The sequence below is a fragment of the Acetobacter sp. P5B1 genome (assembly GCF_018811985.1).
GTDB classification, from domain to species: domain Bacteria; phylum Pseudomonadota; class Alphaproteobacteria; order Acetobacterales; family Acetobacteraceae; genus Acetobacter; species Acetobacter cerevisiae.
Genome location: NZ_JACRVS010000019.1, coordinates 1 through 47,763 on the forward strand (window position 1 = coordinate 1; position 47,763 = coordinate 47,763).

Below are 47,763 nucleotides of genomic sequence, written 5' to 3' on the forward strand. Positions count from 1 at the left end.
AATTCAGTCAGATCCCCTTAACCTAACAACCAAAAAGGCCGTCAGATCAAAAAGATACGCCGTCAGCATATCCCTCTCTTCGTATTCTCTTGTCAAAGACCTAACCGAACCGAGCCAAGCAATCTAGCAGATCCAGAGGAAGCTGCCAACCGTGATCTCGTCCGGTGAAGCGGTTTCTAAGCGATCGACCCCTACCCGTCAACACCATCCAACATAAAAACTTCAAAAAAGTGCGTCTTAATTTTTAGATAACGCCAAAACCCCGGTTTACCGCCAGTTTCCAACGGGATAGCCGCAGAATTATCTTCTCGGCCCTCGCTTCATCCATCGAAAACACACTCTTACGCCTGAGAAAGTCAGCAGCACAGGAGACCCGACGGGCCTCCCCTCCCCCTTTCAACGCTGGTGATAGGCTGGGGGTTGCTGATATGTCGGTCCTTTCCTGTCTCTAAGAGTGGACTTCATTATGCCGTCAGTCAGCCATCCGCCGATTGTCCATATTGCGACCGCCCTTATCTTTAATGACAAGGGCCAGACGCTTCTGGTCCGAAAGAAAGGCTCCCGCTTCTTCATGCAGGCTGGCGGCAAGATTGATGCGCAGGAAACAGCAGTTCAGGCGCTTGCCAGAGAACTGCATGAAGAACTGGGGATTACGGTCTCTCTGAACGAGAGCGATTTTCTGGGAACATTCACTGCGGAAGCCGCGAATGAACCCGGCCACCATATTCAGGCTGAAGTGTTCCGGATGACCTTATCTGCTCCAGTCACCGCACAGGCAGAAATTGCGGAAGTCCTCTGGATTGACCCGGCAAAGGCTCCAGATGAGCAGTTAGCTCCCCTCACCCGTGACACGCTGATGCCTTTGGCGGAAAAGATCCTGCTTTCCGCCCAGCCGACCAGCGAAGAGGCTTAAGCCGCCTCCTATATATAACGTGCCAGGAAGGGAGCTGTTTTGCTTTGAGGCTGCGCCGCGACATCCTTCGGAGTGCCCGCAGCGACAATATGGCCCCCGTCCTCACCAGCGCCCGGCCCCAGATCAATCACCCAGTCACTTGCTGCGGCCACGCGCATATCGTGTTCGGCCAGCACGACGCTGTTGTTCTGGTCCACCAGTGTCTGCAACTGGCGCATCAGACGATCGACATCTGAGGGGTGCAGACCGGTCGTGGGTTCATCCAGCACATACAACACATGGCCTGAGCGACGTTTCTGCAGTTCTGTAGCCAGCTTGATACGCTGCGCTTCCCCGCCAGAAAGCTCTGTTGCGGGCTGACCAAGCCGCAGATAACCCAGACCGCCCTGCTGCAACGTATCAAACCCATGCGCAATATTGGGTTCCGGCGCAAAGAAATCATGCGCCTCGTCAACACTCATTCCCAGCACGTCAGCAATGGTCTTGCCGCGCAAGGTGACCTCCAGCACTTCGGGCTTATAGCGCGTGCCATGGCATTCCGGGCACGGCGCATACACGCTCGGCAGGAAGAGCAGCTCCACCATTACGGAGCCCACGCCCTCACATTTAGGGCACCGGCCTTTGGCGACGTTGAACGAGAACCAGCCGGCGTCAAACCGTCTCTTCCGTGCTTCCGGCGTCGCAGCAAAAGCCTGACGGATCAGGTCGAACAGCCCGGTATAAGTCGCCAGATTGGAACGGGGTGTGCGGCCAATAGGCTTCTGGTCGATCACAACCAGCCGTTTGATCTTGCTCAGGCCGGAAACCACCTTGCCGACAGGCTGACCGGGCTCGCTATCGAGATGAGACGCATCATCCCCTTCTTCCGTCGCCGTTTCCGTCTCAATCGACTGGCCCAGAGCTTTCCCAACCACAGAGACCAGCGCCTGCCCCACAAGGCTGGATTTACCAGAGCCAGACACACCTGTAACAGAAACCAGCACGCCCAGCGGCAGAGAAAGGCTGACGTCGCTCAGGTTATTCCAGCAAATACCGGACAGTTCCAGCCAGCTCGCAGGCTTGCGCGGCGGCGTGTCCCGATGCGCTGGCGGGTTAAACAGATAGGGCCGCGTGCGGGACTCTTTAACTGCCTTCAAACCCTCAGGTGGCCCGCTATACAGAACGCGGCCACCATGCTCACCGGCGTCCGGCCCGACATCCACCAGCCATTGAGCCCGACGGATTACATCCGGGTTATGCTCGACCACCAGCAGGGAATTGCCCGCTTCAAGCAGGCCATCAAGGGCGCGCAGGAGAGCCTGCGTATCCGCCGGGTGCAGGCCTGAGCTGGGCTCATCCAGCACATACACCACTCCGAACAGGTTAGAGCGGATCTGCGTGCCCAGTCGCAACCGCTGATACTCACCCGGGGAGAGCGTCTGAACCGGCCGACTGAGTTGCAGATAGCCCAGACCGAGGTCGAGCAGCACGTCGATGCGCTCAATCAGTGCCTCGACAATGCCTTGGGCCGCGAGGGTTGTGGCATCTTTCTGTGTCAGCCCAGCCAGAGCCGAGCGTAATGCGTTCTGAATATGTTTGAGAGGAAGTTCGGACAGATCTGCGATATTGCGCCCGTCAAACGTCACCTTCAGCGCATCCGGGTTGAGCCGTTGCCCATGGCACACAGGACACGGCGCGCTGACCATGAAGGACGCCGCCCGCGCCCGCATCTTGGCACTCTGAGACTTTGTAAAAGTTTGCAGCACATACTGACGCGCACCGGTGAAGGTACCGTTATAGCCCGGTGGATCACCCCGCTTGATGGCAGCCAGCACTTCCTCATGCGTCAGGCCGGGATAAACCGGCTCCGTCGGGGTTTCCTCAGTATAGAGGATCCAGTCCCGCGTTTTCTTCGGCAGGTCACGCCAGGGCGTATCAACATCCACGCCACGCGTAATCAGGATATCCCGCAGGTTCTGCCCCTGCCATGCCGTGGGCCATGCCGCCACGGCCCGCTGGCGAATGGTCAGACTATCATCCGGCACAAGCGTCTGCTCGGTCACATCATAAATGCGGCCCATACCATGACATCGGGGGCATGCGCCCATGGGCGTATTGGGCGAGAAAGATTCTGCCTCCAGCCGGGACAGCCTCGGCGGATAGGTCCCTGCGCGAGAATAGAGCATGCGCAGAAGGTTGGAGAGCGTGGTGACACTCCCGACAGACGAGCGCCCGCTGCTTCCGCCACGTTGCTGCTGCAAAGCGACTGCGGGAGGCAGACCATCAATAGCATCCACCGCCGGAACCGGCATCTGGTTAAACAGACGCCGCGCATAGGGCGAGACAGATTCCAGATAGCGCCGCTGCGCTTCCGCATAAATCGTGCCGAAAGCGAGCGAGGACTTGCCGGACCCGGACACCCCGGTGAACACCACCAGCTGGTCTCGCGGTAAGGCGACATCGACATTTTTCAGGTTATGTTCGCGCGCCCCACGGACGCGGATCATGGTGCGTGGGTCGATGGGAGTGGTTTTTGTCTGCTCGTCCATACATCGCACTATACAGCTTCTGGCAGACAGGGAACCGCTGCACGCTCCCGCAATCTGTCAGACTTGCCATGCGTGACAAGCTCCCCCTTCCCCACCCAGACACGTATGATAAAGCGAGGCAGGCAAGACCGGAGACATGGCCATGAGAAAAACGATCCGACATCAGGCCATTTTTGGCATCACGGGCCGGAGTGGATCAGGGAAAACACACCTTCTGGCCCGTCTGCTGCCCGCCCTCCGGGCTCGGGGATTGAAGGTTTCCACCATCAAACACACGCACCACGCCATTGATATCGACAAACCCGGCAAGGATTCCTTCGTGCATCGGGAAGCTGGGGCGTCGGAAGTGATGCTGGCCACGCCGGACCGCTGGGTTTTGCAGCATACGCAACCTGACGCGCCTTTTACGCTGCCGGACCTGCTGGCCCGCATGACGCCGGTTGATCTGATCCTGATTGAGGGTTTTCACGCAACAGTGCCTGCCTGCCTTGAGATCTATCGCCCCAGTGTGGGCAAGGACCCTCTCTTTATGACGCAAAGCAATATTATCGCAGTGGCGACTGATACACCTGAGGCCGTCCCCACACCGCTTGCAGCGCTCGACCTAAACGATACGGAAGCGCTGGCCGCGTTTATTCTGGAACGGGCTGTTCAGATCCCGTTAAGCTGAAGCGGCAGAACCCAGCGGGTTTGTCCGGGCTCTACCGGTGCCTCCGGATCAACCCGCAACAAGGCCGAAGCGCGGGAGAACACGATAATATCGGACGCTCCCACAGTGGGCAGGGCGGACAAACGCCAGCCTTGAGGCTCGGGATGGCAGGCAACCGGGATAAAATGCGTTGTGCCCGCAACGGGTGTAAACGCAAAATCTGCCACAGCCGGAACTATAGGCGCAGACGCCGAGGCTCCCATCACAGCCCGCAGGTAAGGCAGAAGAAACACCAGCGCACAGATGGCAGACGCGCCCGGATTGCCCGGCAGACAAAAGGCTTTACGGGTGCCCTGCGTCATAACGGTCAGCGGTTTGCCGGGGCGGATTGTTACCCCCCGGAACACCGTCTGCGCGCCAAGGCTGCTGAGCGCATCCAGCACATTATCCGTCTGCCCGACCGAAATCCCCCCGGTGGTGACCAGCACATCGGCGTCAGCCCAAACCTGCGCCAGCGTCTCGCTGAGCTTCTGCTCGTTATCTGAGGGAACGGAATGCAGCGTCACCTCGGCTCCGGTCTCACGTAGCAAGGCGGCCAGCATGGGAGAGTTAGAATCTGCACGGGCGTCGGATGCATCCGCAGCCAGTTCGGCCCCGTTTGAGACCACGGCAACGCGCACAGGACGGACGACAGTGACATCTGCGATCCCCTGACACGCCAGAAGAGCGATATGCCGCCAGTCCAGACGGGTGCCACGTGTCAGCAGAATTTCGCCTTTGGAGAATTCCTCCCCTGCCCGCCTAATATTGGCGCCTTTATCAGCAAGCACCTTGGCGGGCATTACGCAGCCCGTCTCGGTCAGGCGCATGCGTTCCTTAGCCATCACGCAATCCGCACCTTGCGGAATACGCGCGCCAGTCAGAATGCCGAGAGCCTGACCCGTCGGCAGGGGCAAGGGTATATCGCCCGCAGCGGTTTGCCCGGCAACAGGCAGACCTGCCTGAGCGGCCTGCATGGCGGCATGATCAAACGCATAGCCATCCATGGCGGAAATATCGGCTTCAGGCCGGGCTGTAACGGCGCGCACATCTTCCGCAGCAATATGCCCGGCAGCCTCAGCCAGCGGAACACGTATACTTTGCAGAGAGGCGTTCTTCGCGCACTCGGCAATCAGCCGTAATGCGGTGTCACACGCCACCATGCTCGTAAAACTGTTCCGCATTGTCGGAAAAATCCTGTCCTGAAACACCCGGCTCCTGAACGCCGCCCTGCGGCGGCCGTCCTCTAGGCCGGAAGAGCGAACGGGTTCAGCGCCGCCCGGATAAACCCCTGATCTTCTAGTGCTGCATCCAGCACGACAGTGGCCAGATCATCCGCGAGCACTTCCAATACAGGATCACGATCCAGCCGGAAGAGTTTCACGTAACTCTTACAATCCCCGCAGGTTTCCGCCTGTATGGGAGCATTTGTGTTCTCAAAGGACCAGTAATCGATATGGTCCGTCGCGTCACACACGCTGCATGTGGCCCGCACTTTGTGCCAGCGCGTTTCACACAAGCTGCACTGAAGATACCGCAGCCCTTCCCGGTCACCCGTCAGAACCAGCGCGCCAGAGGGCGGCGCACCGCAACAGGGGCATGCTCCGCCTTCTGACCGACGCTGTTTCAACGCCTTGTCCTCGTCTGCCAGCAAGGCAATGGCCTGCGCCCAGAAAGCAGAGAGCGCGGCCCACAAAAAGACAGCCGCCCCGGCATCAACCTGATCATACTGCCCGGACAGCAGCGAATAGGCCTGCGTGGCCAGAACGTCCGGCTTTTCTGCAGCCAGAACTTTCAGCGCATCCTGCGTTTCCGCCGGAAGCTGAGCGCCGGCATCATCCACGAGAGTTGAGAAGGCTTTCTGCCAGTACAGGCTTTTCTCCAGCATGTCCTGCGTGGGGATATCCGGAGAGGTGTTTTTGCCGCGCAGCAGAACCCGAATGGGCACGGCCTCCGCGAGGCTCAGCGGGGTTTTCGCCAGCAGACGCCCCTGCGCGGCCACAAGGCCAGACAGAAAGCTGAAATACCCGGCGTTTATTTCCTCAGCCTCGGCAGAAGACGGCTCATTCTGAGCCGCCTCTTTCACCAGCTGGAAGGCCAGCTCTTCCAGCCGGGCCGAGCGGCGCGCATAGAGCGCCTCAAGCCTGGGGAAAATAACGGGCTCGATAGCGGGAACGCCGGGAATCCGCTTATCGAGTGAAGGAATGTCTGAGTGGTCTTTAATCATGAATGATGCTTTGCCGGAGTATCCTTGGAGGGTGCAACCTCTTCATCATACCACCGGTCATGATGCTGTTTGGCCCATGCGCGGGAGACGTAACCCGTCAGCATGCCCGTCACAGACCCACGCACCCAGATGCCCATATAGATATGGCCAATCACCAGCAGGATCAGACCAAGGCCAGCCAGAGAATGCGCCAGCAGCGCCAGACGAATGGCCGGAATAGGGAAATACCCGGCAAAGTAAGGCCGCCATGCCACAACACCCGTGGCAAACAGAGCGCTGATCAGCATCATGATGCACCAGAACAGGATTTTCTGCCCGGCGTTATATTTGCCAATTTTCAGCGGTTTCGTGTGCTTGTTCATCAGAACATCCACAATGTTCCGAAACCACGTCACATCCGTTCTGACCGGCATGTTGTGGTGCACAAAGCGGAAGAACATGCAGATCAGCAGCACGAACACCACCGTGCCGAGGAACGGGTGCAGCATTCGCGCCAGTTGCGGCGTGCCCAGCACACCGTTCATCCAGCTCAGGCTGGGGAAAAACCATGACAGGCCAGACATGGCGACCAGAAAGAAGCACGCCACCATGGTCCAGTGGCACATGCGGTCCACAAATTTGGTCCGCAGGATAAGTTTTTTGGTGTCCATGGTTATTCCCTCCCTGCGGGATGCTCATCCTGAGCCGTATCAGACGCTGCCACAGTCTCTTTTTCTTCAGCCAGCTTTGCAGGCTCAGCCTCGGGGTCCGGGATATCGACCGTATTCGGACCAACGCCGACATAGTGCGCAAAGGCCCCGGCCAGTGTGGCGATAAAGCCCAGAGCGCCAACCGGCTTCAGCCACTCTTTCCAACCCCGCACAAACGGGCTGATATGCGGGTCTTTCGGCAGGCGATGATACATTTCCGGCTTGTCGGCATGGGTCAGCACATACATCACGTGCGTGCCACCAACGCCCTGCGGGTCATACAGCCCTGCCCCGTCATGCCCACGGCTTTTCAGCTCTTCAATACGGGTTGCGGCCAGATCCTTCATTTCGGCTTTGGAGCCGAAGGAGATTGCACCGGTCGGGCAGGTTTTCACGCAGGCCGGTTCCTGCCCAACGCTCACACGGTCTGCACACAGGGTGCATTTGTAAGCCTTGTTATCTTTCTTGTTGATACGCGGCACATCAAACGGGCACCCGGCAATGCAGTAGCCACAGCCAATGCACTGGTCGGACTGGAAATCGACAATCCCATTCGCAAACTGCACAATCGCGCCGGGGCTGGGGCATGCCTTCAGGCAGCCCGGCTCCTCACAATGCATGCAGCCTTCTTTGCGCAGCAGCCATTCCAGAGTGCCGCTTTCATCTTCCACTTCGTCAAAGCGGATGACTGTCCAGCTTTCCGCCGTCAGGTCCGCCGGGTTGTCATACACCCCAACGTTATGGCCCACGTCATCCCGCAGGTCATTCCATTCTGAACACGCGACCTGACACCCCTTGCACCCGGTGCAAATGGAGACGTCAATCAGCTTGGCGACTTCCTGCTGATGGTCACGCGCCTGCGGTGCGGGCGTCAGGCCATTGGTTGCGGACCGCCTGATGATGTCCTGTGATTGCATTCCCATCATTCCACCTCAGGCTTTTTCAACATTAACAAGGAAGGCCTTGAATTCCGGTGTCTGGGAGTTTGCATCCCCCACTGCCGGGCTCAACGTATTGGCAAGGAAGCCTTTGCGCGTTGCGCCTTCAAAACCCCAGTGACAGGGGATGCCGATCTGGTCGAGCTCACGCCCCATCACGTTCAGGGTACGGATACGCTTGGTCACCACGGCCTTAGCCTCAATATACCCGCGCTGGGACGAGACTTTCACCTTGTCCCCTGCGGCAATATTCAGACGGCCGGCCAGCTTCTCACCAATCTCAATAAACTGTTCCGGCTGCGCGATGGCGTTCAGGCGAGAATGCTTCGTCCAGTGCCGGAAAAGCTCGGTAATGGAATAGGTGGTTGCCACATAAGGGAAGTCTTTCTGTTCCCCCATCCGCGCACGGTCATCCTTCAGCACACGTGCTGTCGGATTGTAGGTGACCTTCGGGTGCAGCGGGTTGTTAGCCAGCGGCGTTTCTGTCGGTTCGTACTGTTCCGGGAACGGGCCATCGACCATCCCACCGCAGGCAAACAGACGCCCAAGGCCGTCCGGCTGCATGATGAAGGGACTGACCCCACTGCCCGGCGGTGACGTCGGCGGATAGTCCGGCACATCGGACCCACCCCAGCGCTTGCCATCCCATTCCAGAATCTGGCGTTTGGGGTCCCACGGGCGACCATCCGGGTCCATGGAGGCACGGTTATACAGAATACGGCGGTTGGCAGGCCATGCCCACGCCCAGCCCGGTGTGCAGCCAAGCCCGGTATCCGTGTTATCCCGGCGGGCCATCTGGTTGCCCGCTTCCGTCCAGGACCCGGCGAATACCCAGCAGAAGCTGGAGGTTGTGCCGTCATCCCGCAGCACAGAGAAATCGGGCACCAGATGGCCTTTGGGGACCACAATATGGCCCTGCTCATCCGTGATGTCGGCCAGCGCATAGCCGTTACATTCGCGGGCCACTTCTTCCGGCGTCGGGTCTTCAGGATCTTTATAGTTCCACTGCATGTTCAGCACAGGCTCGGGGCAGACACCGCCCTCTTTCCTGTAAAGCTCACGCATCTTGGTAAAGATCGTGCCGATGACCTTGCCATCCTGCCAGGTTTCTCCGGGCGGTGCCGCGCCAGCAAAATGCCACTGCAACCAGCGACCGGAATTGACGATGGAGCCGTTTTCTTCCGCGAAGCAGGTTGCAGGCAGACGGAAGACTTCTGTCTGGATATCTTCCGTCTTCACATCATTAAACTGACCCTCATTCTGCCAGAAGGAGGACGTTTCCGTGCTCAGCGGATCAATCGTGACCAGGAATTTCAGCTTGGACAGCGCCGCAATGGTCTTGTTCTTGTCCGGCATGGCGGCCAGCGGGTTGAAGCCCTGCGCGATATAGCCGTTCACCTTGCCCTGATACATCATGTCAAAATAGGCCAGCATATCGTAGCTGCGGTCCCATTTTGGCAGCCAGTCATAGCCCCAGTTATTGGCGGCTGTGGCGTGATCACCCCACAGCGTCTTCATCATGCTCACAAAGAATTTCGGCGTATTGTGGTAGTAGTTCACCTGTCCGGGCACATCCGCCAAGGGCGTGGTGGCCTTCAGATAGGTGGCCATATCCTGCTGTTTGTCTGACGGCAGGTTCAGGTAACCCGGCAGACGCAGGGAGAGCAGCCCAAGGTCGGTATAGCCCTGAATATTAGAATGGCCGCGCAGGGCGTTCATGCCGCCGCCGGCCATGCCGATATTGCCCAGCAGCAGCTGGACCATGGCGGCTGAGCGGATAACCTGAGAGCCACTGGTATGATGCGTCCAGCCCAGTGCGAACAGGAAGGTAGAGGTCAGATCCGGCGCACTGGTGGCTGCCAGTGTTTCACACACATACAGGAAGTCTTTCACCGGTGTGCCGCAGAGCTGCGTCACCATTTCCGGCGTGTAGCGCTCCACATGTTTGCGCAGAAGGTTGATCACGCAACGCGGGTTCTGAAGTGTGGGATCCTGAAGGGCAAACCCTTTTTCGTCCCGCTCATACGTCCAGGAAGATTTATCGTAGGTGCGGTTTGCAGCGTCATAGCCGCTGAAAAGTCCCTCATCAAACGAGTAATCTTCCCGCACGATCAGGGCCGCGTTGGTATAGGCCTTAACGTATTCGTGCTGAATTTTGTCGTGAGACAGCAGGTAGTTCGCCACCCCCAGCATGAACGCCGCATCGGACCCCGCACGGATAGGCGTGTAGAAATCCGCCACCGCCGCACTGCGGTTAAAGCGCGGGTCCACCACCAGCACTTTTGCGCCGTTACGGATCTTGGCTTCCATCACCCATTTAAAGCCAACCGGATGCGCTTCCGCCGGGTTGCCGCCCATAATGAGCACGACGTTGGCGTTCTTGATATCCACCCAGTTATTGGTCATCGCCCCGCGCCCGAAAGTGGGAGCAAGCGCGGACACGGTGGGAGCATGGCAGAGGCGGGCCTGACAATCGAGCCCCAGCATCCCCAGAGAGCGGGCGAACTTAAAGTCCAGCAGTCCGGTCTCATTACTGGCGGCAGAGGATGCCAGCATCCCCGAACTCAACCAGCGGTTGACCAGCTCCCCTTTTTCATTCCGTTCGATGAAGTTTTTGTCACGATCATCTTTCAGCAGGCGGGCGATACGGGTCGTCGCCTCATCCCAGCTGATCCGCTTCCACTCCTTGGAACCCGGCGCGCGGTATTCCGGATACTGCAGACGGCCTGCACTATGAATGAAATCAACCAGCCCGGCCCCTTTAGGGCAAAGAGACCCACGGCTGACGGGATGATCCGGATCACCTTCAATATGGAAGATGCTCGGTTTGGCGTTCTTCGCGCCATCGCCAAGGCTGTACATCAGAATGCCGCAGCCAACGGAACAGTAGGTGCAGTTGTTCCGGGTCTCTTTAGCACGCAGCAACTTATATTGCCTGGAATCCCCCGCGTAGGCCTTCGGCGGTGCAAAACCCAGAGCGAGAGCACTGGCCCCGGCAACACATGTGCCGCCAGCCTTTAAAAATTGCCGTCTTCCCAGAGTCATTGCACTAAGCCTTCAGTTACGCATCGAATAAACTGCATAAGGAATATTTAGATGATTTCATCACAATCTGAATTGATGCAGATCATTTAACGACTTGCACGGCAAATCACTTTTCTTTCAAAACAAATAACTTATGGCAGTTTTCTATATTCATTCGAATATAGAATGAGCAACCATAGGTTGAATATTTAATCTTTCTTATACGTTTGTGGCATGGGGAGAGCATCTTTCCTTCACCCGCATAAACGCCTCGTCCCTTAAACATGAAGCATACAGGCTGCCCTGCACCCCTTGCCGGATCGACAGATCCTTATTAAACGCGGGCAACCCGACCTCATATTAGCAACGCTGAAGTGCTTTTTTTTATTTTGTGCGAACACCGTTCGTCTTTTATATAACGATTACGGATCATTCCTTAAGATTATCGGATAGAGAAATGCAGCCCCTTCTCCCATCTCATGCGCCAGACATGCACCGAGATATGGTCTCTGCTTTTTTCAAAATCCAAGACGTTTTCCCTCCCCTGGCCAAATCCTAGCGCCCTGTTCCCAAGCCGCTGTATCTCCTGACAGGAAAATCCCCGCATGCCCACCAAATGCCTACATCCCCGCAGTTCCATTGCTTGTCTGGCGGCTCGCCCTTCCCGCCTTTTCGTCACGAGCCTGACCGGAGCTGTAAGCCTGTGGGCCATGCTGGCATATGCTCAGGCCGCAACGGGAACGTCTCATGCCAGCCGCACGCATCACGGTGGCAAAGCAGTCTCTCCTGCAAAAACGGCGCAGCCCCGTAGCGTGGCGCGACGCCCATCAGGCCCGGTGCTTGCCAAAGGGGAAGAAGAAATCTCAGTCGCCTCCCATCGTCAGGCGCTGAATGGCGGTGGCGGGATGATGCGGCAGGAAACGGCTCCGCATGCCGTGCAGACGGTCACAAAAGCCTACATCAACATGCGCAGCCCGACTTCCACCGCGCTTGATCTGGTCAAAAACCTGCCCAGCCTGAACATTATGACGCCGGATAGCTCCGGCATGGAAGGCGGGCAGATCCAGTCTCGTGGTCTGACAGATCTGGATATGGCGCTGATGGTGGATGGGGCACCGGCGGCATCGGCCAAATACCTGTCGGAAAATATTGATTCCGAAAACCTTGAGGAAGTGAGCGTCACACCCGGCAGCGCCGCGCGTGATCTGCCGGTAATGTCCGCCGCAGGTGGCGTGATGAACTCCCGCACCCATCTGGCCTCCCGCAAAGCAGGCGGCATGGTGGATTTCTCCTACGGCACCAACAATCTCTCGCGCGAATTCATCCGTCTGGAATCTGGTGAAATTGGCAAAAGTGGCGTGCGCAGCTTCTTCTCCTTCTCCAACGCCCATGCGCGGAGCTGGATGGGGGCTGGCATCAACCAGCGTAAACATATTGATTTCGGGCTGCAGAAAGACTGGCAGAACGGCTCCAACGCCCGTCTCTTCCTTTCATGGAACTCGGCTGATTTCACGATCGACAATTACCCGACTGCTCAGGAATTCTTCCAATATAAACACACAGGCACTGGCTACGGACGGTCTGCTGATCCTAAGAGCGTCAATTACTGGAAGAACAATAACGATCACTGGAACCAGATTTTCCTGACGGCTCCTATCCATATTGTTCTGCCCAAAAAGTTCAACTTTGACCTCCAGCCTTACTTCAGCATGGGTCAGGGCTGGGATGCCTCTCCGGGCGGCGTGGCGGCAGAAGGGCAGTATACGCATAACAGCGGCGGCGCAGCCGTTCCGGCTGGCACCAACATGACCAGTTTCTTCCTTGAAAACGAAGCCCGTCAGGTCGGCGCTGTGGCCAAGCTGAGCTACGATATTGATAGCCACAACCATCTCACACTTGGCTACTGGTATGAAAACAACCAGACCATTCAGGGCTACCCCACCAGCACAACCATGGCGAACGGGGCGGCGGCCAGCCCGAACTGGGCAAAATATGCCGTCGGCGGTGCAATGTATGGCCAGAACGCAGGATATGAACTGCATTCCCTGTTCATCCAGAACCAGTCCCGCTACCTGAACAACAAGCTGCTGATTAACGCAGGCTTCAAGTTTGTCATGTCCAATGCGTGGAACCGTGGCTTTAGTGGTGAAAACAAGAACTGGATTTCAGGCGATCGCTCTGGCAACAACACCACAGCCCCCCTGCCCCAGCTGTCGATCAGCTATCAGATTGACCCGAACAGCCAGATTTATGTGAATGCGGAAGGCGATTATCGCCAGCCGAGTGCAACGGATATGGGCTGGCTCTCCGCCAGTGCGCCGATGCTGAAAAACCAGTATTCCATCAAGGAAGAACTGGGCTACCGCTATCACAACAAATACCTGCTGCTGGACCTGTCCTTCTTCAACTACAATGTAACAAACCGCATTGTGGACCAGTATCTGGGCATGAACAGCTTCAAGCCGTTTTCCATCGGCAACCAGACCATGCGCGGGCTTGATTTCATGATTGCCGGCAGAGAGATCCACGGCTTCAGCCCCTATGCGTCCGTGGAGTATCTGCACGCCACTCAGGACAGCAATGTTTTTGACCCGTATCAGAACATCATGCTGCACTCCAAAGGCACGCAGGCTGTCATGGCACCACACGTTATTGCAAACTTCGGCCTGACCTATACCTACAAAGGCTTTTTTGCGAACGGTGCGGTGCACTACACCGGCCCGCAATCTGTCTCTGTTGCCAATGACCAGCGCATTCCGGGTTACGTGACGGACTCCCTCTCTCTGGGCTATCACTTCAAGCCTGTTGGGTTCCTCAAATCCCCTACGTTTAAGCTGAACTTTACCAACCTGACCGGCTCTATTGTCCGTTCTGGCGCGATGGGCGCTGTCTATAGCGCCCACGATACCAGCACGGTTTATAGCGGCAGCAGCGCGGCTTACACGGGTTACGGCAACGCCTTCATGCTGGAACCGCGCTTTACCATGACAGGCACGGTCTCCACGTCCTTCTGATCAGCCTCTTTACGGAACGCTGTTCCCGTTCTTCAATACGGTGTCGAATGTCTCCCTCTGAGATGTCCGGCACCGTTTTTTTGTGTTCTGCCGCATAGCCTGAAAGACCCCGGATATGTTCAATACACCCGCTCTGGTGGCCGAAATCACCGCTCTTTCCGATGCTTATGAAAAAGCTCTTGGCGCGAATGACCTTGTCGCACTGGATGCCTTCTTCCACGACGGCCCGGAAACCGTGCGCTACGGCGTGGGTGAAAACCTGTATGGCGCGGAAGAAATTGCCGCCTTCCGACGCGCACGCAGCGGCGGCTCTCCCCCGCGCAAGGTTCTGCGCCGGGCCATTACTACTCTGGGCGAGAGTTCAGCCGTTGTCAGTCTGGAATTTCAGCGGGAAGGCTCTACCCGGATTGGGCGGCAAATGCAGACATGGGTGCTGACAGATAAAGGCTGGAAGATTATCGCCGCCCATGTCTCACTTATGGCAGAGCGCCCGGAAACCAGCCGCCCGGCCTCATAAATCTGTCAGAAAAATATGGCTTTATGCCGCCTGCGGCGGATGGGGCAGAAACCGTTCAATCAGTTCCGCCGCCACAAGGGCTGCAATAATTTCAGGCCGTTTGTCCCGCACACCCCGGTCACCAATCGGGCAGATCAGCGAGGCAATCCGCTCTTCGGGCAGCCCGATTTCCCGGAAGCTGGCTTCAAACCGGCGGCGCTTAGTGCGGGAACCAATCAGCCCGACGTAAGACAAATCCCCGCGCTCCAGAGCGGCGGCCACAATCAGGGCATCCAGCGAATGGTTAGGGGTTAGCACCAGCACGCCAGAACCGGCTGGCACTTCGGCCAGAACATGCTCCCAATCGGAGGTAACGCGTGCATCCACGCCCTCCGGCACCGTGCCAAATTCCTCCGCGCGCGGGTCCACCCAGATCAGACGCAGCGGAAGAGGCGCCAGAGCCCGTGCCAAAGCACGCCCGACATGCCCCGCCCCAAATAGCACCAGCACCGGCCAGGCCTCTTGCTGCCCGGTAAGCTGTTGTTGCAGGCAGGCAGCCAAAGCCGCATCCATGCGCGTGATGCGCACATCCACGCGGCCGCCGCAGCATTGCCCGGTTTCAGGCCCCAGCACAAAGCGATGAGACCAGTCAGTCTCTCCCCTCTGCAACAGGGTTCTGGCCTGATGCACACAGTCCCATTCCAGACACCCACCGCCGATGGTCCCGGCCTGCCAGCGTTCCCCAATCAGCATGAAAGCCCCGCTTTCTCGCGGGGTGGAGCCACGCACATCCATGATCTGCACACACGCGACCGGCGGTGCATCGGGAGACCACTCAGACAGACGTGCGGCAAGCTCCTTCATGCCATTGCCGCCGCTCAGTGCGCCGCCTGCTGCCGCATCCGCTCAGCCGTGCGCAAAATCTGCTCCGGCGTGGCGGGGGCATCAAGCTGTGGGCAGGTCTGATAATCATTTAGGCTGGCGAGCGCATCGGAAATAGCCTGCAACACCGCCACACCATGCACAAAGGGTGGCTCCCCCACCGCCTTGGAGCGGAAAATAGTTGCCTCCTGATTAGGAGAATGCTCCAGCAACGCCACGTTGAACACGCGAGGCCGGTCTGAACAGGCCGGGATTTTATACGTGCTGGGGGCATGGGTGCGCAGCCGGCCTGTGTCATCCCACACCAGTTCTTCCATGGTCAGCCAGCCCGCACCCTGCACAAAGCCCCCTTCAATCTGCCCGATATCAATAGCCGGGTTCAGAGACTGCCCGGCATCATGCAGAATATCCACACGCTCAATACGGTTCTCACCGGTCAGCAGATCAATCGCCACCTCGGCGCACGCTGCGCCATAGGCAAAATAGTAGAAAGGACGCCCGCGTCCGGTTGCCGCATTCCATGAAATTTTAGGCGTTTTGTAGAAGCCATTGGCCGAAAGCGAAACGCGAGCAAAATAGGCCGCCTTGGTCAGCTCGGGGAAAGAGATAACCTGCTCCCCAACCTGCACGCCGTCTGGCAAAAACTGCACACTCTCTTCCGGCACCTGCCAGTGTTCAGCTGCGAAGCTGACCAACCGGGCCTTGATCTTCTGCACCGCATCCAGCACCGCCATACCGTTCAGGTCTGCGCCACTGGACGCCGCCGTAGCAGAAGTATTGGGCACCTTGCCGGTGGTCGTTGCGGTAATGCGCACGCGGTCTTCCGTCAGGCCGAACTCCCGCATGGCAATCTGCACCATTTTGGTGTGCAACCCCTGCCCCATTTCCGTGCCGCCATGATTCACCTGCACAGAACCATCCGTATAAACATGCACCAGCGCGCCGGCCTGATTGTAATGGGTCGCGGTGAAGGAAATCCCGAATTTTACCGGCGTGAGGGCAATACCGCGTTTGATGCACGGGCTGCTTTTATTAGCCTCCCGCAAGGCCTGCCGACGCAGGCGATAGTCACAGCGCTCGGCAAGCTGCGTCATGACCTCGCCCGCAATCGAATCTTCCACTGTCATATGATACGGCGTGATGTTGCGCGTGCCGGTGCCATACACATTGCGCACCCGCACATCCAGCGGGTCCAGCCCGGTGGCAAAGGCTATTTCCTCAATCACCCGCTCCGCCGCCACAATGCCCTGAGGGCCACCAAACCCACGATAGGCCGTATTGGACTGGGTGTTGGTTTTCAGCGGTTCTGATTTAAACCGCACATCCGGATAGAAATAGGCATTGTCCGCATGGAACAGGGCTCGGTCCACCACAGGGCCGGACAGATCTGCGGCCCAGCCACAGCGGGCCGCCAGCACCATATCGACGGCAAGAATATTACCCGCATCATCAAACCCGACTTCGTAATCAATCACGAAGTCATGCCGCTTGCCGGTCATCATCATGTCGTCATCACGGTCCAGCCGCATTTTTGCAGCGCGACCTGTGACATGGGCGGCAATCGCGGCAAGGCAAGCGGGGGTATTGGCCTGAGATTCCTTTCCGCCAAAAGCGCCCCCCATACGGCGGACTTCAACCGTCACCAGATTGCTCGGCACATGCAGGCAATACGCCACCATGTGCTGCGTTTCTGTGGGGTGCTGGGTGGAAGACCACACCCGCATCTCGCCTTCTTCTCCGGGCTGCGCCAGTGCCGCCTGCCCTTCCAGATAGAAATGCTCCTGTCCGCCAACCGTCACCTGACCAGAGAGCCGCCGGGGGGCCGCCGCCAGCCCTGTCTCCACATCGCCCCGGCTCATGACCAGAGGACGCCAGACCAGAACGCCCCCGGCCTCCCGAGCCTGCGCGATATTCAGCACGGCTGGCCGCTCTTCATACTCAATTTTCGCCAGTTTGGCCGCGCGACGTGCAACCCCTCGATTTTCCGCCACCACGACAAAAATCGGCTGGCCGTAAAAGCACACCTCGCCATCCGCCAGCAAAGGCTCATCCCCTTTGCCAACGGCACTGACCTGATTGTCCCCGGGGATATCCGCCGCCGTCAGCACACACACCACACCGGGCACGGCCCGCACGGCCTCAAGATCCATGGAGATAATCCGGGCATGCGCTTTGGTGCTTAAGCCCGGAACCACATGCAGCAGGCCCTGCGGTTCCGGCAGATCATCAATATAGGCCGCACTGCCGGAAACGTGCATCCGGGCACTTTCATGCCGCAGGCTTTTGGAAGCACCGCCCGGCACGATCCGGGGCGTCTGTTTTGTCAGAGTTTCAGACATGAGCCTGCTCCTTCCACCCGGCCAGCCGGGTTTCTGTCCCTGCATGCTCAGGGGCTGTTTCCACAAACAGGCGCGTCAGCAAATTCACGGCGACGGTCTGACGATACCATGCGCTGGACCGCATATCGGAAATCGGCGCGAAATCTGTTTTCATGGCCTCCTGAGCAGCCTTCAACGTAGCGTCCGTCCAGAACTTGCCTTGCAAGGCCGCTTCCGTCGCAGAAGCACGTTTGGGCGTTGCCGCCATACCGCCGAAAGCAATCCGCGCGGTGGCAATCCGCCCGGCATCATCAAACACCAGCGAGAACGCCCCAAGCACGGCAGAAATATCCTGATCAAATCGCTTGGAAATCTTGTAAGCCCGAAAAACGGTGCCCGGCTGAGGCTCGGGGATCACCACAGCTTCAATAAACTCGCCCGGCTGCCGGTCCTGCTTACCATAGGCCAGAAAATACTCTTCCAGCGGCAGACTGCGATGTGCCTCCCCACAGCGAAGTTTCAGCACAGCGCCAGCTGCAATCAGGAGAGGCGGTCCGTCCCCGATGGGCGAGCCATTGCCAATATTGCCACAGACCGTGCCTGCATTCCGCACCTGCGTGGAGCCAATACGTCGGATGACCTCACCAGCATCAGGCAGGAGCGCTGCAATCGGCTCTTTGGCCTCCGTGTAGGTTACGGCGGCACCAATCCTCAGCCCTTCCGGCGTAGACTCAATTTTATGCAGATCCGGCACCAGCCCGACGCTGATCAGATGCGGCAAGGTGCGCAGGCCTTTGGTCACCCACAACCCGACATCCGTTGCACCAGCGACCAAGGTTGCCTGCGGGTCTGTCTGATACGCTGCGGCCAGAGCGTCTGCACTGGCGGGAAGAGTGACGCGACCCTCCGGCCCCGCAATCTCCACCGTCTGCCCATCAGCCAGAGCCTTCAGGCGGGTTTTGATCGCCTCTGTCTGCGTATCCAGCGCGTCTCCCGGTGTCGTCAGCGCCTGCTTCATAGCCCGTACAATGGGAGCATAGCCGGTGCAACGGCAGAGATTGCCTGCGAGAGCTGTGTTAATGGCCTCGTCCTCCATGGAGGCACCGGGCGTCTTGCAATAGGCCACCATCGACATCACAAAACCCGGTGTGCAAAAGCCGCACTGAGCGCCGTGCAGATCCACCATGGCCTGCTGCACCGGATGCAGCGCGCCGTCCGGGCTGCGGAGGTCTTCCACGGTAAAAAGCTGTGCGCTGTCCAGCATCCACAGGAACTGGATACAGGCATTCACCGCCCGCCAGACCAGCGTATCGCCTTCCAGCCGGACGACCAGAACTGTGCAGGCCCCGCAGTCGCCCTCATTACAGCCTTCCTTGGTGCCCGTGCGGCGGCGGTCTTCCCGCAGCCAGTCCAGCACGGTCCGGGTCGGACTGAACCCAGAGACTTCGTGACGGACATTTCCAAGGTAAAACCGTATAGACTCCCGCATAAAATGCGCTCTCCTGCTGGAACATGCCGCCCGGTGGATGATGGGCAAGCGGTTCCGGGTCATGATGGTATTGTTTCAGAATCATCTCATTTTCGGGTTTCGTCCAACACAAAGAATGCGACGCCCTGTTGCGTTTTTGTCGACATACCGCCAACAGTTCCACGCGATGCTCAACACCCTTCCCTGCTGTCTGGAGATGCGCCATGCGGAGCCCTAACCGCGTTTTTACGCTATCCCGGTTTTCCATTTATTTTGAGATGGTTGCACAGACTGGCTCCATCCGGCAGGCGGCAACCGCTCTGAATGTTTCACCCTCCGCAGTAAACCGGCAAATTCTGGCTGTGGAAGAGGAAATGGAAACCCCTCTGTTCCATCGTCACAGTTCGGGCCTGACCCTGACGACTGCGGGGGAGTTGCTCTTGGCAGCCATTATCTCCGGCAAGCGGGATTTTGAGCAATTTCAGTCCCGGCTCGACAGGCTCTCCGGCCTGCATGGCGGTGTGGTAGAAATTGCTGCCATTGAAGCCGTGAGTGACAGGCTCATACCGGACATCCTCTCCGACGTGACCAAGCAGCATCCGCGCGTGGAATTCAAGCTTCAGACACTGGACTTCAAAGCCATCTGGCAGGCTGTCAGCCGGAATGAAGTTGATTTCGGGATTTCTCTGGCAGGAAAATCCTCGCGGCAGGTGCGCATTGTCAGCACACTCCAAGCCGCTATCGGGTTTGTTGTCCGCCCCGACCATCCGCTGGCTCAGCGGGACCATGCCCGCCTGAACCATGTGTTTGGCAGCAAGCTGATTTTACCGGACAGCACGCTGGCTGTGGGCGCGGCCATTCAGGAAGGGCTGGCCCAGCATAACGTCAGCCTGCATCCCACGTTTACCAGCAACCGGATTGCCAGCATCAAGGCCCTGATCCGCAGCGGTCTGGGGGTTGGCATGCTAACCCAGATGGATGTGATGAATGAGGTAAAAGCGGGCGAACTCTGTTTTGTGCCGCTGACTGAGTCCGGCATCAAACCGCTTGGCTTTTGCCTGTTCTATAATACGCAACGGCGGCTCTCTGCCGCCGCCCAGACCACGCTTGATCTGATTACCGAGAACTTCCACGCACTGGCAGAGCAGAACGCGGAAGTGGCCTCCTGAACCGCAAGAGAGGCCTTAGCCCTCGCGCACAGTTTCCTCGTGTGACAGTGCGGCCTCCATGCCCTCTGCCGGGATGGTTTTAGAAGGCTGATCGCCTATCACTACACCATGCTTATTGGCTGGCATAAAGTGGTTGAACACCAGATGCAGGCTCATGGCCGCCATGGAACCCAGTGTAATCCCACTGCCGAAAATGATCTGCGCCCAGCTGGGGAAGTTATCGGCAATATGCGGCTGAGCCGTAGCCAGCATGCCAAGGCCGATGCTGGTGCCAACGATAATCATGTTGTTCTGATTATCAAAATCCACCTGCGCCAGCGTCTGAATACCCACCACGGCCACCGCCGCGAACATGGCCAGAGCAGCACCGCCCAGCACAGGCAGCGGCACACTTGCCATAATGGCCGCCAGCTTGGGGATACATCCCAGCACCATCATGATGATCGCAGCAGACGCAACCACCCAGCGGCTTTTAACCTGCGTTAGCCGCACCAGCCCGACATTTTCTGCAAAGCAGGTGTAGGGGAAGGAATTAAAGACCCCGCCAATAAACGTCGCCAGCCCGTCCGCCCGGATGGCTGCGGCAATATCAGCAGAGCCAATCGGCTTTTTGACAATCGCCCCCGTTGCAAACACATCGCCCGTTGTTTCCAGCATGGAAATGATCATGACGATAATCAGCGAGAGAATAGGCACGACATGAAAGGTCGGCATCCCGAAGTAGAACGGCTTTGAGATGGTGAGCAGCGGCGCTGCCCCGACATCGGCAAAATGCGCGTCTCCCAGCACCCAGGCAACCAGCGTCATGCAGACCAGACCGATCAGCACCGCAATGGTGCCCAGAAACCCGCGACAGAATTTCTGAATGGCCAGAATAAAGAACAGCGTGCCCAGCCCGTAAGCCACATTGCGCAGTTCCACCGGGTTTTGCATGGCGTTGGTGCCATGCCCGGCCACAATGTCATTGGCCGCAACAGGCAGCAGCGCCAGCCCGATGACCAGAATGACCGAGCCCGTCACCACCGGTGGGAAAAAGCGGATCAGCCGGGAAAAATACGGGGCGACAATGTATGAAAAAATACCGGCGACAATGACGGAGCCAAAAATCTGCCGAAGACCTTCAACCCCGCCACCGGCTGACACACCAATGGCGATCATCGGCATGACGGCCACAAAGGTTACCCCCTGCAGGAGCGGCAGCCGCACCCCGATCTTGCCAATGCCGACCGCCTGAATGAAGGAGGCAATGCCGCAGGTAAACAAATCTGCTTCAATCAGATGTTCCAGCATCTCATGCGAAAGACCAAGCGCGCTGGCCAGCAGAATGGGAACAATAACCGCAGCCGCATAAAATGTCAGAACATGCTGAAAGCCGTAAATAGCCAGCTCCCACAAGGGGAGGACCTCATCAACGGGATGAACAGGTTCGGTCGTATTACGTTTGTCGAGGGTCACGCACTCAACTCCCTCGGTAAGTCGAATATCCATATGGGGCGGCAAGCAGCGGCACGTGGGCATGCCCCTCCGCACTCAGCCCGAACACAAGGGGGACAACATCCAGAAATGGCGGATCTGCCAGCTCATGCCCCTGTGCGCGGAAATAGGCTGCAATTTCAAACTCAAGCCGATACTGGCCGCCCTCAAGCGTCAGCTCCCGCAAAGCGGGGCAACGGCCATCGGCATCGGTCTGGCCTTCAAACAGCACGGACGCGCCTGAAAACAGACGCAACCGCACACCCGCAGCAGGGCGGCCGGAAACGGTATCCAGCACATGCGTTGATAAAGAACTCATGCCTTTACTTTATCCTGCAAGCGTAAAGAGGCAATAGCATCAATCTGCTTCAGCGCCTCAGCCAGTTCGGCCTCCGGCGTGCTGGCCAGACGCTGCGCCATGGCCTCCAGAATAACGGCTTTACCCGCCTTGCGCACACAGATGACAAACGGCATGCCAAATTTGTCCCGATACGCCGTATTCAGGCTTTGAAAGTGCTCATATTCAGCCGGGGTCAGACGGTCCAGCCCGGCACTCCCCTGCTCCTGCGCAGAAGCTTCGCTAAGCGCCGGATCAATCCCGGCGCGATGCCCAAGTTCCGGATGCGCGCGGACCAGAGCAATCTGGCGGTCATGCCCGGCCTTCTGCACCACGTCAGAAAACGCTGTCAGCATAGCCTCCTTGCTGGTGAAGGGCCGCTGTGTTGCAGCCCCTTCCGCCACCCAGGGAGAGTGTTCATACAAGCCGCCAAACTCGGCCACAAAGGCCGGAACTGGCAGGGCGTTCACATCATCAAGCGTCATGCCGGGTGCACCGAAAGCCAGTGGCGCGCAATGTCCAGTCGGGTTGCAACCCAGACGTTCTCATGCGCCTGCACATGCTCCAGAAAGCGCGCCACAGCCAGCGCACGGGCAGGCTTGCCTGCCAGCCGGCAATGCAGGCCCACGGACATCATCCGCCCGCCTTCCCGATACAGCATGTCAAACGTATCACGCAGGTAGCGGAAGAACTGCTCGCCTTCCGTAAAGCCGTTCAGCGCGGCAAATTTCATGTCATTGACGTCCAGCGTATAGGGCACAATCAGCTGAGGCCGCCCGTAACGCCGGTCATAATACGGCAGGTCATCGGCGTAGGAATCTGCGTCGTAAACAAAGCCCCCTTCCTCCACAACCAGACGCGCCGTGTTCGGGCTTGTGCGCCCCTGATACCAGCCGAGCGGGCGGGAGCCGGTCACCTGCGTATGCAGTGCAATGGCCTCCTGAATATGCGCACGCTCAACGTCTTCGGGGATATCCTGATAATCAATCCAGCGCAGGCCGTGGGTGGCAATTTCCCAGTCACCCTCTTTCATAGCCGCGACCGCTTCCGGATTGCGGGCCATGGCCAGAGCGACACCAAACACCGTTGGCCGGATGCCTGCGGACTGGAACAGCCGCTGCAACCGCCAGAACCCGGCGCGGCTGCCATATTCATACAGACTTTCCATCTGCATGCAGCGCGCATCGGGGATAGAGCGCGTCCCCACCATTTCTGACAGGAACGCCTCCGAGCCTTTGTCCCCATGCAGGACGCAGTTTTCCGCGCCCTCTTCGTAATTGATGACAAACTGCACGGCAATGCGCGCACCACCCGGCCACTGAGGGTCAGGCGGTGTCGGGCCATATCCGGTCATATCCCGCGGATAATCAGTCATGCTTTCTCCGGCTCTGCTTGGTTCTGTCGTCTCTTACACAGGTGGGGCAAGGCTGACGAGTTCGTCGGTGTCGTAATCCAGCAGGCTTTGCAGCTGCTTTTCCCCATCCTGCACAAAGAGCTCACGCCCGATGGACTGGGCCAACCGCTCTACGCCAAACCGCATCCCGCTTATGGACGCACCAGACAGCCCCATGCTGGGGGTGGCGGCAAAGGTGAAGTTGTGAATGGCTGCCAGCATCGGAGCCATCGGGTCCGCCGCGTTGCGGGGCAGGAACTGGAAGTTGCCGCCCAGATAGGGGTGGCTGGACAGCACTTCACTTTCTTCCCCTTTGGGAGCCGTAAAGCGATCCCGCCACAACGTCACATTCTCAGCAAAACGATGCATTTCCGGGCGGCGGGTCAGGTCAATAACAAAGCCTGTGCCGATAATCAGGAAATCAAACGTCATTTTGCCATGCGGTGTCGTGACGACCACGCCGTCCGCTGTTTCCTTCACAGCCAGCCATGGGGTGCCGGTATGGAAGGCAAAATTCTCATGCTTGCGGCAGCGCCAGAACGTATCCTGCGGCGGCGGCTGGTTCAGGTCATAAATCCGATGCATGAAGCGCCAGCGGATCAGATCAGGCAGATCAGCAAAATAGCCGAGGAAGCCTGCGTTCTCCATCCAGCGATACGGGTTCACACTCGGGATTTTAGGCCGACGCAGGCACAGATCAACACGCCCTGCGCCCAGTTCCAGCGCTGTGGCAGCATTATCAAAAGCCGAAGCGCCTGCCCCCAGCACGCCAATACGTTTGCCTTTGAGTGCTGCAAAATCAATCTGCTGGCTGGTGTGGGCATAACGAGACGTGGGAAGAGCCTGCGCAATAAAGTCCGGCACATGCCAGGCCCCGCCGCCTTCAATCCCGGTAGCCAGCACCATTTTACGCGCCCAGACATGGGACTGCGCACCATTCGCCTGCTGGAAAGTCAGGCGGAGCAAGCCATCCTGCCAGTCGATATCAACCAGTTTCCGGTCATTCTGCACGGGCAGAGACAGCACATCGCGTAGCCAGTCCAGATAAGCCTGCCAGTCCTGGCGGGAGATTTTATCCAGCGCCTTCCACGCTTCCACCCCATAACGGGCTTCAAACCAGGATTGCGGCGTCAGGCTAGGGATCCCCAGATCCGGCCCGGTGACATGCTTGGGCGTCCGCAGGGTGATCATGCGGGCAAATGTCACCCACGGACCTTCTCCGCCACGGGCTGCCTGATCAAAAATGCAGGTATTGCTCAGGCCACGCCGACGCAGGGCAAAACATGTGGCCAGACCACCCTGCCCGCCGCCGATAATGGCCACGTCCAGAACACGCTCCCCCTCCCGCTCCAGCGGCGCGCACCAGTCACCCGTTGCGTAGCGGATCTTGGCCAGATCATCGCGAACACGACTTTCAAGCTGGTCCAACCCTGAAGAGGAAGAAACTTGTTCCATATGCACTTCAAACCTTATCTTTATCTGAACCTACTGCCATCTGAAACAATTTCACACCCGGACCATTCTTGTATATGACTTAATTCAGTCTAATCCGTTCGCAAAATGAGATCACCCCTTATGCCGGTTTTTTCTCGTTTCCTCCGTTACTTCATCGCCGTGGCGCAACAAGGCTCCATCCGGAAAGCCTCGGACGAACTGAACATTGCGGCCTCCGCCATCGACCGGCAGATCCTGCAAGGGGAAAAGCTACTGGGCACTCAGCTTTTCGAGCGCCTGCCAACCGGACTACGACTGACCACCGCCGGGGAACTCCTGCTGTCTTCCGGCATCCGCTGGACCCGGGACCTCCGTGCCCTCACCACCCAGATTGATAATCTGAAAGGCTTGCGGCAGGGCTCGGCGGACATTCTGATCCCCGATGCACTGACCAAAGGCTTTCTGCCCGCCGTCCTGGGCCGCCTGCGGGAAACACACCCCGGTATTGTGGTAAATGTGCATGTGCGCGCCAGCCGGGACATGGGCGAGATTCTGGTAGACGGTCAGGCCGACTTTGCCCTGATGTTCAACCCCGGCCACATGCGGGAATTGTTTGTGCGGGCACATCGGGAAATTCCGCTCGGCTTCATCTCCCAGCCCGATCATCCGGTTGGTACGCTGGAAACAGCCCCGTTCAGCCTGTGTGCGGAATATCCGGTCGTCATCCCCGCCCCGCCTCTGGCGTTATGGAGGCCCCTTGAACTGCTGGAAGCCGAAACCGGCATCAAGATTCAGGCGGTTGCCCGGGCTGATAATATCCAGATGATCAAATCTCTGGTCAGCGCCGGGGTGGGCATTGGCATCCTCAGCTATCTGGATGTGTATGACGAAGTGCAGAAAAATCAGCTTGCCTTCACGCCCATCCTCAATAAAAAGCTGTCTCCGCTCACGCTGGCGCTCTGTGTTGACAGGTCGCGCCAGCTTTCCATGGCGGCCAGACTGATCATTTCTGAAATTGAGCAGTTTTTCGCCGATCAGCTCTAAAGCCGGCCCACTCATTCTTGCGAGGTTTCATGCCCTCTTCCTCCCGCACTGCCGCTCTGAGAGGGCGTTTTGTGACCTTTACTGGCAATCCGTTCACCATGCCGCCGGAAGACGCGCTGCATGTGGAAGAAGACGGGCTGATCCTGATTGAAAACGGGAAAATCACCCAATGCGGTGCGTATGATGCCCTGCGTGCACAGGTGCCGGAGGGGGTCAGCATCACGCATTACCCGGACAGCCTGATCAGCGCCGGGTTTATTGATACGCACGTCCATTATCCGCAGCTGCCCGTCATTGCCTCCTGGGGTGAGCAGTTACTGGAATGGCTGCAACAGTATGTCTTCCCGACCGAGGCAAAGTTCTCCAGCCCGGACTTCGCCCAGGCCATTGCCCGCGCCTTTTTGCAGGAGCTGCTACGCAACGGCACTACGACTGCCGCAGTTTACTGCACCGTGCATCCTGAATCCGTCACGGCTTTCTTTCAGGAATCAGAAAAGCTCGGCACCCGGATGATTGCAGGCAAGGTCCTGATGGACCGCAATGCCCCGGATAATTTGCGTGACACCGCTCAGCAAGGCTTTGATGAGTCTCAGAAGCTGATTGAGACATGGCATAATAAGGGACGCCAGCTTTACGCCATTACCCCACGCTTTGCGATTACCAGCACCCCGGAACAGCTGGAATGCGCAGGCGCTCTCTTCCACAGCCGCGATGATCTGTTCATGCAGACGCATCTTGCGGAAAATGAAGATGAGATTGCCTTCGTCAAAACTCTGTTCCCGGAACGCTCATCCTATCTGGATGTGTATGACAAAGCCGGACTGGTTGGGCCACGCGCCATTTTCGGTCATGCCATTCACATGCATGAACACGATTTTCAGCAGTGTCATGACACACACTGCACGCTGGCCCACTGCCCAACGTCCAACCTGTTTCTGGGCAGCGGCGCGTTTCGACTGTTTGATGCCGTAGACCCACGTCGCCCGGTCAATGTGGGTCTGGGCACAGATATTGGCGCGGGCACCAGCTTTTCTCTGCTCAGCACCATGGGGGAAGCCTATAAGGTTTCCCTAATGGCCGGGAAACAGCGCCTCCATGCCATTCAGGCCTTCTGGCTGGCCACAGCGGGAGCCGCACAGGCCCTGCATCTGGATGACAAAATCGGCACCATCGCCCCCGGCATGGAAGCCGATCTGTGCGTGCTGGACCCGGCAGCAACGCCTCTTCTGGCCCTGCGCACCAAAGAGTGTACCAGCATGGCCGACCTTCTGTTCGTACTGATGACGCTGGGAGACGATCGCAGCGTTAAAGCCACATGGGCCGATGGCCGCTCGGTCTACGTTCGGCCTGAGACCGCTTAAAGAACCGCCTGTTTTACCAGGCGGCCACAACACCATCACTGCGGGGGTCCGTCGCGCCCTCCAGTATGCCATTCCGGTGCCGGACAAGGGCACCGGCATGGCCCATCATTGACGTAAAGGGCGCGACCCGTTCCATCTGATGTCCAGCCGCCGACATCTGCGCGACCACCTCCGGCGCAAAGCGGTCTTCATATTTGAGGGTGACACTCTCCTCCCCCCATGTGCGCCCCAGCAGCCAGCGCGGGGCCGTGACGGCCTGCTGCAAGCCCATGCCATACTGCGCATAACGGGTGAACACGGCGGCCTGCGTCTGCGGCTGGCCCTCCCCGCCCATAGTGCCGTAAACCATGACCCGGCCATCATGGAACCGGGCTGCGGCAGGGTTCAGGGTATGGAACGGTTTCCGACCGGGACGCAGGGCATTCCACCCATCCTCAGTCAGTCTGAAGCTGGAGCCGCGGTTCTGCCAGACAATCCCTGTCTGCGGCAGGACCACGCCTGAACCAAATTCAAAATAGGTGCTCTGGATCATGCTGACCGCCACACCATCCGCATCAATCGCCCCCATCCAGACCGTATCACCCGCCTGAGACGGATACGGCCATGGGGCCGCCTTCTGTGGGTCAATGGCAGCGGCCATCTGGTCCAGCACTGCCGGGTCGCTCAGCGTATGCTGGGCTTCAACCGTCATATAGGCCGGGTCGCCCACGTGCGTGTCCCGATAACGAAACGCCTGCTTGGTCGCCTCAACCAATCCATGCCAATAGGCAAAGCTTTCCGGCTCCTGCACGCGCAGTCGGTCAAAAAGCGCCAGAATAAGAAGAGACGCGACCCCCTGCGTTGGCGGGGCCATATTATAGAGCGTCGCCCCGGTAATCCCGACAGAAAGAGGCTCACGGAGCATGGCGGCATGAGCGGCGAGATCAGCCGCAGAAAGCGGGCTGCCTGCTGCGGCAAGATCTGCGGCAACGCTCTGCGCCAGAGAGCCTGTATAAAAACTATTCGGCCCTTCTGCGGCCAGTGTCCGCAATGTCTGCCCCAATGCCGGATTTTTCAGAATATCGCCATCCCGTAGCGGGCGGCCTTCCGGCTCGAACACCGCCGCGTATCCGGGCACAACGCGCAACTCGGCCCCTTTTTGAACGGCAACCTCTGCGCCACCCGCCGTCACCGGCACCCCGGCTTCCGCATACCAGATGGCGTCACGCAAGAGCCGCTCCAGCGACAACGCCTGCGTCTGCTGCCGGGTATGGTAGGTTTGAGAAAGCCGGTGCGCCTCACCCCAGCCGGAAATGGTTCCCGCTACGGTGTTGGCCGCTGCTCCGCCGCGCCAAGGCACTACGGCGTGGCCTGCGTTGCGGTAAAATGCCAGATCAGCTTTGGCCGCCGCCGCCCCACAAGCATCAATGGTTTCCGTGCGCCCATCCGGCCACATAATCAGCCAGAAGGCATCACCCCCGATGGACGTCATATGCGGATAGACCACGGCCAATGCAGCTGCCGTCGCAATCACAGCATCCAGCGCCGTGCCGCCATCCTTCAGCACATCCAGCCCGGCCTGACTGGCCAGATGATGCGGTGATGTGACCATCCCTCGGGTTGAGCGGGGCGTATGCAGCATGAGGTCAGGCCTGTGTGTTCAGAGTTGCATCAGCACAGGGAAAGCCCAGTAAGCCGACTTTTTCCATCGCCTGCGCAAAGGCCAGAAGCGTTGCTTCTTTCCCCGGTGCTGCAATCAACTGCACACCGAGCGGCAAGCCGACGGGTTTCCCCGGTGCAGGAGCCAGTGGAGCCGCCACAACAGGCATGCCCGCAAGACTTAAAGGCTGGGTGAACAGGCCCAGATTAGCCCGTGCCGAAACCTGTTTGCCACCAAGCGTGATCGTCGGCTGGTCCAGCCGGGGTGCAGCACCCGTCGTGGCGGGAGCCACCAGAATATCCACCTCCCGGAAGGCGTCATGCAGCACATCCCGGAACCATGAGCGTATTCTCTGCGCATGCACAATCGGCATGGCGGGCAGCAACGCGCCTGCCATCAGTCTGTCACGCGTTGCCGGATCATACGCCATGGCCTGCGTCCGCAAGCGGCCCAGATGCAGCGCTCCGCCTTCCGCCGCCGTGATGACGAAGGACGCTGCCCGCGCCCGCGCCACCTCTGGCAGTGTCACCGTGCGCACATCGGCACACGCATCCAGAAGCCGATCCATCCCAGCCACCAGTTCCGGGGCCAGATCCTGCGCAAACCACCCGTCCAGACGCCCGATTTTCAAACCAGAGACGTCCTGACCTGTGGCAACGGACTGGCCGCTCAGTGCTTCAAACGCACAGGCGAGATCCGCACTGGTGCTGGTAAACGGCCCGACCACATCCAGACTAGCCGCAAACGGATAGACCCCCTGCAACGGCAGAAGCCCCTGCGTGGGCCGCAGCCCCCAAACCCCGCACAAAGAGGCGGGCACACGAATGGAGCCGTTGGTGTCAGACCCTAGTGTGAGCGGCAACAGTCCCGCCGCCACCGCAGCAGTGGACCCACCGGAAGACCCTCCCGCCAGACGCGCCGTGTCATGCGGGTTTTTTGTCGTACCGTAATGGGCGTTTTCTGTCGCAAACCCGTAAGCGAACTCATCCATATTGAGCGTTGCAACGGGAATAGCGCCTGCCGCACAAAGCCGACGCACCACTTCCGCATCCTGCGTGGCCGGGGGCTGGTTTTTCAGAACAACAGATCCGGCTGTTGTGACCAGACCTTCCAGATCAAACAGATCCTTCACGCCAAACGGCACACCGGCCAGCGGACCCACCTGTTCACCCCGGGCAAGACGCGCATCAACCTCGGCGGCCGCTTTCAGAGCGCGCTCATCCAGCAGGCGCGTAGCAGCGTTATAGACGTTATTCCGCTCCCGAATGGTCTGTAGCGTTTGCTGAACAATCTGGACGGCAGAGACTTCACCCGCCCGGATACGATGTGCAATGTCGATTAGGGACGTCATCAGGGGCGATACTCATAAGCAGGCAGACAGGTATCAGGCAGGGTCATGCCGCAAATCAGATCGACATAGCCCTGCAAGAGCTGTGTGTTGGCCACTACGCCCGGCAGGCAGGCTTCCGGAATTGTCAGATCAAGACAGGCAGCCGTCGCCTCCAGTCTGGCGATTGTGTTGTCTTTCTCGCTCATGTCGCCCTCCTGTCAGTCTGTTTCGATAGTGATATCAGTTCTGGCACGTTGCAAGAGCGGCATCCACACCTGCACCGCGTTTAACGGCATAGCCTTCTGCCGCCAGACAGGTTTCCAAAGCCCCAAGTGTTAGCAAAACATTGTGCTTTTTGGCATTGTAGCCCATGGCCCCGATGCGCCAGATCTTGCCCGCCAGCGGGCCAAACGCTGTGCCAATTTCAATACCGAAATCATCACGCATACGCTGACGCACCCGCTCGCCTTCCACACCCTCCGGGATCCACACCCCGGTTACGTTGGTCATGCGATAGGCATCATTCCCGAACACCTTCAGCCCCATGGCCCGCAGTCCGGCCACCATGGCGGCACCGGCAGCCTTATGCCGGGCAAAGCGCGCATCCAGCCCTTCTTCCAGCATCACACGGGCCGCTTCCCGCGCGCCGTAGAGCATGGTGGTGGCTTCCGTATGATGGTTCAGCCGTTTTTCCGACCAGTAATCCATCACCATGGCCAGATCGAAATAGTTGGAGGGGATACGCGCGCGGCTGCCGTTTGCCATATCCCCGCTACGAATTCCGGCTTCCACATGCCGGCGCGCCATGATGTGCTCTGCCGCACGGTCAGAAATGGTGATGGGTGCAGAACCCGGAGGCCCACCCATACATTTCTGCAAACCGCCGGAGACCACGTCCACGCCCCACGCATCGACCGCAACAGGCATGCCGCCCAGCGTTGCCGTGGCATCCACGTAGGACAGCACATCATATTTGCGGCACAGCGCGCCCACGCCTTCAAGCGGCTGCGCCATGGTGGTGGAGGTATCGCCATGGATACAGGCAAAAACCTGCGGGCGATGCGCGATTAATGCCTCTTCAATCTGCTCCAGCGTCGCCACTTCACCCCAGGGCAGATCAATCGTGCAGATTTCCGCGCCAATCCGCTCGGCAATTTCAGACAGCAGCAGGCCAAAACGCCCGGCCCGCACAATCAGGATTTTGCTGCCCGGTTCCACCAGAGAGACCAGAGCTGCCTCAATCCCCGCACGCGCCGTGCCGTCCACCAGAAAGGTCCAGCGGTTCTGCGTCATGAAAACCTGACGATACAGCGCCATGGTTTCATTCATGTAGGTGGTCATTTCCGGGTCAAACTGGCCCAGCATGTCCGCCGCCATGGCCCGCAGTACGCGCGGATGCACATTAACCGGCCCCGGTCCCATCAAAAGCCTCTGCGGCGGGTCAATCTGGCCAAAAAAATCGTTTGCCATCACACAGGCCTTTCCTTGGTTACGTTACGGACGACGTCCGGCAAAATCTTCAATAAAACGGGTCATGACCTGAAAGGCCTGCTCGACATCCGACGGGTTCACGGCTTCTGCCGGGTTGTGACTGATCCCGCCCTCACAGCGGATAAACAGCATGCAGACGGGGGCAAGTGCCGCGACGATCATGGCATCATGCCCTGCCCCGCTAACCATTCTGCGCGGCACAGTGCCCGTCACGCTCTGGGCGGCTTCACTCAGCATGTTGGTCAACGCGGCATCACACGGCGTTGCGGGCAGGTCCTGCTGCAAGCTGATCTCCAGCGTCACCTTGCGCCGGGCTGCCAGAGCCTCCAGCGCTATGCGGATTTCTGCGGTAGCGGCATTGCGCACTGCGGCATCCCCTGCCCGCACATCAATGCTGAAAACAACTTCCCCCGGCACAACATTTGGCACACCCGGCACCACGGTCAGCTGACCAACCGTGGCGACCAGATCAGACGGGCCGGACTGACCGATTTTTTCAATCGCCAGAACAGCCTCAGCGGCAGCAGCCAGAGCGTCCTGCCGCAAGGTCATGGGCATAGTGCCCGCATGCCCTGCCACACCTTTCATGCGCACACGGAAGCGATATTGCGCGGCAATGGCCGTCACCACACCCACAGCCCGGGTTTCAGCCTCCAGAACCGGCCCCTGCTCAATATGCGCTTCCAGATAGGCAAGGATTTCTTCCGGTTTGCGGGCCGCCTCCGGCATGCGTTCCAGCGCCAGACCTTCTTCGGCCAGAGCGTCCTGCAGGCTAATACCTGCCGCATCCTGCATCTCGGCAGGCACTTCTTTAAGAAGCCCGGCCACAGCGCGAGACGTCAACATGGCAGCAGGAAAGCGTGAGCCTTCCTCATCCCCAAACCCGATAACTTCCAGCGCAAACGGAAAGCGTCGCCCCTGCGCGGCATAGTGTGCGACAAGTTCCACACCCATCAGCACACCCAGCATGCCGTCATAGCGGCCGCCATCCCGCACGCTATCAATATGGGAGCCGATAAGCAGGGCCGGAGCATCTGGTGTCAGCCCCTCGTAGCGCCCGACGAGATTCCCCGCTGCATCAATGCGGGTTTTCATGCCCGCAGACTGCATCCAGCCAGCAATACAATCACAAGTCGCGCGATAGGATGCGCTCAGATACGGGCGGAAAAGCTGGTCTTTTTCTTCAGAATAGGGTGCAACACCCAGCTCATCACACCGGGCAACGGCACGGTGTCCTCCCGGAGGCAGCGCTGAAAGGCTGGCGATATCCGAACAGTCTGAAGACATCATAAAAAGAGGCTCCTGCCTGCAATGGCGCAAGTCGTTGCAGTTCGCATACAATCTTGCATACAAGAAAAAGGTCTTGCAACCCCCTTCCGCATGTCATGCTCAGGAGGGATGCTTTGATTGGTGTTTAATCGGGGCGACCGAGCGCAGATTTCAGGTTTTTCAGCCGGGTGCGCACATGCCGTTCGTTCAGTGCGTTTTCCACATGGCGCAAATGCGCATCCATTAAGCGGGCCGCTTCCGGCACGTCGCCTGCTTCCAGCGCATCAATAATCTGCTCATGTTCGCCGCTGGATTCACACGCATCGTGAGACGATTGGTAGAGGGCGGCAATCAGCACGGTACGCGTTGTCAGATCCTGCAACAAAGCCGCCAGCACCGGGCTCCCCAGCGTTTCCGCCAGACAGACATGAAAATGTCCGAGCAGATAACTGCGTGCGGCTCTGTCATCTCTCTCGATAGCAGCCTGTTCCGCCTGAACATGTTCCCGCAAAGCCTGAATGACGCGGGCGTCGCCCTTCCCCAGCGTGACCAGCATCCCCACTTCCAGCGCCCGGCGGGCATCCAGCGTATGACGAGCTTCTTCCTCGGTAGGCTCAATCACAAACCAGCCCCGGCGAGAGGAGACCTGCACAATGCCGCGGGCCTGCAACCGCATCATGGCCTCGCGCACCAGCGTGCGGGATACCCCGAAGATTTCCGCCAGATCCTTTTCCCCCAGTCGCTCGCCCGGTGCGATCTGGCCAGAGAGCGCGGCATAGACAATGCGGTCCTCAATCCGGCTGGAAGACGAGCCCTCATCAGGAAGTGCGGTCAGGGTCATGCGGTTTTTGTCCGTCATAGTGCTCAGGGATCGTTCCGGTTCATCAGCATTCTCTTCTTATATACAGAGCGGGCCCGCAAGACAGACAGATCTTGCACCTCTTCAAAGCCTCATTCCGGCCAGACTCTCGTGTTTGATAGGTCTTCTCTCGTTTGTCTGCCTTTTCCAGAGCCCCTTCTCAGAAACGCATCTTTGCTAAATAAAAGAAAACAATTACCGTTAGGAAATTTTTTATTAGTCAAGACCGGCGGAAACGCCCTTTCCGCTCTGGACATCCCACCGGACACACGCTTTCCTCCTGACAGAAAGCGTATTGGCAGACCGTTGATACCCCAGGTTCTACAAGGATTTTTGAAGCGATGGCCTCACTCAGCCCGTTTGCTGGCAAGACACTTGATCAGTCCCAGCTTACTGACATCCCGGCTCTGATTGCAGCGTATTATGACCGCAAGCCTGATGTCTCCATTCCGACCCAGCGCGTCTCCTTTGGCACCTCCGGGCATCGCGGATCGTCCTTCCACACCAGTTTTAATGAAGGCCATATCCTGGCCATCTGCGAGGCGATCTGCCGCCACCGGAAGGCTGAAGGCATTGATGGCCCTCTGTTTGTTGGCATGGATACGCATGCTCTGTCCGGTCCGGCTCAGCGTTCTGCCATTGAAGTGTTTGCAGCCCATGGGCTGGATGTGCGCGTGGACGAGAATGATGGCTTCACCCCCACACCCGTCATTTCTCACGCAATTCTGACCTATAACAAAGGCCGCACGACAGGGTTGGCTGATGGTGTCGTCATCACCCCCTCCCACAATCCGCCGTCCGATGGTGGTTTTAAATACAACCCGACCAACGGTGGCCCTGCGGATACTGCCATTACAAAAGCCATTCAGGACATGGCCAACGGTTTTCTGGCTGATGGCCTGAAGGATGTGAAGCGCCTTCCCTATGAGGAAGCTCGCAAGGCCGCCTGCATCAAAGGGTATGACTACATTACCCCCTATGTGGCTGATCTGGACTCCGTCATTGATATGAAGGCCATTCGGGATGCCGGCGTAAAAATCGGCATTGACCCGCTCGGTGGTGCTGCTGTGCATTACTGGAAGCCGATTATTGAGCGTTACGGCCTGAACGCTACGGTGGTGAATGAAACGGTAGATCCGCAGTTTGCCTTCATGACGGCCGACTGGGATGGCCAGATCCGTATGGACTGCTCCTCGCCTTACGCCATGAAGAGCCTGATTGGCATGGCCGACCAATTTGACGTGGCCTTTGCGAACGACACCGACGCCGACCGCCACGGCATTGTGGCCAAGCCGGATGGCCTGCTGAACCCCAACCATTACCTTGCTGTCGCTATCTCCTATCTGTTCCGTAACCGCCCCGACTGGAGCCCCGAACTGGGTGTAGGCAAAACGCTGGTCAGCAGCGGGCTGATTGACCGCGTTGCGAAAGATCTCGGTCGTAAGCTGGTGGAAGTGCCTGTCGGGCTGAAATGGTTTGTGCCGGGCCTGATGGATGGCTCACTGGGCTTTGGTGGTGAAGAAAGCGCGGGCGCGACCTTCCTGCGGCGTGATGGCACCGTCTGGACCACAGATAAGGACGGCCTCATCCTCGGCCTGCTGGCTGCTGAAATTACGGCGAAAACCGGCAAAAACCCGAGCGTGCAGTATCGCGAACTCAGTGCACGTCTGGGCACGCCGTTCTACGCGCGCATTGATGCCCCTGCCAATGCCGAACAGAAAGCCAAGCTGAGCAAGCTTTCACCGGAGCAGTTCCCGCTGGAAACGCTGGCTGGAGACAAGATTATCAGCAAGCTCACGCGCGCTCCGGGCAATGACGCCCCCATCGGCGGCCTGAAAGTGGTGACGGAAAACGGCTGGTTTGCCGCCCGCCCCTCCGGCACGGAAGATGTCTACAAAATCTACGCCGAAAGCTTCAAAAGCGAAGAACACCTGCACGCTATCCAGACGGAAGCTCAGGCCGCCATTTCGAAAGTTTTTGCATCCTGAAAAAGAGCGCCTGCTTTGCTGCCTGATGGCATGAAGCAGGCTCTTTCTTTATTTCTGCTTTCTACGATCAAGGCGCAGCGCTACCAGAGAACGCTGCGCCTTTGTTTTGTAATCTGCCGGACTGCAAGAACGGCTTACTGATGCTGGAGCAGAGAACCTGTCCCGCTCATTGCCATCAAAAAATGATCCGTTACGGTAGCAGCGGAAAATCCATTTTGAAAAAAACTTTGACCGAAAAGCTTGATGAGATTTTTTCAGGACGGAATTTTCGAACAGTTTAGTGAATGAAAAAAACTATCCAGATCATCAATATCCCGAATATTTCTGGTGAGAATAGGTATTTCAACCATCGCTTCGCCCTCACTGGCCCGACTGATCCCTCTTAATTCGAGCGTTCCATCCCACATAAGACGAGCCAGATATCGGTCTGGCAAAAAACCGGCCTCCGAATATGCAGCAGGCACCACGTCCGGTTCAGCGACATCGTCCTCACGTGTTTTCGAAAAAGCCGGCCTATCCAGAACAACTTGCCCTGAGCCCAGATGAGGAAGATTGGCCTGAAGCCAGTCCCAGTCCTCCTCCTGTAAAAACTCCTGATCACGAAAAGCTGCCTCAATAAATGGCACATCGTAAGTATAGCGAATCTCCACACGTGCAGCGCGGCGTTCTTCTATCAAATAACGGGCCATACTCGGCAACTCATCGAGGTTCGATTTATAAGCCATAATAATATAGTATAAATTAACTGATGAATTGACCTCATTAAATGCAGTGATGAGCTTATCCCAGTTTTCCATGAAGATGGGAAAGCGTGCCCCCTTACGCATCCGTTCATAGATTTCTGGCGTGAGAGATTCGAGAGAGATATTGACGTGAGAGATTTCGCTTTTTGCGAGCCCTTGAAAATAAGATTCCGGCATACGGCGGGCAAAATTCGATGTGAAAAACACCTTCTTTCGCATCGCGGGCGGTACCAGATTCAGAAATGAGAGAAAATCCGGATGAAGCGACGGCTCATGCAGGCAGGAAAACCAGAATTCCCGGTCCTTGGTATAGGGCATGAGGCGGAGAGCTGATTCCAGGGTTTCCTGCGTCATAAAGTGCGTTTTGCGCACCTTACTGTAATCATAAAGGCAGAAAGGACAGCGCAGATTGCAGTTATCGACGATATCCATCGCAACATGCAGAAGTGGATGCCAGGATTCCAGATTGGGGGCGCGACAAACTTCGTTCCGGCCCGGAACCCTTACCTGCAGATTCTTTTGTTCTTCAGGGGTGATCTCACGCTTTAGAGGAAACCAGAATCCATACTGCCGGCTGTTATCACCAACCCCTGCAATTCCATGATTAAACTGACTTGCAACAGCGTTACCAAGGCTTTCCCCTGTTTCTGGCAAAAAAGCTTCTACAGAGAGGCGTTCAGCCGGATCATCCGGATCCATCACCCAGCCGTGCACGTGACGCAAACCAATATGATCCACAAAGCCGAGCTGAGATGTGACTGGATTGCCCTGCTCTTTTTTTAAATCGCCTTCTTTGGAGCGGTATCCCTTAAAAGCTCTTAAAATTTTGCGGCTTAATTTCTTAACACTCTTCAATGGAACACCGTACGCGCATCAGGTTTTCTTTGGATAACCCAGTAGTATAAGAGGTCCCCAAAAAAAAAGCATGCAACATTTTTGAGATTCTCTATTTCTATGCGCAAAAAAAATGCCCCCCGAATAATATCGGGAGCACTTTTTTATTCATTGCTGGAATCAGAAGGATGCAGATTCAAAACAGTTTGAATAAGACCCGCCTTAAAGAGCAAGCGCGCTGAACGTATCGCACTGCCGGATATCGCCGCTTTGCAGCCCCCGGCTGAACCAGTTGACACGCTGGGCGGATGTACCGTGCGTAAAGCTATCTGGCACAACATAGCCCTGCCCCTGCCGTTCCAGGCGATCATCCCCCACAGCGGAGGCCGCATTCAGCCCCTGCTGCACATCGCCCGATTGCAGGATGCTCTTTGCGTCATTCGCCCGCTTGGCCCAGACACCGGCAAAACAATCCGCTTGCAGCTCGGTCCGGACAGAAGCGCCCGTCGCGCCGCGCTCGCTCATGCCGCCATTCTGCTTTTCAAGCTGCGCCATAATCCCCAGCTCATTCTGGACATGATGCCCGACCTCATGCGCCACCACATAAGCCCGCGCAAAGTCACCCCCGGCACCCAGCCGGTTTTTCAATTCCTGAAAAAAGGCGAGATCCAGATACACCTTGTGGTCCGCCGGGCAGTAAAATGGTCCCACAGACGTTTGCGCATATCCGCAGGCAGACTGCGTGCCGCCTGAGAACAGCACCAGTCTGGGCTCATGATACGTGCGGCCCATCTGCTGAAAATAGGATGTCCAGACATCTTCTGTTGAACCCAGAATACGGGCAATAAACTGCTTCTGCGTATCCGGCCCCTGCACAGACTGCTGCGGCGCGACAACCGCGCTTTGATTACCGGAAGACGCACTCCCTTCCAGAAGGCTGAAAACAATTTTGGGGTCTACTCCAAAATACAAAGCCCCCAGTGCCAGCAGAATGCCGCCAATACCGATCTTCAGAGGGGCACGGCCACCACCACCGCCGGAACCACGCTCGTCATCAATATTCGTGCTTTCCCGCTCATCATCCAGACGCATGCTTTCTATCCTTCTGTGCCTGATAGTCCGATCATGCGCTGCTCCTTAGCATGGATCAGCTTCAGATACGGCAAGAAGAAAAGCATCCTCGCTCGTGAGAAACTCAGGCGCGTAAGGCGCTCCGCCACCACGACCGCCGCTCTCTATCGTCCCGGGCGTGTTGCGGGCTTTCTTCTGGCGAAACCGAGAAAGGATGCCTCTCATACTGGGCGGGATCAATCACCCAGCCAGCCGCCCCACCATGATGATGGCTCAGCATCTCAATCGACCACCGCTCTTCCGCCGCATAGGCGCCGCCAACAGGGTTATCTCTGAGGCTGAACGACGTGCTTGGCCCGATTTTCCAGCGTGTGGCACTCAGGCAGTGTGACGGACAGCCAGCCAGAAAAGCTGAGCGATAGAGCAGAAAGCCGGTCGCTCCGCGCTCATGCGCAGCCCGTTGCAGGCGGCGCGTTGTGCCAAGGTCTGGCGCTGTGCGGCTATCAACCACCACGGCCCCAACGCCTGGTTCCCGCAGCACGGCTTCACATAAATCCACAAAAGAGGCTTGCGTGGCTGTCACACAGATCAACCGCCCCGGATTGAGACCAGCCTGCTCAACGCCTGCTACACAGAGATCGAGCGTTTCCTCGCCAATCCAGATGACCACACCTGTCGTGCGGACCAGAACGGCTGCCACAAAACGCGCAGGCTTGGCAGAAACCTGTCGGTCACTCCCTGCTCCAAAAAATTCGTGGACGGTCCCTTTTTCCAGACCGCCGCCCAGACGGGCATCAATTTCCGCAACACCTGTGGAAAGCCGTTGCGTGATGGAACTGGCAGGGCTGATGTTCATCCGGGCAATCCGGTCCCGCAGCAAATCCAGTGTATCCGAGTGTGATGACGCCATGAGTGCATCCCTCCTGTTCCGCTTTTTATAATGAGAACAAAACAGGAACTCAAGAGCTTTCTGCCCGCGTCATCCGGTCTCCCTTGATGCAAGCCACTGCCACCCTATGGCCACTCATACTCTTTGCGTCCCTCAAACATGAGCTGAACTAGCGTCAGTAAAAAGGGAGAATACCCTCCTCAGCACCCTAAAACGCATAGTACTTAGGCTATACCCCTCCGGGGTTCTGGAGATAAAACGCATGATTATTATGCTCTTTACAACAGCCTCAGAGTGCTTTCTTAAGGGGATATTCCCGGAATAGAGGCGAACACTCTTCCCATGCGCCGTTCAGACTCAGTCCCCTTTGCGTTGGCGACACTGTGTCGCTGGCTGATGGTGTGCTGCGTTCTGCTGGGGTTTTGCGGACAGCTTTTTCTCCAAAGCAATGCTCTGCCGGATGAAGCACCCCGTGTGACATTTGAACGGCTGACCGGATTACAGATCGGGCCAGATCAGCCCCCCGCGCTCCCGCATGTCATGCACATGGCTGCCGGGCATATGCTGAAAATGGCACACGCCAAAGCGCCTCAGCATTCAGGCCATCATCATGATGGGTCGTGCCCGCTCTGCCCGCTGCTGCATCTGCCAGTTGTCATTTTCAGTGTGGCGTTTCTTGCGGCCCTGATCCTGATTGCCTGGTCTCAGTCAGCCTATGGCACGCTCCTGCCGCGCGCACCGCCGCTTCTTGCTCTTGCCCTTCGGCCACCACCTACGGGGCCACCAGCCTTTCTCTGAAAACGATACGCGCTGACACGCAGGCCTTCAGGACACCTGAACGCCTGTGATGTCGGCTGTTTCCGTTTCAAGGAAAGTCTCAGCACAATGTCTTGTCTTTTTGTTCGGCATGCCGCGCGCACCAGCCTGCTTGCTGCCGGTTGCGCGCTGGCCTGCACAGTCGCCCGCCCATCCGCAGCGGACGCTCAAAGCCGTCTGCCCGCTACACCTGTTTCAACAGAAGCCTTAACCGTACCAACCACGCCAACCTCAGACGCGGACGCCGACAGCCCATCCACAGAGCAGATGACGGTCAACGGAACCCGGCATCACATGTCCTCCAACCCGGATACGGCCAATCTGTTTCGGCACAGTCTGGGATACAGCGCCTATTCCGCTGGCGGTGTCTCCTCTTTGCCTGTTCTGAACGGCATGGCGGATGAGCGCGTGGCGACCTTTGTCGATGGCATGCGCATTCCCTCCGCCTGCCCCAACCATATGAATCCGGCAATGTCCTATATTGACCCGGATGCCGTCTCGTCCGCTGTCGCCATTGCGGGCATCACCTCTGTCAGTCAGGGTGGCGACAGCACCGGCGGCACGCTGGAGGTCAATCGGAAAGATCCCATCTTTTCCAGCACGTCCAAATTGCTCGTGACAGGCCATGTCCGGGGGGATTATCGCAGCAATGGCGGCGGATCGGGCGCGTCCGGCTCTCTCACCACTGCCAATGACTGGCTAAGCCTGCGCTATACCGGCTCATATAGCCATGCCAGCGACTATCACACGGGAGGCAACAGCCGGCGCGTTCTCTCCACCAGCTATCTCAGCTTCAACCATGCCGTGACACTTGGGGTGAAAAAAGAGAACCATCTGCTGGCGCTCACCGTCGGTCAGCAGGATATCCCTTATGAGGGTTTCCCCAACCAGTACATGGATATGACCAATAACCGCTCCACCTTTGTGAACGGCAAATACAAGGGTGATTTCAACTGGGGCACGCTGGAGGCTCGCGGTTTCTGGCAACGGGTCGACCACGCCATGAACATGCTGGCCGACAAAGGGGGCCATACCGCCACAACCGGCATGCCGATGAATACGGATACCCGCACGGCAGGCTATTCCATCAAGGCGACCATTCCGCTTGGCCGGAAGCATATACTCGGGCTGGGTAGCTCCTTTGACCATAATGGCCTGAACGACTGGTGGCCGCCCCTGAGCGGCAGCATGATGATGGGGCCAGACACGTTCCATAATATCAATCAGGGACACCGCGACCGCCTCGGCCATTATATTGAATGGAAAGCCCAGTGGCTGCCGCGCTTCTCCACAGAACTGGGACTGCGGAATGATCTGGTGATGATGAATACCGGTCCGGTCGCCCCGTATTCATGGACCAGCATGATGAGCATGGCCGACGCCATGGCTGCCCAACGCTTTAACGCGGCCTCTCGCGGACGCACCGACACCAATTTTGATGTCACAGCTCTGGCACGCTGGACACCTCTCGACAGCCTCACGCTGGAGGGTGGATACGCCCGCAAAAGCCGCGCTCCCAGCCTGTATGAGCGCTACTCATGGGGCGAAGGCGCTATGAGCACCACAATGATTGGCTGGTTTGGAGACGGCAATGGTTATGTCGGCAACCTCAACCTGAAATCAGAAATTGCCAATACGCTCAGCACCACCCTCACCTGGCATGACCCGGTGAACAATGCGTGGGAACTCAAGGTGCAGCCTTATTATACCTACACCCACAATTATATAAATGTGGTGCGCATTGGCACGCTCTCTAACGGCCTGTCCAAACTCCAGTTCGTCAACCACAATGCCCGGAGCTACGGCATCAACAGTTCAGGCTTCGTCAGACTCTGGAAAAGCCCGGCTTTTGGGGCAGGAGAGCTCAAAGCCAATCTGAACTGGGTACGGGGGCAGGATCTGGTGACCCGCTCCGGCCTGTATCATCAGATGCCCGCCAACGGCTCCATCAGCCTGCATGAAACCTATGAAAACTGGACGGGTCGCGTCGAGGTCACCCTTGTTAAAGCCAAGAGCACTGTGGACTGGCTGCGCAATGAGCCCCGCACGCCCGGCTATGCCCTGCTGGGTCTGGGCGGAAGCTACCACTGGCGGGTGCTGACACTGGATGCCAGCATCGAGAACGTCCTGAACCAGAAATACTATCTGCCGCTAGGCGGTCTTTCTCTGGGGGACTATCGCGCCACCGGGGTTCTGAGCCCGCTCGCGGGTTTAGGGCGCTCGTTCAATCTGAGCCTGAGCGCGACCTTCTGAAATCTGGCAGCGCCCTGCTTTGCGATCCTCCTCCTTATGGGAGATCGGAAGGCAGGGTGACCTGTCTGAACACAGGTTTACAGCGCAGAGTTGAATATCACTCTGAGCGACCCAATATAAGACTATAATTTTTTGGGAAAGATTGGCTGGGAGACCTGGATTCGAACCAGGGCTGACCGGGTCAGAGCCGGTAGTTCTACCGCTAAACTATCTCCCAGCAAGGAGAACCGGGAGGCTTAAAAAGCCGCCTCCGCTGCGGTGACGCCTTCCTAGCACTGTGAATTAGGGGGCGCAAGTGCCTAAACGAAAAGAAATGTCGGTTTGTCACATAATTGTCTTGCTCCTTTGGCCGCCCTCCCCAAAAATAGTCTTAACATGAGTCAACCTCTTACTAAGGACCGGACAGATGGATCGCATCCCCCCCTGGGCCGGCCGCCCGGACAGACCAGCTTATCCTTCACCCTACTCTCGTTCTGCCGAAGATGAGCTGTTTGCCGCGCTCGACCTGGGAACAAACAACTGCCGTTTGATGGTCGCGGCGCAAACCGCTGGCGGCTTCCGCGTTATTGATAGCTACAGCCGCATGGTGCGGCTGGGTGAAGGCCTGCACCATACAGGCCGACTGGGCGAACCCGCCATGGAACGTACACTGGACGCACTGCGCGCCTGTGCGGAACGTGTCGGTCGCCGCCCTATCAAGAATATCCGTGCCGTTGCAACGGAAGCCTGCCGCCGCGCGGTGAACGGATCAGACTTTCTGAACCGCGTGCGGACGGAGACCGGCTTTCATATCAATATCATCTCCGCGCGAGAGGAAGCCTCCCTTGCGGTAGAAAGCTGCGCCAACCTTGTGCACAATCCGCGCTTCGGGCCTGTGCGCAACCGGGCGTTGCTGTTTGATATTGGCGGCGGCTCGACAGAAATTGCCTGGGTCCGTGTGGACGCCCCTCGTCAGACGCATGAGCTGATTGGCTATCTGAGCCTGCCCGTGGGGGTCATTACCCTCTCAGAGCAGTTCGGCAGCACCGGCCATGATGACCCGAGCCTCTATAAAAAGATGGTGGACCACACCAAGGCGGCCCTGCAGGACTTTGAGGGCGTGCATCGGATTGGCCCGGAAATTCGGCGCAAGCAAACACGCTTTATTGGCACCAGTGGCACCGTCACCACACTGGCGAGCCTTGTGCTCAACCTGCCCCGTTATGTGCGTGCGGCGGTTGATGGCTCACAGCTGCCAGCCACCAGTGCCCGCAAGGCCGTTCGGACATTGCAGGATATGGGGCATGCAGGCATAGAACAGCATCCGTGCATCGGGCCGGATCGTGCCCCCTTCGTTTTGCCGGGCTGCGCCATTTTCGAGGCTATTCACGAGACCTGGCCGGTGGAAGATATTATTGTGGCAGACCGTGGCCTACGGGATGGCATGGTTCTGCGCATGATCCGCAAGAGTGGGTCTGCATCCAGAAGGCTCCACAAAGCGCCCATGCTCAATGGCCCCATCCCTTTTCTGCACCCTATTCAAGCAACAGGTTCATGAGCGACAAAAAATCCGGGCCTCCCCGGAAAGCAACTTCTCTCCGCGTTCCGGGGCGTGCCCGCACCAGCAGCAGCGCCCCCGGCTCCAATCATTCTCTGGATGACTCATCAGCCCCGCGCACAATGCGCACCAAATCCGTCAGCCTCCGCACGGCGCGCGGACGCACAACTGCGCAGCAGCGCTGGCTGGCCCGCCAGCTGAACGACCCCTATGTGCAGGCTGCCCACAAGCAAGGCTGGCGTTCCCGTGCGGCCTTCAAGCTGATTGAACTGGATGACCGTTTTCACCTCATCCAGCCCGGCATGCGCGTGGTCGATCTGGGTGCCGCACCCGGCGGCTGGACACAGGTGGCCGTCAAACGTGGTGCGAATCGCGTTGTCGGGGTTGATCTGCTGCCGGTTGATCCTGTGGCGGGTGCCGAGATCATCGAAGGCGACTTCACAGACCCCGAGATGCCGGACAAGCTGGTCAGCCTGCTGGATGGCAAGGCCGATCTGGTGCTCTCGGACATGGCCCCCAACACAACCGGCCACGGCCCGACGGACCATATGCGGATTATCGGGCTTGCTGAAGAAGCCCTGTATTTTGCCTTTGAAATTCTGGCAGAGGGCGGTGGTTTTGTCGCCAAGGTGTTTCAGGGCGGCTCGGAAAAGGCCATCCTTGATGTGATGAAGCAGGCCTTCACTTTGGTGCGGCACGCCAAACCACCGGCCAGCCGCAAGGATTCTAGCGAACTTTATGTGGTAGCGACAGGCTTCCGGCCTGATCGCCTCAAAGAGGCTCAGGCCAACACCTGAGCCTGCCGGAACGGAATGAGCAGGCAGGCCTCACCTCAGGTCAGCCTGTTTATTTCCCCCACAGCCACGCAGCGCCACGCACGCCGGAACTGTCACCATGCTGATTTTTCAGCAGTTCCGTGCGGCATTCCGGGGTGATGGCGTATTTCTTCATCACCTCAGGCACGCGGGTGTAGATCGTCTTCAGGTTGGAGACGCCGCCGCCCAGCACAATCGCGTCCGGGTCCACCATGTTGATGACCAGCGCGCAGGCACGCCCCAGCCGATCCACATACGTATCCAGCGCCTTAAGGGCAGCGACATCGCCTGCAGCAGCAGCTTCTTCAATACCGTCTGCGCAGCGTTGCCCCTCGCCTTTCCATGAAGCAGCCAGAGCAGGGCCGCACAGGAAACGCTCCAGACAGCCCTCATTCCCACAGAAGCACTTCGGCATAGGGAATTCGTCTTCCCGCACCCACGGAAGCGGGATATGCCCCCATTCGCCGGCAATGTGATGCAGGCCTGTCACCGGTTCACCGTTAATGACAAAACCGCCACCCACGCCGGAACCGAGAATCACCCCGAAGACGATCTTGCGACCCGCTGCTGCGCCATCCACTGCTTCAGACAGCGCAAAACAGTTGGCATCATTCTCTACCTTCACCGGGCAGCCGAGCACCTGCTCCAGATCTTTGCCGAATGTCTGGCCGTTCAGCCATGTAGCATTTGCATTCTTGACCCGCATTGTGCGGGAATCAATAGCACCGGGGATACCGACCCCGACCGTAGCCGTCCGGTTTGTACGTCCACGTCCCTCTTCCACGAGATCCCGCAACGTCACGAGCAGATCATCGTAATTACCGGGATTTGCAACACGATGCCGCAGAAGGATTTCCCCTGTGGAATCAAGGGCTGCTATTTCGACCTTGGTTCCACCAACATCGATTCCTAAACGATAATCTGACATACAGCGACCCTACGTCTTCTTCCGGCAAATGATTAATATGCCATGCGGCATGGGATAAATTAGTGAACTATGCAATCACACATCTTCCACTCTCTATACAAGGCTCTGTGTCATGAATGAGGCTGTTCTTGATGCGCGGGGGCTTGGCTGCCCCCTTCCGGTTTTAAAAGCCAACCGTCTTTTGCGCGGCATGCAGGCGGGAGAAAAGCTCCGCGTTCTGGCAACAGACCGGTCCTCTATCGTGGATTTTCAGGTGTTTTGCAGGGAAACCGGTCACGCGCTGGTCGCGTTTTCAGATGAAAACGGCTCCCTGTCCTTCACCATCAGACGCCGTGCGGATATACCCTCACCGTGAGGGCGGTATGTTTTATTGCGCATTCTACCCCGGCAAGACTTGGCAGACCCACGCTTATCGGAGTAATGCCTGCCCCTCATGACGGATAGGAAGACCTGCGCCATGTCGGATAACATCAAGTCTCTGTCGTTTGAGGACGCACTCTCCGAGCTGGAGAAGATTGTACGCGGCCTTGAAGGCGGCCAGCTCAAGCTGGAAGAGGCCATTGCATCCTACGAGCGCGGGGCAGCCTTACGCCAGCATTGCGAAACCAAGCTGAGCGAGGCCGAGGCCCGCGTTCAGGCGATCGTGCAACGGTCTGACGGATCGTTGACCATGAAACCTATGGATTGAGACGTCGATGACTGACCCGACAACCATCGCCCCTTCCCAGACGCACTCCTCAGCCAATGGGCCGCTGCTCAAGCAGGCTATGGCGGCCCGCGCCAAAGTGATTGAAGCGACAATCGACCAGCTTCTGCCGCCCACCAGCGGTGGCGATGCCCGTCTGATTGACGCCATGCGTTATGCCACGCTGGGCGGCGGCAAGCGCCTGCGCGGTTATCTGGCCATGGCAACCGCCAGCCTGTTTGATGTGCCGGACTGCCAGTCCGCCCGCGTTGCGGCCTCCGTTGAAATGCTGCACGCCTACTCCCTGGTGCATGATGATCTGCCGGCCATGGATGATGATGATCTCCGTCGCGGTCAGCCCTCCACCCATCGCAAGTTTGATGAAGCCACGGCTATTCTGGCCGGTGACGCTCTTCAGACCAAAGCATTTGAAATTCTGGCAGAAGCCGAAACGCACGAGAGCACGACCGTGCGCATCGCCCTAATCACCGCTTTCGCGCAGGCCTCAGGCGCTGCCGGAATGGTGGGCGGTCAGATGATCGACATGGAAGGCGAAGGCCGCGCCCTGCCGCTGGAAGAAGTCCGCCACCTGCATGCCCTGAAAACCGGCTGCCTGATCCGCTACTCGGCAGAAGCAGGAGCCATTCTCGGGCAGGCCAAACCGGAACTTCAGCAGCGTCTGCGCTCCTACGGTGCCAATATTGGTGCAGCCTTCCAGATTGCGGATGATGTGCTGGACGCCACGGCTACGGCTGAAGAACTGGGCAAGACGGCTGGGAAGGATGAAGCTTCCGGCAAGTCTACCTACGTTGCCCTTCTGGGAATTGACGGCGCGCGCGCCGAAGCAGAACGCATGGCCAAAAGCGCCATTGAAGATCTTGCTCCGTTTGGAGAGCAGGCCGACCGCCTGCGAGATCTGGCCTATTACGTGATTGAACGCAGGAACTGAGAAGAATGTCGGACAAGCCCCAGATTCCCACCCTTGGCCGTTTTCCTGCTCTGGACCGGGTGACCTACCCGTCTGACATGCGGAACCTTTCGGTCGAGCAGCTCAAGCAGATTGCGGACGAGCTGCGGGCCGAGACCATTGACGCCGTCTCCACCACCGGTGGCCATCTGGGCGCCTCTCTGGGCGTGGTGGAACTGACCGTGGCCCTGCATGCGGTGTTCGATACCCCGGCTGACAAGGTGATCTGGGATGTGGGCCATCAGGCCTACCC

Annotated in this window: 40 protein-coding genes and 1 tRNA gene; 16 read left to right on the plus strand and 25 right to left on the minus strand. The window is 58.1% G+C overall.

All coding sequences use genetic code 11. The features are described 5' to 3' along the window. The first annotated feature begins 466 nt into the window (after window positions 1-466). Complete coding sequence (locus tag KP703_RS11175) at window positions 467-913, plus strand: NUDIX domain-containing protein (RefSeq protein ID WP_215754974.1); 447 nt, start codon at window positions 467-469, stop codon at window positions 911-913. An 8-nt stretch (window positions 914-921) separates the two neighbouring features. On the opposite strand, the gene KP703_RS11180 is transcribed toward KP703_RS11175, so the two are convergent. Next, the gene (locus KP703_RS11180) at window positions 922-3,441 is read right to left on the minus strand and encodes an excinuclease ABC subunit UvrA (protein ID WP_215754975.1); all 2,520 of its coding nucleotides are present in this window, start codon (window positions 3,439-3,441) and stop codon (window positions 922-924) included. 142 nt (window positions 3,442-3,583) lie between these two features. Here KP703_RS11180 and mobB point away from each other — a divergent pair, with 142 nt between their 5' ends. Beyond that, entirely contained in the window at window positions 3,584-4,111 is a 528-nt protein-coding gene (mobB, locus tag KP703_RS11185) for a molybdopterin-guanine dinucleotide biosynthesis protein B (RefSeq protein ID WP_373687481.1), read from the plus strand. Here mobB and KP703_RS11190 read toward each other — a convergent pair. The 5 genes from KP703_RS11190 to fdnG form a co-directional block, all read right to left on the minus strand. Then, a complete protein-coding gene (locus tag KP703_RS11190) occupies window positions 4,093-5,313 on the minus strand; it encodes a molybdopterin molybdotransferase MoeA (protein ID WP_215754977.1) in 1,221 nt (406 codons plus the stop codon). The genes mobB and KP703_RS11190 overlap by 19 nt on opposite strands. Window positions 5,314-5,375: 62 nt before the next feature. Further along, window positions 5,376-6,356 carry a formate dehydrogenase accessory protein FdhE gene (gene fdhE / locus KP703_RS11195; protein ID WP_252354029.1) on the minus strand — a complete coding sequence of 327 codons (981 nt, stop codon included), beginning with the start codon at window positions 6,354-6,356 and terminating at the stop codon, window positions 5,376-5,378. Beyond that, window positions 6,353-7,006, minus strand: coding sequence for a formate dehydrogenase subunit gamma (locus KP703_RS11200; protein WP_215754978.1), 654 nt, complete (start codon window positions 7,004-7,006; stop codon window positions 6,353-6,355). The genes fdhE and KP703_RS11200 overlap by 4 nt, the downstream gene beginning before the upstream one ends. 2 nt (window positions 7,007-7,008) lie before the next feature. Then, window positions 7,009-7,968 carry a formate dehydrogenase subunit beta gene (gene fdxH / locus KP703_RS11205; RefSeq protein ID WP_215754998.1) on the minus strand — a complete coding sequence of 320 codons (960 nt, stop codon included), beginning with the start codon at window positions 7,966-7,968 and terminating at the stop codon, window positions 7,009-7,011. Window positions 7,969-7,977: 9 nt separating this feature from the next. Beyond that, window positions 7,978-11,028, minus strand: a complete 3,051-nt coding sequence (gene fdnG, locus KP703_RS11210) for a formate dehydrogenase-N subunit alpha (RefSeq protein WP_215754979.1) — start codon at window positions 11,026-11,028, stop codon at window positions 7,978-7,980. A gap of 584 nt (window positions 11,029-11,612) precedes the next feature. On the opposite strand from fdnG, the gene KP703_RS11215 reads away from it, so the two are divergent. Further along, window positions 11,613-14,021, plus strand: coding sequence for a TonB-dependent receptor (locus KP703_RS11215; protein ID WP_062274020.1), 2,409 nt, complete (start codon window positions 11,613-11,615; stop codon window positions 14,019-14,021). A 115-nt stretch (window positions 14,022-14,136) separates the two neighbouring features. Then, on the plus strand, window positions 14,137-14,538 hold the full coding sequence (gene hpxZ / locus KP703_RS11220) for an oxalurate catabolism protein HpxZ (RefSeq protein WP_062248558.1): 402 nt from the start codon (window positions 14,137-14,139) through the stop codon (window positions 14,536-14,538). A 21-nt stretch (window positions 14,539-14,559) separates the two neighbouring features. Here hpxZ and xdhC read toward each other — a convergent pair whose 3' ends face one another. The 3 genes from xdhC to xdhA are packed head-to-tail and all read right to left on the minus strand — an operon-like array spanning window position 14,560 to window position 19,206. Then, window positions 14,560-15,381, minus strand: a complete 822-nt coding sequence (xdhC, locus tag KP703_RS11225; RefSeq protein ID WP_062274024.1) for a xanthine dehydrogenase accessory protein XdhC — start codon at window positions 15,379-15,381, stop codon at window positions 14,560-14,562. A gap of 14 nt (window positions 15,382-15,395) precedes the next feature. Beyond that, window positions 15,396-17,738, minus strand: coding sequence for a xanthine dehydrogenase molybdopterin binding subunit (gene xdhB / locus KP703_RS11230; protein WP_215754980.1), 2,343 nt, complete (start codon window positions 17,736-17,738; stop codon window positions 15,396-15,398). Beyond that, window positions 17,731-19,206: a xanthine dehydrogenase small subunit gene (xdhA, locus tag KP703_RS11235; RefSeq protein ID WP_215754981.1), complete on the minus strand. Its 1,476-nt coding sequence runs from the start codon at window positions 19,204-19,206 to the stop codon at window positions 17,731-17,733. The genes xdhB and xdhA overlap by 8 nt, the downstream gene beginning before the upstream one ends. 203 nt (window positions 19,207-19,409) lie before the next feature. On the opposite strand from xdhA, the gene KP703_RS11240 reads away from it, so the two are divergent. After that, window positions 19,410-20,354, plus strand: a complete 945-nt coding sequence (locus KP703_RS11240) for a LysR family transcriptional regulator (protein ID WP_215754982.1) — start codon at window positions 19,410-19,412, stop codon at window positions 20,352-20,354. 15 nt (window positions 20,355-20,369) lie between these two features. Here the strand turns inward: KP703_RS11240 and KP703_RS11245 are convergent, their stop codons facing one another. Genes KP703_RS11245 through KP703_RS11265 form a run of 5 tightly spaced genes read right to left on the minus strand, consistent with a single transcriptional unit; the run spans window position 20,370 to window position 24,985 of the window. Then, window positions 20,370-21,809: a nucleobase:cation symporter-2 family protein gene (locus KP703_RS11245; protein WP_373687482.1), complete on the minus strand. Its 1,440-nt coding sequence runs from the start codon at window positions 21,807-21,809 to the stop codon at window positions 20,370-20,372. 4 nt (window positions 21,810-21,813) lie between these two features. Further along, window positions 21,814-22,146 (minus strand): hydroxyisourate hydrolase, encoded by a 333-nt coding sequence (gene uraH / locus KP703_RS11250; protein ID WP_061504920.1) that lies wholly within the window; start codon window positions 22,144-22,146, stop codon window positions 21,814-21,816. Then, on the minus strand, window positions 22,143-22,649 hold the full coding sequence (uraD, locus tag KP703_RS11255; RefSeq protein ID WP_215754984.1) for a 2-oxo-4-hydroxy-4-carboxy-5-ureidoimidazoline decarboxylase: 507 nt from the start codon (window positions 22,647-22,649) through the stop codon (window positions 22,143-22,145). The genes uraH and uraD overlap by 4 nt, the downstream gene beginning before the upstream one ends. After that, the gene (puuE, locus tag KP703_RS11260; protein ID WP_215754985.1) at window positions 22,646-23,539 is read right to left on the minus strand and encodes an allantoinase PuuE; all 894 of its coding nucleotides are present in this window, start codon (window positions 23,537-23,539) and stop codon (window positions 22,646-22,648) included. Before puuE ends, uraD begins: the two co-directional genes overlap by 4 nt. A 33-nt stretch (window positions 23,540-23,572) precedes the next feature. Beyond that, a complete protein-coding gene (locus KP703_RS11265; protein WP_215754999.1) occupies window positions 23,573-24,985 on the minus strand; it encodes an NAD(P)-binding domain-containing protein in 1,413 nt (470 codons plus the stop codon). A 147-nt stretch (window positions 24,986-25,132) separates the two neighbouring features. Here KP703_RS11265 and KP703_RS11270 point away from each other — a divergent pair, with 147 nt between their 5' ends. Together KP703_RS11270 and guaD are read left to right on the plus strand one after the other, a co-directional pair. Continuing rightward, window positions 25,133-26,035 carry a LysR family transcriptional regulator gene (locus tag KP703_RS11270; RefSeq protein ID WP_215754986.1) on the plus strand — a complete coding sequence of 301 codons (903 nt, stop codon included), beginning with the start codon at window positions 25,133-25,135 and terminating at the stop codon, window positions 26,033-26,035. A 29-nt stretch (window positions 26,036-26,064) separates the two neighbouring features. Further along, the gene (gene guaD, locus KP703_RS11275) at window positions 26,065-27,396 is read left to right on the plus strand and encodes a guanine deaminase (protein ID WP_215754987.1); all 1,332 of its coding nucleotides are present in this window, start codon (window positions 26,065-26,067) and stop codon (window positions 27,394-27,396) included. A 13-nt stretch (window positions 27,397-27,409) separates the two neighbouring features. Here the strand turns inward: guaD and KP703_RS11280 are convergent, their stop codons facing one another. The 6 genes from KP703_RS11280 to KP703_RS11305 all read right to left on the minus strand — a co-directional run bounded on the left by KP703_RS11280 (window position 27,410) and on the right by KP703_RS11305 (window position 33,966). Further along, complete coding sequence (locus KP703_RS11280; protein WP_215754988.1) at window positions 27,410-29,017, minus strand: gamma-glutamyltransferase family protein; 1,608 nt, start codon at window positions 29,015-29,017, stop codon at window positions 27,410-27,412. Between the two features lie 4 nt (window positions 29,018-29,021). Further along, complete coding sequence (locus KP703_RS11285; RefSeq protein WP_215754989.1) at window positions 29,022-30,386, minus strand: AtzE family amidohydrolase; 1,365 nt, start codon at window positions 30,384-30,386, stop codon at window positions 29,022-29,024. Further along, window positions 30,386-30,571, minus strand: a complete 186-nt coding sequence (locus tag KP703_RS11290; protein ID WP_062142306.1) for a DUF4089 domain-containing protein — start codon at window positions 30,569-30,571, stop codon at window positions 30,386-30,388. The genes KP703_RS11285 and KP703_RS11290 overlap by 1 nt, the downstream gene beginning before the upstream one ends. Window positions 30,572-30,605: 34 nt before the next feature. Next, complete coding sequence (locus tag KP703_RS11295) at window positions 30,606-31,835, minus strand: alanine--glyoxylate aminotransferase family protein (protein ID WP_061491075.1); 1,230 nt, start codon at window positions 31,833-31,835, stop codon at window positions 30,606-30,608. Window positions 31,836-31,859: 24 nt separating this feature from the next. Beyond that, window positions 31,860-33,146, minus strand: a complete 1,287-nt coding sequence (locus tag KP703_RS11300) for an allantoate amidohydrolase (RefSeq protein WP_373687483.1) — start codon at window positions 33,144-33,146, stop codon at window positions 31,860-31,862. 124 nt (window positions 33,147-33,270) lie between these two features. Next, window positions 33,271-33,966 (minus strand): GntR family transcriptional regulator, encoded by a 696-nt coding sequence (locus KP703_RS11305; protein ID WP_215754990.1) that lies wholly within the window; start codon window positions 33,964-33,966, stop codon window positions 33,271-33,273. Between the two features lie 359 nt (window positions 33,967-34,325). Here KP703_RS11305 and pgm point away from each other — a divergent pair, with 359 nt between their 5' ends. Beyond that, entirely contained in the window at window positions 34,326-35,972 is a 1,647-nt protein-coding gene (gene pgm, locus KP703_RS11310; protein ID WP_062142297.1) for a phosphoglucomutase (alpha-D-glucose-1,6-bisphosphate-dependent), read from the plus strand. Window positions 35,973-36,226: 254 nt separating this feature from the next. Here the strand turns inward: pgm and KP703_RS11315 are convergent, their stop codons facing one another. From KP703_RS11315 to KP703_RS11325, 3 genes are all read right to left on the minus strand, one after another. Beyond that, window positions 36,227-37,570, minus strand: coding sequence for a radical SAM protein (locus KP703_RS11315; RefSeq protein WP_062142295.1), 1,344 nt, complete (start codon window positions 37,568-37,570; stop codon window positions 36,227-36,229). Window positions 37,571-37,771: 201 nt separating this feature from the next. Further along, window positions 37,772-38,641 carry a neutral zinc metallopeptidase gene (locus tag KP703_RS11320; RefSeq protein ID WP_215754991.1) on the minus strand — a complete coding sequence of 290 codons (870 nt, stop codon included), beginning with the start codon at window positions 38,639-38,641 and terminating at the stop codon, window positions 37,772-37,774. A gap of 103 nt (window positions 38,642-38,744) precedes the next feature. After that, the gene (locus KP703_RS11325; RefSeq protein ID WP_215754992.1) at window positions 38,745-39,530 is read right to left on the minus strand and encodes an ImuA family protein; all 786 of its coding nucleotides are present in this window, start codon (window positions 39,528-39,530) and stop codon (window positions 38,745-38,747) included. A gap of 321 nt (window positions 39,531-39,851) precedes the next feature. Between KP703_RS11325 and KP703_RS11330 the strand changes: the two genes are divergently transcribed. Both KP703_RS11330 and KP703_RS11335 read left to right on the plus strand, forming a co-directional pair. Next, the gene (locus KP703_RS11330) at window positions 39,852-40,307 is read left to right on the plus strand and encodes a DUF2946 domain-containing protein (RefSeq protein ID WP_252354030.1); all 456 of its coding nucleotides are present in this window, start codon (window positions 39,852-39,854) and stop codon (window positions 40,305-40,307) included. A gap of 87 nt (window positions 40,308-40,394) precedes the next feature. Beyond that, window positions 40,395-42,578: a TonB-dependent receptor gene (locus KP703_RS11335; RefSeq protein ID WP_215754993.1), complete on the plus strand. Its 2,184-nt coding sequence runs from the start codon at window positions 40,395-40,397 to the stop codon at window positions 42,576-42,578. A gap of 143 nt (window positions 42,579-42,721) precedes the next feature. Here the strand turns inward: KP703_RS11335 and KP703_RS11340 are convergent. Continuing rightward, window positions 42,722-42,795: transfer RNA gene (locus tag KP703_RS11340), tRNA-Gln, on the minus strand. Window positions 42,796-42,984: 189 nt separating this feature from the next. On the opposite strand from KP703_RS11340, the gene KP703_RS11345 reads away from it, so the two are divergent. Then, on the plus strand, window positions 42,985-44,115 hold the full coding sequence (locus KP703_RS11345) for a Ppx/GppA phosphatase family protein (protein WP_082779603.1): 1,131 nt from the start codon (window positions 42,985-42,987) through the stop codon (window positions 44,113-44,115). Next, the gene (locus KP703_RS11350; protein ID WP_215754994.1) at window positions 44,112-44,912 is read left to right on the plus strand and encodes an RlmE family RNA methyltransferase; all 801 of its coding nucleotides are present in this window, start codon (window positions 44,112-44,114) and stop codon (window positions 44,910-44,912) included. The genes KP703_RS11345 and KP703_RS11350 overlap by 4 nt, the downstream gene beginning before the upstream one ends. 49 nt (window positions 44,913-44,961) lie before the next feature. On the opposite strand, the gene KP703_RS11355 is transcribed toward KP703_RS11350, so the two are convergent. Continuing rightward, window positions 44,962-45,858 carry an ROK family protein gene (locus KP703_RS11355; protein WP_215754995.1) on the minus strand — a complete coding sequence of 299 codons (897 nt, stop codon included), beginning with the start codon at window positions 45,856-45,858 and terminating at the stop codon, window positions 44,962-44,964. Between the two features lie 112 nt (window positions 45,859-45,970). On the opposite strand from KP703_RS11355, the gene KP703_RS11360 reads away from it, so the two are divergent. From KP703_RS11360 to KP703_RS11375, 4 genes are all read left to right on the plus strand, one after another. Continuing rightward, window positions 45,971-46,213 carry a sulfurtransferase TusA family protein gene (locus KP703_RS11360; RefSeq protein WP_043549995.1) on the plus strand — a complete coding sequence of 81 codons (243 nt, stop codon included), beginning with the start codon at window positions 45,971-45,973 and terminating at the stop codon, window positions 46,211-46,213. 78 nt (window positions 46,214-46,291) lie between these two features. Next, window positions 46,292-46,546, plus strand: a complete 255-nt coding sequence (locus KP703_RS11365; RefSeq protein WP_373320526.1) for an exodeoxyribonuclease VII small subunit — start codon at window positions 46,292-46,294, stop codon at window positions 46,544-46,546. Between the two features lie 7 nt (window positions 46,547-46,553). Beyond that, entirely contained in the window at window positions 46,554-47,492 is a 939-nt protein-coding gene (locus tag KP703_RS11370) for a polyprenyl synthetase family protein (RefSeq protein WP_215754996.1), read from the plus strand. 5 nt (window positions 47,493-47,497) lie between these two features. After that, window positions 47,498-47,763 (plus strand): 1-deoxy-D-xylulose-5-phosphate synthase N-terminal domain-containing protein (locus tag KP703_RS11375; RefSeq protein WP_306789697.1); only part of this gene is annotated, 266 nt, incomplete at its 3' end.

Coding starts and splice junctions, on each gene's coding strand:
- mobB (WP_373687481.1), top strand. CDS start 3,584: ATGAGAAAAACGATCCGACATCAGGCCATTTTTGGCATCACGGGCCGG.
- KP703_RS11365 (WP_373320526.1), top strand. CDS start 46,292: ATGACGGATAGGAAGACCTGCGCCATGTCGGATAACATCAAGTCTCTG.
- KP703_RS11345 (WP_082779603.1), top strand. CDS start 42,985: ATGGATCGCATCCCCCCCTGGGCCGGCCGCCCGGACAGACCAGCTTAT.
- KP703_RS11330 (WP_252354030.1), top strand. CDS start 39,852: ATGCGCCGTTCAGACTCAGTCCCCTTTGCGTTGGCGACACTGTGTCGC.
- KP703_RS11300 (WP_373687483.1), bottom strand. CDS start 33,146: ATGATGTCTTCAGACTGTTCGGATATCGCCAGCCTTTCAGCGCTGCCT.
- KP703_RS11190 (WP_215754977.1), bottom strand. CDS start 5,313: ATGCGGAACAGTTTTACGAGCATGGTGGCGTGTGACACCGCATTACGG.
- fdxH (WP_215754998.1), bottom strand. CDS start 7,968: ATGGGAATGCAATCACAGGACATCATCAGGCGGTCCGCAACCAATGGC.
- KP703_RS11270 (WP_215754986.1), top strand. CDS start 25,133: ATGCCGGTTTTTTCTCGTTTCCTCCGTTACTTCATCGCCGTGGCGCAA.
- KP703_RS11305 (WP_215754990.1), bottom strand. CDS start 33,966: ATGACCCTGACCGCACTTCCTGATGAGGGCTCGTCTTCCAGCCGGATT.
- KP703_RS11240 (WP_215754982.1), top strand. CDS start 19,410: ATGCGGAGCCCTAACCGCGTTTTTACGCTATCCCGGTTTTCCATTTAT.
- KP703_RS11200 (WP_215754978.1), bottom strand. CDS start 7,006: ATGGACACCAAAAAACTTATCCTGCGGACCAAATTTGTGGACCGCATG.
- KP703_RS11370 (WP_215754996.1), top strand. CDS start 46,554: ATGACTGACCCGACAACCATCGCCCCTTCCCAGACGCACTCCTCAGCC.
- uraD (WP_215754984.1), bottom strand. CDS start 22,649: ATGACGCTTGATGATGTGAACGCCCTGCCAGTTCCGGCCTTTGTGGCC.
- KP703_RS11335 (WP_215754993.1), top strand. CDS start 40,395: ATGTCTTGTCTTTTTGTTCGGCATGCCGCGCGCACCAGCCTGCTTGCT.
- KP703_RS11290 (WP_062142306.1), bottom strand. CDS start 30,571: ATGAGCGAGAAAGACAACACAATCGCCAGACTGGAGGCGACGGCTGCC.
- fdhE (WP_252354029.1), bottom strand. CDS start 6,356: ATGATTAAAGACCACTCAGACATTCCTTCACTCGATAAGCGGATTCCC.
- guaD (WP_215754987.1), top strand. CDS start 26,065: ATGCCCTCTTCCTCCCGCACTGCCGCTCTGAGAGGGCGTTTTGTGACC.
- KP703_RS11215 (WP_062274020.1), top strand. CDS start 11,613: ATGCCCACCAAATGCCTACATCCCCGCAGTTCCATTGCTTGTCTGGCG.
- KP703_RS11180 (WP_215754975.1), bottom strand. CDS start 3,441: ATGGACGAGCAGACAAAAACCACTCCCATCGACCCACGCACCATGATC.
- fdnG (WP_215754979.1), bottom strand. CDS start 11,028: ATGACTCTGGGAAGACGGCAATTTTTAAAGGCTGGCGGCACATGTGTT.
- KP703_RS11360 (WP_043549995.1), top strand. CDS start 45,971: ATGAATGAGGCTGTTCTTGATGCGCGGGGGCTTGGCTGCCCCCTTCCG.
- KP703_RS11285 (WP_215754989.1), bottom strand. CDS start 30,386: ATGACGTCCCTAATCGACATTGCACATCGTATCCGGGCGGGTGAAGTC.
- xdhB (WP_215754980.1), bottom strand. CDS start 17,738: ATGTCTGAAACTCTGACAAAACAGACGCCCCGGATCGTGCCGGGCGGT.
- pgm (WP_062142297.1), top strand. CDS start 34,326: ATGGCCTCACTCAGCCCGTTTGCTGGCAAGACACTTGATCAGTCCCAG.
- uraH (WP_061504920.1), bottom strand. CDS start 22,146: ATGAGTTCTTTATCAACGCATGTGCTGGATACCGTTTCCGGCCGCCCT.
- KP703_RS11280 (WP_215754988.1), bottom strand. CDS start 29,017: ATGCTGCATACGCCCCGCTCAACCCGAGGGATGGTCACATCACCGCAT.
- hpxZ (WP_062248558.1), top strand. CDS start 14,137: ATGTTCAATACACCCGCTCTGGTGGCCGAAATCACCGCTCTTTCCGAT.
- xdhC (WP_062274024.1), bottom strand. CDS start 15,381: ATGAAGGAGCTTGCCGCACGTCTGTCTGAGTGGTCTCCCGATGCACCG.
- puuE (WP_215754985.1), bottom strand. CDS start 23,539: ATGACTGATTATCCGCGGGATATGACCGGATATGGCCCGACACCGCCT.
- KP703_RS11295 (WP_061491075.1), bottom strand. CDS start 31,835: ATGGCAAACGATTTTTTTGGCCAGATTGACCCGCCGCAGAGGCTTTTG.
- KP703_RS11350 (WP_215754994.1), top strand. CDS start 44,112: ATGAGCGACAAAAAATCCGGGCCTCCCCGGAAAGCAACTTCTCTCCGC.
- KP703_RS11355 (WP_215754995.1), bottom strand. CDS start 45,858: ATGTCAGATTATCGTTTAGGAATCGATGTTGGTGGAACCAAGGTCGAA.
- KP703_RS11325 (WP_215754992.1), bottom strand. CDS start 39,530: ATGGCGTCATCACACTCGGATACACTGGATTTGCTGCGGGACCGGATT.
- KP703_RS11175 (WP_215754974.1), top strand. CDS start 467: ATGCCGTCAGTCAGCCATCCGCCGATTGTCCATATTGCGACCGCCCTT.
- xdhA (WP_215754981.1), bottom strand. CDS start 19,206: ATGCGGGAGTCTATACGGTTTTACCTTGGAAATGTCCGTCACGAAGTC.
- KP703_RS11320 (WP_215754991.1), bottom strand. CDS start 38,641: ATGCGTCTGGATGATGAGCGGGAAAGCACGAATATTGATGACGAGCGT.